Below are 57,671 nucleotides of genomic sequence, written 5' to 3' on the forward strand. Positions count from 1 at the left end.
TCATTAAAACTGACTACTTGCGCTTTTGCAGGCAAGATCGTAAAAATACTCACAATGGATATCAGTTTAAGGTTGGTCTTCATCGCTATTCCCTGAGTTAACTGTCCAGTTAATCTATTTGTATCGGCTAATTACATAAATAAAATAAATACTTGTATCTGCCAATATTTAGTGGTGTTAGTTGATGAGGTTGTGCGCATTATGATGGTATGAGAACATAATTTAAATATCCAAAAGGAACACATTATGACATTCAGTTATATCATCACTCCTATGCTAACAATAGTATTCACTGTTTAAGATAATGTTGGCTAATATTACTGAATATTTAAACGATTATTTTATTTGTAAAGTATTGATTATTATCTGATAGCAAGGTATAAAATTATTTATAGGCTCCTTGTGGATAATGAAATTAATATGATAGTGTTAATTTTGAATTGTTAATTCGAGTTTTATTTTGAGTTTTATTTTGAGTTGTTGTTTGAATTGTTGTTTGAATTGTTGTTTGAATGCTGTTGCTGTACAGAGATATAGTTTCTTTAATGTGTTATTTGTGATATCAAACTGCCGGTTTACTCAGTTTTTTAGTTGTATTATTTAAGCGTTATTTCCCCAAAATGTGTAATGGATACGCATTAATAAAATGGATTTGTAATGAAAAAACTTTCTTTTCAATTTACGCAATCAATGTCCTTCGAACTATTTCTTAACCTTTATAATTCTGCAATACATCATCGATTAGTTTACTCAACAGTACCTTTTATCTCTGTTATTTATGACATTGTTATTGGCGAGAACGTTTTTTTCAGGATCACTTGCTGCAATATTAGCGATACAGTCCCTCACTGTTCGATGCTGGAGCTGTGATGGATTTCATTTGGTTGTTAGGTTTACTGGCCATCTATATTCCAATCCAAATGTGTATTGATACGTACATTGTGTATCGAACTGACGTACAACAAAAAGGTTGTGATTACCTGTTGGCATTTATTCCGTTGCTGACGTTTGCCTATCCAGAGCACTATTTGTATAGTTTTATCTCTTTAGCGCTCATTGTACTGTATGGCATATCACTGCGTTATTATGCTGCATTTAATGATTGGCTTGATTTTGATCAAGATCGTTTAGCTGGATTGTGTCTCGGTGGGTTGGGGGTTGGTGGCATAATTATCACCGCGAGTTTGATTTACCAATTTGTACAGCATTAACCTAAGATAATGTAGGTTTGACAATTTTATCGCTGAATGGCGTTATGCTTGAGCGACAATTTTTTGATGAAGATTATCCCATTGTTCTGGGAATTTCCCATCTAACATATACACAAATGCAATCAATTCTGCGATTAAAAGATACAGCTCTTTAGGTACTTCATCACCTAATTCTAATAGCTGTAAAAACTCACTTAAGTGTGGATCTTGATGTATATGGATCCCCGCTTCTTTAGCGATTAATATCATCTCCTCGGCAACTAAGTCCTTACCCGTAGCAGTAATTTTAGGGGCACTTTTACCATCAAAACTGAGTGCAACTGCTTGCTGTATTTTTTTCGAGTCATCTTTCATTATGTTCTCTATTAAGCTCTGGTTTTGACTAAATAGTGATCGCCAGGTAATAACGTCGCTGGAATTTGGGCTAACTGTGTTGTGAGCTTACCTGGTGTAAAACCAATTTGTGTAATTTTATCTGACAGTGTTTGGTTAAAACGTTCTACTCTCGTAAGTAGCATTTGGTTGTTGCCTTTAAATTGGATATCAAGCACATCTGCCTGCTTATGAGCACAAATCAATAATGATCCTTGGGCTAAATTAAATTTGAGTTGTAGCTTCCATCCTGCTTTTTTATCTTTGTCTGAATCATTTTCTTGTTCAAATTTACCTTCAAACTGTTCATCGCGTTGGTTGATTGAATAGGGGAGAGCAAAGTACCAAGTCATGGCTTGATTGGGATCGGTGCTTGCATGTTGGTACAGCGCAATACTGTTAGCCAATTGTGCCAAAGAGTCTGCCCCTCCTAACTTATCTAATGCGGCTAACAGACCTGAATTAGCACTGAGTTTACTCAAGGTCCGTTGTTGCAACTGCGCAAGGTGGGCCTGAAGTTTATCGCTGATCCCTGAGCCTGTTGATTTTGTTTTCACCCCTAATAATAACTGGAATAAGGTTGTGATAGCGCTACCAGAAAACAGAGGCGAGGGTTGTGAATTTGTTGAGTGACCTAGCTGAGTGTGGGCAAGATTAAGCGCCGCTAAACTGTATAGCTCACTGCTGAGTAATGCTGGATCACTTAATGCACTTAATGGATGCGGGCTAATTTGTGGCAAATGCTTAAACAGTTCACTGGCCAGATTATGTGGGACTTGTTGGCTTAACTGCTGTTTTATTGGCATCGCACCAGCTTTTGATAATGCTTTATTCAGCACTTCTATTGGTGCAGGGTCACCGTTCATTTTGTTTAATGCGTTGTTGTTGGATGCATTGTTGTTTAATGCGCTGTTGTTTAATGCATTATTGTTTGGTGGATTGCTCTTTGCACTATTGTCTATCGCAGAAGCGGTGTTTGCTTTGGGTGTGTTTTGTTCCGCTAATGATTTTGTCGATAACGATGTTTGCTCTACCGTGTTGGTAGCATTTTTGGCTAGATTGGCTTGCTGAGCCATATTGCTGGTGGTTTTAGTGAGATTCGATTCAGATGATAGTCCTGATGGATTAGGTTGTTGTGTTACCGGCCCCCCGGTTTTTACTGTAGCAATATCTTGGCCGATTTTGGCTGAAAAAGGCGTTAATTCAATAGGCGTTTTTTGTTGGGTATCGCTTCCTTTTACCGCATTATCAAGTGTTGGCAGTGGTGTTGACTCTAGCTTTTTTAGAAATTGGCTGAGGATTTGTGCTGGTTCATTTTTAGTGATGATGATGTTTGCTGCTTGAACAGACTGATCTGTTTGAGGCGTTGTGGTGAGTTTCGTTAAATTAACGGTTATTTCAGCAATGACTGGCGTGAGCGCAAGTTGCAATTGCTGATGCTGCACCACCACCTTAGCTAAATATTGGCCTGAGTTTAACGCGGTGTTTGGCGATAATTGGATGCTTGTGCCACCCGAAAAAGTTAATTTCCCTTGGTCTATTATCGCTGTAGGCAGAGGATAACCTTGAGTTCTGGTTGCCAGCGTTGCGAGTTGTTGTGTTGATACACCATTTTGCTTTGCCAGTTCCTCAAGACCTTGTGGTAAGGAAAGCTGAATGGGTTGTGCCAAAAGCACTAATTGAGTGGTAACTGTTTGGGCGGGTGATGTGGCCGTTGAGCCAGCAGAAGCCGTTGACATTACAGGGGTGGTAGCTTGGTTGTTGATGACTTCTGTTTGGACTACGGGGACATTTGCACTGGAAACGGCACGAGCCACAAGTTTAGCGTGATCGCTTGCTATAACGACTTGCGCTGTCTGTTGTAATAATTTTTGCAGTTCAGCGGTCTTGTTTAGTTGATATTGCTGATTTTCAATGGTGACGTCGAGTTGGGCGTTTGCTGGTGGTTGTAACACTTTGACGGGCAATAATACGGCTGCTAAATCTGATTTAGTGGTCGACGAGCTAGATACCGCGGATTTGTCATTTGAAGTTTTTGTTGGTAAAGAAGGACTATCGGTTTGAGTTTGTTTGCGCTCAGCCAACTTCTGCGGACTTGCATCTGCAGGTTTTATTGTGACGGTATTGACCGTTTTTTGAGGGAGCGTTGTTGGTACAGCCATAGAAATCCTTTCAAACGAACATGTTTGTCTATTGAAATCAATCTACATGTCAGTGAACAATATTAACCACATTTACAATTTTTTGATTGATATTGTCAAATGGCACAGTATCCTTAGCTCCCTGTTACCTTATTGGGGTAACATACAGGGTTTTATTGCCATTACAGTGAATGATTGCTGATAACACAGACGTATGAGTAAGGCCTGACTGATAAATAGTGAATAATAACAGCCTTACACTTGCTTGCTAAATTATATCGACTTGAACAAAAATTGCTTTAATAAAAAAGACAAAAATAGCAGTTTGTTGAGTAGTACCTTTTGTCATTTTAAAGAGAATTATATGAAGTATAAATGGATATTACTTCAGGTGTTTGTTGCCGTTAGCATGCCCGTGTATGCCGAAGCAGAAGCACCTCAAGTTGCCACATCATCACGTCCTGCGGTCGAAATCAAATACAATGATCCTCGCGATCCATTTGAAGAAGTTAACCGCACAATGTGGGACTTTAACTATCTGTTTTTAGATCGGTATATTATTCGCCCAGTTGCCCATGGTTATAAAGACTATGTCCCTAATCCAGTCAGAACGGGTGTTAATAATTTTGTTTATAACCTAGAGGAACCTAGCTCTCTGGTGAATAATACCTTGCAAGGAAAGTGGGGATGGGCTGCTAATGCCGGCGGTCGTTTTACGGTTAATACCACCATAGGTTTACTGGGTTTAGTCGATGTAGCTGACATGATGGGGATGCACCGTAAACAAGATGATTTCAACGAAGTGTTGGGTTATTACGGTACACCAAATGGCCCTTATTTTATGGCGCCGTTTTATGGCCCAATTGTGACAAGAGAAATCGCCTCTGATTGGGTGGATGGTCTATACTTTCCTTTATCTGAGCTAACGATGTGGCAGTCAGTATTAAAATGGGGTTTAAAAGGCTTGGATGCTCGCTCTAAAGCCATTGATCAAGAAAGATTATTAGACAATGCTCTTGATCCTTATGCTTTTGTAAAAGATGCCTATTTGCAGCATATGGATTACAAAGTTTTTGATGGTGATGTGCCATCTAGTCAAGCGGACGATGAGTTACTTGACGAATATTTAGATGAACTAGAATAGTCGAGGCATACAGGCACCTCGGCAGTGTAGTTTGCGAGGTTGTTGTATGGCGCTTACTGATGTCGAGATCCTCTTTGTTGAAGATGACCCGATATTTCGCCATGTCGTTGCTGATTTTTTGCAGCGGCAAGGTGCTCGGGTTCAACAAGCATGTAATGGCGATGAAGGCATAGCCCTTTTTTCCGATGCTATTTTTGATATTGTTATTGCAGACTTAAGCATGCCAGGCCTTCATGGTTTGTCGATGCTTAAACAAATGCAAGATATTAATCCTGCTATACCCGCTATTGTTATTTCTGGTAATGATGTGATGTCTGATGTTGTAGAAGCATTGCGCATCGGTGCCAGTGATTATCTGACTAAACCTATTGCTGATTTATTCATTATTGAGCAGGCAATCATACAAGCGATGATGTCAGCCGCTACGCCGATGAATGTTTCTGGGCAATCGCATTTACAAGAAATGAATGAGTTATCTTACCAAGAGCTTACCGATAACTTATCTTTACTTGAGCAAAATGCTCAAGCGGCCAAAAGTGTTCAGCAGCAGTTATTTCCTGCGTCGCATATCTATTATCCCAAAGCCGAAATCAATTACAGTCTATTTAAAAATAATGATGTTAGTGCTTACTTCATCGATTCTACAATGGTGGGGGAGCATCATTTAGTGATGTATATGGCACACTTTTCACCTGAGGATAATAGCGCCGCTTTTGGCTGTGTCTTATTGCGTAGTTTTATTAATCAAAAACTTAAGTTATTTAGAAATGGTTTAAGTAATACCTTAATCGAACCTAATAATATGTTGTCTTATCTTCATGAGCGTATGGTGAAGTCTGGGTTACATATTAATACCGATATTATTTATGTGTGCCTCGATTTGACCCGCTACCAGTTATCAATAGGGCAGTCTGGTAAAGGATTAAGGTGCTATTTACGTAACGGTAATGAGCTTACTCCTCTAGCATTGCCAGAATCAGCACCTCTTGGCAGTACTGTATGGGATAAGCCGAGTATGCAAACTAGAACCTTGTTACTGGATGAACAAATTTGTATTGGCACACATTTTTATGAGCATAAACAACAACTGCTTGATAACCGTTTTACAGGATTGGTTTATCAATCCGATATTAAAGCCGGTGGCTTTATGCAGTTAGCGTGTCGCTGATCATTGTTTAAGTCTATCTAGACACTAGAAACCTAGAGCGCTGCGCTGCTAGGACGCTTCGCGGCTAGAGGCTATAAAAGCAAACAGCATAGCGAAGTGAACCTAGCAGGACGAAGTCTGCTCTAGCAGCGAAGCGATTCTAGCAGGATGAAGTCAGCTCTAGCAGCGAAGCGAACCTAGCAGGACACAGTCTGCTCTAGCAGCGAAGCGATCCTAGCAGGACGAAGTCAGCTCTAGCAGCGAAGCGATCCTAGCAGGACGCAGTCCGTTCTAGCAGCGAAGCGATCCTAGCAGGATGATGTGGGTATATAAAAAAACCCCTCACAAGTGAAACTTGGAGGGGATTTTATTAAGAATAACAATTACATCAAAACCAATTAACGTTGAATTCCTTCGTGTTCGGCCGTGACTGCAATTTCTTCTTCTAATACTTCTTCTTCAGTCTCATTTTTGTTTTCTGCACCGTGCATCCAGTCAACTAATTTATCTGACATTAGGTATAAAATAATACCTGAGACGACCGCGGTAATACCAATGCCGGCAAAAATTGCCATTGCGTTAGCGAGTTGTTCTTCGACTTCGCCGCCATGGCCAATCAATGAACCGACTAGGCCACCAATTTTGTTTGCAGCAGCAATAAATAGGAACCATGCACCCATCATTAATGATGCAATACGCAGTGGAGCCAGTTTAGTGACCATCGATAAACCAATTGGTGATAAACATAATTCACCCATGGTGTGGAAGAAGTAAGCTCCTACTAACCACCACATGCTTGATTTAACTGAAGCGTCGCCACCCATTTCGAACACTGCGCCCATCATGAATAAGAAACCAATGGCCAGTAAGAATAAACCTAACGCAAATTTAACGGGTGAGTTAGGTTCATTTTTACCTAAGCGGATCCAAATAGAGGCAATCACTGGAGCAAAAACAACAATAAAGATAGCATTGAGTGATTGGAAGTAAGTGGTCGGTACTTCCCACGAGCCAATCATACGATCGGTGAAATTGTTGGTGAACAAGTTCATTAATCCGCCTGCTTGTTCGAAGCCAGCCCAGAAAATAATGGTGAATAACCCCATTACCATAATGACTTTAATACGGTCACGTTCAATCTTAGTTAGTGGTTCACTTCTGGTTTCACCTCTCGCTGCATTTTTTCTTTGTTCTACTTTAGCTGCCGGTTCGGTACCGATGTCGCCAAGTAATTTTTGAGCAAAGAAAAATTGAATAATCAACGATAAAATCATACCAACACCGGCGCAGAAGAAACCTGCTTGCCAGTTATTGATAAACACGTCTTCACCACCAATAACCACTTCATGACCAAATGAAGTGTAAGCCCAAGCAACGATAAAGCCTGACAAGGCTGCACCTAAGTTGATGCCCATGTAAAATATGGTAAATGCGCCATCACGACGGTGATCACCAGCAGGGTATAAATCACCTACCATTGTGGAGATATTTGGTTTAAATAGGCCGTTACCTATAATTAGCGTCCCTAAACCAATATAAAACATAGTGGTTTCTAAACCCGGCATCCAGCTATGTGGTGCTGCAAGCGTAAATTGACCCGCTGCCATTAAGAAGCCACCAATATAAATGGCTTTACGTTGACCCAATACGTTATCTGCTAGCCAGCCACCAATTAATGGTGTTAAGTAAACTAAACCGGTAAAAGTACCATATAGAGATAATGCGTCTGCTTGGCTCCAGCCTAAACCACCACCTGCTTCATTGCTTTGCACTTTATCTACCAAATAAAGTACTAAAATTGCACGCATTGCGTAATAGCTAAAGCGTTCCCATAGTTCTGTTGTAAAAAGCAAGAACAGCCCCTTAGGGTGTCCAAACAATGTACCTTGTGGTTTTGCGTCACTCATTAAGTCTTCCACCTTAAGCTTGTGATTGCCTGTGAGAAAATATCGTCACAGAAATAATTGTTTGCAAGAGTTGTCTATGATTGCCTTATCAACTAACACTTGAAATAACGGGTGTTTGACCGTGATGAAGCAATACTGAGCAACTTTATTGTTTATTTTTTATATTAAATAATGTCAGTTTGACGCTGAATGCTAACCAAACATCAAAAAGCTAACCTTATATACCCTTTTCATGCCGGCAAAGTCAATGTTAATGCGGGGAACAGAGAGGTTAAGCTTGTTATAAAATGTGTCAATACAAACAATCAACTATCAGTAATGTTAGTTATTTGTGTTGTTTTTGTTGCAAAGTTACCTGGAAATTAATAAGGTTTTCTGGCATCGAGCCGATACCTATATCACGCTTAAGTGACATTTCAGTTAAGCATGATGGTGCAAGGTGTTGATTATAAAGTGTTGTCTTTTAATTTCAGCGATAAACAGTTAAAATACGATTCTTTAACAAATTTCGATGTCATGTCGAAGAGGTATTTATGACTATCATTCGAGCTGTGACATTGATTTTAATTGGCTGTTTTATCTGCACTGCCCATGCCTGGGTTGATACAGATTTTGACGGCGTTCCTGATAAAAAAGATGCCTGTAATGATACCCCTGTTAATAGCGTTGTTATGGCAAATGGTTGTATTGATACTGAATTGTTGATTGTTGATGAAGATGCCGAAGATGATGCTGAGTTTGATGAAGCTGAATTAGGTGCGACAGTAACAAATAATTCGGCCCTTATTGCTGAACAATGTCGTCAACAACGAGATGTTTCTGTGGCAGTAGATTGTTTTGGGTCTATTCTTCAACCTGTGTATTTTGATTTTGATAAATCAGTAGTGTTGTTAACTCAGCGACCAACCTTGGTTAGGGTACAGCAATACATTGAGCAACATCCTCAAGTGGCTATTCGTTTAGAGGGACACACTGATAATATTGGTAGTGATGCTGTTAACCGCTCACTATCACTTAAACGTGCAGCCACCATTAAAGATTTACTCGTAAATGAGTACCAATTTCAACCGACGTCGATTGAGATCGTTGGCATGAGTAACAAAAACCCGATCGCGGATAATGCCACTATAGAAGGGCGTCAGCGTAATCGACGAGTAGAATTTATTATATCGGCAGAATAAGACTGCTATTAAAATGGAGAAAGAAATGGAACATATAGAAGGTTTAGATGCTTTAGTGGAGCAGGCACCTGAGTTTTTGATGACTTATGGTCTTAAAGCGCTAGCTGCTATTGTTATTTTTCTCATCGGTAAGTATTTTTCCGGTGTAGCAAAACGCATAACAACCAAATTATTGACCAACCGCAAAGTGGATACAACAGTCGTTTCGTTTGTGGCAAACTTAGCGTGGATGTTGGTGTTTGTATTTACTATTGTCGCCACGCTGGGTCAAGTTGGTGTGCAAACTGCGTCATTGGTTGCGGTTATCGGTGCCGCGGGTTTAGCGGTAGGTTTAGCATTACAAGGTTCACTTTCGAACTTTGCATCAGGTGTATTGATGGTGCTTTTCCGTCCATGTCGCGTAGGTGACTTTATCGAAGCGGCTGGTGTTGCCGGTGTAGTTGATGAAATTACCATTTTCTCAACCCGTTTACGTACTGGTGACAACAAAATGATTATCGCGCCTAACTCAGCGATTATGAACGGCACTATCACCAACTATTCAGCACTAGAAAAGCGTCGTATCGATTTAACGATTGGTGTTTCGTATACTGCTGATATCGCTAAAACTAAGAAGGTATTAGCGGATATTTTAGATAATAATCAGTTTGTGTTAAAAGACCCTAGTTATACTATCGGTCTAGCTGAGCTTGCTGACTCTTCAATCAACTTTGTTGTACGTCCGTGGGTTAAAACACCAGACTATTGGACTGCGCGTTTTGAATTGCTTGAGCAAATCAAGAATGCATTAGATGCAGCTGAGATTGAAATTCCATTCCCACAAATGGATTTGCATGTGAAAGAAGTTCCAGCAAAATAATATTGCAGATAAGTTAATCTTCTAAAAACCAGCATTTGCTGGTTTTTTTATACCTAATATCCGCTCTACTCCCCAAAAACATCCTTAATTGAGTTGTTTTTTGTGCGTCAATAATCATCTAGTTAGTCTTACTTTTACTATTTACTGTTTTTAGCAGCCATAACGCCTTATTTCATAAATATATATTTTTTGAACATATAAAAAATAAATGTTTATGAAAAAATAACCATTTAGCATTGTTAAGCAGCGTTTCCAAGAGGATGATAATTAAAGGTAAGATTTTTGGTTGTCATTGATTAAAAATCTACTGCTGCACCTTTTTTCATCAAATTTCATACTTAGGAGTATCTTAATATGAGTCAAAGTATCGCAAGTTTTATTACTCAAACCCTTGAACAAGCAGGCGTGAAACGGATTTGGGGGGTAACTGGCGATTCACTTAACGGAATTAGTGATAGCTTGCGAAAAATGGGTACGATTGAATGGCTAGGAACACGCCATGAAGAAAGCGCTGCTTTTGCCGCAGGTGCAGAAGCACATATTTCAGGAGAGTTGGCCGTCTGTGCTGGTTCTTGTGGTCCAGGTAATCTTCATTTGATTAATGGTTTGTTCGATTGTCATCGTAATAAAGTTCCAGTATTAGCCATTGCTGCTCATATACCTTCATCAGAAATTGGCAGCAATTATTTCCAAGAAACTCACCCACAAGAATTATTTAAAGAGTGCAGTGTTTTTTGTGAATTAGTTTCCAGCCCTGAACAAATGCCATATTTACTCGAAACAGCCATGCGTCAGGCTATCTTACATAATGATGTTAGTGTGCTGGTGCTTCCGGGAGATATCGCGCTTAAGGCGATGCCTGAAACGACCAAACCAAAATGGAACGTCCCAAAACCTGCTTCTTATATCGCTGATTTAGCTGACACAAAAACACTTGCTACTCACCTTAATAAAAGCGGCAAAGTCACTTTATTGTGTGGTGCTGGCTGTAAAGATGCTCATGATGAAATTGTTGCCTTAGCCGCAAAACTACAAGCACCCATTGTACATGCCATGCGCGGTAAAGAGTTCCTTGAATATGATAACCCTTACGATGTTGGGATGACTGGGTTTATCGGCTTTTCATCTGGTTACCACGCAATGCAACAAGCAGATACGTTGTTGATGATAGGCACCAGCTTCCCTTATCGAGCTTTCTATCCAGAAAACATCACTATCTTACAAATTGATAATCAACCCGCGTCACTCGGGAGACATGTGCAGATTGATTTTGGTGTTCTAGGGGATACCAAAAATACCGTCACTTCACTGCTTGAACTTATTAAGGAAGGCCGTTCTAGCGCTCACCTAGAGCAGTGTGTTAAAAACTATCAAGAATCCCGAAAAGATTTGGATGTTCTCGCCAATGGTAAAACATCACATAATTTAATTCATCCACAATACTTAACCCGTCTGCTTGATGAGCAAGCAGGTCAAGATACTATCTTTACCTGTGACGTTGGCACGCCAACAGTTTGGGCTGCTCGTTATTTATCGATGAATGGTCAACGTCGTTTAATTGGATCATTTAACCATGGGTCAATGGCTAATGCATTGTCACAGGCAATGGGTGCTCAATCACTGGATCGTAATCGTCAGGTAATTGCAATGTGTGGTGATGGTGGATTTTCGATGTTGATGGGAGAGCTACTCTCTCTGAAACAACTTAACCTACCGATTAAAATTATTGTTTATAACAACCGCTCACTGGGTTTTGTCGCCATGGAGATGAAAGCCAGTGGCTACTTATCAAATGATACTGATCTAGAGAATCCAAGCTTTGCAAAAATTGCTGAAGCTTGTGGTCTGAAAGGGATCCATGTCAACGATCCAGGCAAACTACCCGAAGCAATGGCGGAAATGATGGAGCACTCTGGGCCAGTTGTTCTTGAAGTCGATACGGCGAAACAAGAGCTTGCGATGCCACCAAAAATTAAGTTCGAACAGGCGAAAGGCTTTAGCGTTTACATGATGAAAGCGCTAATTAATGGTAAAGGTAATGAAATTGTTGAACTGAGTAAAACCAACTGGTCACGTTAATCAAATCCCGTTCCTGTTGGGCTAGGTCATTTAGCCCTTTAGGAAAGTATATGATCGTTAAGCGTTACATCGTAAAATGCCTTGTCGATATTACAATAACTAATAATGTCTAAACTGTAGATTGAGGCTTATTAAGTCACTAAACTGGCTTTTAAAGAGTATCGAGAAAATTTTATCTAGTAATATCGATTCAAAGTTAAATATATAATATTAAAACTGATTAACTATCTTTATCATAAGAGCACTGAGCCATTAGCTATCATTTGCGTAACTATTGGCTCTAACTATTTCTACTGGTGTCATGTTTACTAAGATCTCTCGTTAGCACCCAGTTCAAACCGCTCATCAGTACCTTTAACAGGAGTTTTCCATGAAGCTATTTTCTACCATTGCAGTGATCACATTATTATCCTCATCGGTTATGAGTGCCCCCAGTTTTGCTGGCGAGAAAACCATGATTACTATGGGGGGAACCCCTGTTGCTTTAGAAGGTAAAATACCGAGTATAAATACGGTTGCACCCTTGTTTACTGTAGTGGATGAAAAGTTTAATCCAGTCAGTTTGAGTGACTTTAAAGGTAAGACGATACTCATTAGCGCGGTACCCAGTTTAGACACTGGCGTGTGTGCATTACAGACCAAACGATTTAATAAAGAGTTTACTCAATATGATGCCAATGTGGTCATGTTAACCATTAGCGAAGACTTACCGTTTGCTCAGAAGCGTTTTTGCCAAACCGAAAATGTGGATAAAATTAAAGTATTGTCTGACTCCGTATGGCGTGATTTTGGCGAAAAGTATGGTTTGTTGATCAAAGACCGTGGTTTATTAGCCCGTTCAATTTTTATTATTGATTCTCAAGGCATATTGAAATATCAAGAATTAGTGACTGAAGTAAGTGAACACCCAAACTACGATGCTGCTTTAGCGGCATTAACAGAAATTTCATCAGCGGCGAAGTAGTTGCGTAGTTTCCATAATGTTGAGTGAAAGAGGATAGAGATGCAGCATGATTGATTTTCGAAGTGATACGGTGACTCAACCGACTGAAGCAATGCGTTTAGCCATGTCGAGGGCGGAGGTCGGTGATGATGTTTATGGTGATGATCCGACCGTCAATAATTTACAAGATATGGCTGCAGAGATGTTTGGCTTTGATGGTGCTCTGTTTGTCAGTTCTGGTACGCAAGCTAATTTATTGGCGTTGATGTCTCATTGTGAACGTGGAGATGAGTATCTTTGTGGTCAACAAGCTCATAACTATAAGTTTGAAGGCGGCGGGGCAGCGGTATTAGGCAGCATTCAACCTCAGCCTCTGAATAATCAAGCTGATGGCAGTATTTTATTGAATGATATTGAAGCTGCGATTAAGCCTGATGACGTGCATTTTGCAAGAACACGGTTATTGAGCTTAGAAAATACCATTGGCGGCAAGGTATTAAACCAAGATTATTTATCCCAGGCACAAAGTCTTGCGTTTAATCGTGGGCTTAAAATCCATTTAGATGGTGCCCGGGTTGCCAATGCTGCGGTTGCGCAGGGCATTGCTATTGCCGATATTACTCAATACTTTGACTCTGTATCGATTTGTTTATCAAAAGGCTTATGTGCACCGATTGGGTCGATTTTGTTAGGCGATGAGCGATTAATTGGTAAAGCGACACGTTGGCGTAAAATGCTCGGTGGTGGAATGCGTCAAGCAGGTATTATCGCTGCAGCGGCTAAGTTGGCGTTAACTGAGCAGGTCGATCGTTTAGCGGATGATCATTACAATGCAAAAACCTTGGCTTTGTTGTTGGCTGAAATGAGTGAGTTTGCTGTCGATGTTAGTTTGGTGCAGACCAATATGGTTTTCGCCACACTCGCAGAACATATCGACCCTAAAATGCTTACTGCCAAACTGGCCGATAAAGGCATTATCATTAGTCCGAGCCGACAGTTGCGCTTGGTGACTCATAAAGATATTAGTGCTAATGACATCAGTGTTTTTGTGAATACGTTGAAGCAAATTATTCGCTAATCAATATCAGTTAATATTCATTTTAAAGGCCATACTCAGTGTGGCCTTTTTCTTTTTTGGTGCGAAGATGCATTTATTTTGGGCATTCTGAGAATTTTTTAATTTGAAAATCTATCTATCGCATTGATTTTTATAGCTTAATATACTTGGCTTGATCGTTGCTACTTATTTAGAGGTATGCGCCTAACGACGCAAAATTAATAAGTCAGATAATGAGGTCACTATGAAATATTTCTCACGTCATATCATCATGCCTATTCATCTTAATAGCACTCAAAGCTTATGTTGTGGCCAGTTATTAAGTTGGGTTAATGAGGAAGCAACAATTTTTGCCAGTTGCCAAATGCGCAGCCAATTCCATATTGCCAAAGTGATATCGGAAATTAATTTTATGGCACCGGCACAAACAGGCGACATTATCGAGTTTGGGTTTGAGCTAGTAAGCTTAGGTCAAAGTTCAGTCACTGTTCGCTGTAAAATACGTAATAAAGTCAATCATGCGCCGATTGCTTTCATCGATAAGATGGTATTTGTCAACGTGAATGAGAATGGCTTACCCATTCCGCACGGTATGCGAGCCAATGCCGCTTAATTGTATTTCTATTATCGTGGGTTCGTGTTCGTAAGTATGTGTTACGACAGGGCAAGAACTTATAGCCATTGACAATAAAACCGCAAAAAATAAGGAGCTATGATAGCTCCTTAATGTTGATGGTAAATAGACTTGATGTATTATTCGACTTTAGCGATACGCTGTTGATAATCATCGATTAAATGCTCCATTATTTGATTCGGAGAAGCATCTTGGCAGCAGTTGTCTAAATAGATTTTAAAAGTGACAAGGGCATGGCCATCATGCTTAAGGCGGCTACTTTGCATGGCAAAATAAGCTTCTTCATTATCGGCCTTTCGAACCACAAAATCGTCTAGTTCAAATGATTTGGTGCCAGAGAGGTTGTGCCATTTAGTGATACGGTCTAGAGCAATTTCACAAGATTGGTTTACTTCGATATGGTTGAGCCATGTTGCAGCTTGTTCGTTTTCTTTATAGTGCGGGCATCGAACGGTGTAATTATATATATGAGTGATTGCTGTCATTGTTTACCTACCTATTCGCTATCTAAGTGTTTTCACTATAGACCTTATTTTTTATATTGGTCAATCCTTATTTCAAGAACTTAGATCTAAGCATCACTTTTTACTAAATTAAAAATAAGCTGTTGTCATTGTTGATTTTTTACATTAAACGGCAGATAAAAAAGCCCGTAATAAAATACGGGCTTTATGCTGTGCTATAAAACGAGTTAACCCCAATTCGAGTTATTAAATAGGATAAGTAAGCCAAAATCTGAATATTTGGCCTATCTATCGCCAAACTGATTATTTGTGTTGCTAACAAGACTCTGCTCTACTGACGAATAGTGTCAATAGCGAGTCTATTGCAAGTCTATTGCAAGTCAATACAACGTAGTTAGCGGGACAAATAACGGTTTACTTACCGTTGCTTGTCCCGAGCTGATGTTAGTTATAAAGCGTTAGTGAAAATTTGACAGATCTCTTGATGTGTTGCCTGCTTCGGATTAGTAAACCCACAAGCATCCTTAAGAGCATTGTCTGCTAAAGTTGGGATGTCTTCAGCTTTTACGCCTAACTCAGTTAAATTTGCTGGAATATTAACGGCTTTTGACAATTGCTTAATCGCGTCAATTGCCGCTTTAGCGCCTTGCTCATCTGTCATTGCTGTTATGTCGACACCCATAGCTTTTGCTACATCAGCTAAGCGTGCTGGCACAACTTGAGCGTTATAGGTTTGGACATGGGGCAGCAATAATGCGTTACATACCCCGTGTGGTAAGTCATAAAAACCGCCAAGTTGATGTGCCATAGCATGTACATAACCAAGGCTAGCGTTATTAAAGGCCATGCCCGCTAAAAATTGCGCATAAGCCATATTTTCTCTGGCTTGAATATCATCACCTTGTTTAACGGCATTGATTAAATTAGCTTGGATTAGTTCGATGGCTTTGATTGCACATGCGTCGGTGATGGGATTGGCTGCAATAGAGACATAGGCTTCAATTGCGTGTGTCAATGCGTCCATTCCGGTAGCCGCAGTCAGCGATGCTGGTTTTTCAAGCATCAATTCAGGGTCGTTCACAGATAGAATTGGTGTGGTATTTTTATCGACAATGGCCATTTTAATGTGCCTTGCTTCATCGGTAATAATACAAAAACGGGTCATTTCACTTGCTGTGCCTGCAGTTGTGTTAATCGCGACTAACGGCATTTGGGCTTTAGTTGATACATCCACACCTTCATAATCTTTAATGCTACCGCCGTTGGTGGCCACGAGTGCGATTCCTTTAGCGCAATCGTGCGGTGAACCGCCGCCTAAAGAAATAATCACATCACACTGATTGGCTTTTAGTAGTTCAAGGCCTGCAGCAACATTACCTGTTGTTGGGTTAGGTTGAACGCCATCAAAAATAACCACTTCAATACCATTGGCATTGAGTTTATCTGCAACCTTTGCCACTAAACCAATACTCACTAGTGGTTTGTCGGTGACAATAAGTGCTTTGGTAAATCCAAACGCGTTGATGTCTTTAATCGCTTCATCTACGCTGCCTTGACCCAGAATGTTGACGCTTGGAATGAAAAATTTAGTCGCCATATTGATTGTCCTTTATATAGAATTAAGTTTTCTCTGAATTAAACATACCAATAACATTGCAGTTATTATGTGACGTGAAGCTCGTTAACGTCGATTAAGTCACAATCAATAGGCCGTTTTATTACCAACACGACATTTTCCAAGTAACTGTGATCTAGGGTGATATTTTTGACACCGACACTATGGTTGGTCGGTTATTGTGCATTTTGTTGTGTTGGATAGGATGACAATTTCTCTTAAATAATATTATCGAAATTTCAGATGAATATTATGCCCTTTATATATAGAATGGTTCACGGTATAAAGACGATAAATCATAGTGTTAGTTTACTTCTACTATACTAAATAGAGACAGCTTGGATGCTACTGTGCTTGTTAAGGATGGATAAGGGAAATGTATAGATGTTTGGTCTAAATGTTTTTTTCTCAATTTTAGAAAATGCAGCGCTATTACTTGCGCTAGTTTATGTTTACTCACTCTCTCCTTCGCATCAACGTAAGGTGACACCTTTTTTATGGCAATTTTTAATGGGCGCAGTTATTGGCACTATTGGCGTTGTTATTATGATGGATCCCTTGGTTCATCAACAGGAAATATTGTTTGATGCCCGCTCGGTAGTACTCTGTTTAAGTGGACTGTTTTTTGGAGGTATTCCAACATTTGTCGCAACCATTATCATGGCGCTTTATCGCTATCATTTGGGTGGCGTTGCTGTATGGGTTGGTATATTTGCGTTAAGCAGTAGTGCGGTCATTGGATTAGTGTGGCGTCGGTACCGTCGGCATGAATTAGATCAAATTCGTTATCGTGAATTCTACCTTTTTGGCGTTATTGTTCATTCCCTATTGTTGTTATGGCTATTTTTATTGCCATTTGATCAAGCGTTACACGCTATCAGTGTTGTGTCTTTGCCTATCATGCTGGTATTACCTTTATTGACTATGGTCATCGGTCATTTACTTGCAAAAATAGTGTTTCGTGGGCGCGATATTCAAGTTAAATTACAAGAAGATTTTCTTTTCAACCATCAATTTGATATTGGCAATATTGGTATTTCTATTACCACTAAAACTAAGCATTGGTTGAGAGTTAACCCTTATTTATGTCGAATGTTCGGTTACAGCGAAAATGAATTAAAGGCGTTAACGTGGGCTGAATTAACACACCCAGATGATTTGAATAAAGATTTATTATTATTTGAGAAAATGAGTAAAGGCGAACTCAATGAATATGAAATTGATAAGCGTTTTATTGCCAAAGATGGTTCGGTCATTTATACCCATGTGACCATCGCCTGCCGCCGTCATGTTCAAGACAATACTTTCCTAGTTATTGCCGGTTTTCTTGATATCACTCATCAGAAACAGGCCGAACAAGATTTATTGCAAAGTAACGAGCAACTTGCGCTGGTACTCGATAGCAGTGAGTTAGGCGTGTGGGACTGGGATGTACAACACAATCGAATTCGTACGAATCGATACAGTGCTGACATTTTAGGTTGCTCAATGGAAGAGCTTAATCAGCATCCTAAATTGTGGATAAATGCGATACAGCTAAAAGATAAATTTAAGTTTCTTCGCAGCATTAATGAAATTGTAAAAGGTCGCTGTATAAGCCAACGAGTGGAATATCAATTAACTAACATGGACGGCGACAGTCGGTGGATTTTGCAAACAGGAAGAGTGGTTGACGTTGATGATAAAGGTAAACCGCTTAGAATGTGTGGTACTCATAGTGATATCACTGATATCAAGCAGGTTGAAGACTCGCTAAGTATTGCAGCATCTGTATATCAAAACTCCAGTGAAGCCATGAGTGTGTTTACTGCAAAGGGCATTATCATTGATTCAAATCCTGCCTTTTTTTTTATCACTGGATTCAGTCAACAAGACATACAAGATCAGCATTTACGTATGTTTGAAACAGATCTTCAACCCCAACATTTTTATCAACAATTAAGCCAACAGCTTAGCCAGCAGGGACATTGGCATGGTGAAGTGTGGATGCGTCGTAAAAATGGTGAAAATTACCTTATCTTATTAACCATTAATTCAATCATCCGAACAAAGTCGCAGGCTGCGCGATTTGTTGCGTTGTTTTCCGATATTACCGAGAAAAAGCAAACTGAAGAGTTGATATGGCGCCAGGCTAATTATGATGCACTTACCGGTTTGCCAAATCGTAGGATGTTGTTAACATTTTTGAATCAAGAGGTATTCCATTCTGACCGACAGCATAATCATTTTGCATTGATGTTTTTAGACTTGGATTTTTTTAAAGAGGTTAACGACACGTTGGGCCATGATATGGGCGATGTATTGTTAATTGAGACGGCGGAACGCTTAAAAAACAGCGTACGCGAAACCGATGTTGTCGCCCGTCTAGGTGGTGATGAATTTACCATAGTGTTAACTAACCTTGAAGATACTCATGGGGTAGAACGTGTTGCACAACAAATACTTAAACGACTTGCAGAGCCTTATTTATTAGGTGATCAAACGGCCTATATTAGTGGCAGTATTGGTATTACGTTATTTCCAGACGATGCCAACACAACCGAGGCATTATTGAAGAATGCCGACCAAGCCATGTATTCGGCAAAATCCCATGGTCGTAATCGGTTTAATTATTTTATCTCCGCAATGCAAGACGATGCACAAAAGCGGATGGCGTTGATTCAAGACCTTAAAGTGGCGATTATCCAGCAGCAATTTGAGTTGTATTATCAGCCTATTGTGGATTTAAGCTGTCAGCAGATCATCAAGGTGGAAGCGTTAATTCGTTGGAACCATCCAACAATGGGGTTAATTCCACCGGCAGATTTTATCTCTATTGCTGAAGATACTGGGATGATAATCGATATTGGCAATTGGGCTTTTTATCAAGCCTGTGAGCAAGTCGCAAAATGGAAGACACAATTTAATCACCATATTCAGATTAGTATTAATATGTCACCAGTACAGTTTAAAGACGAGTCGACCGATGTTGAAAATTGGCTTAAACACATGTCTTTACTCGCGCTGCCTACCAATAGCATTTGTATTGAAATCACTGAAAACCTACTACATGACATTGAACCTAATGTTGAGGCTAAATTGCAGGCTTATAGTGATGCAGGTATGCAATTGTCGCTTGATGACTTTGGTACTGGCTATTCATCATTACCCTATTTAACCAAATATAATGTAGATTATCTTAAGATTGATAAATCTTTTGTGGGTCGATTGGCTGCCAAAAACAATGATATGTGTTTGTGTGAAGCGATTATTGCAATGGCTCATAAACTCGGTATCAAAGTCATTGCCGAAGGTGTTGAAACCGAAAGTCAACGGCGTTTATTGGCGTCTGCTGGTTGTGATTATGGCCAAGGATATGTATTTTCGCATGCCTTGTGCCGCGATGATTTTGAGCAAAAGTATTTAGTGGAAAAAGTAATACCATTGCAGGTTAGTCAGCAGATATAACGTTAGTACTGTGACTGTTCATTCAAAACCGGCGTGACCCATCGTGATGATATGGCTAATGCCATCACTAATGTAATAGTTAATGATGTTTAGATTAGTATACAATAGCGACCTATTTTTATTTGTGTTATTGGGTCTGTTATGTCATTTACGTCGCTAGGGTTACCGCCATTATTATTAGATGCGGTTAATCAATCTGGGTATCAAACTGCTACTCCTGTCCAACAAGCTGTGATCCCACTAGCGCTAGATGGCCGAGATGTATTGGCCAGTGCCGAAACCGGTACCGGAAAAACAGCTGCTTTTGCGTTACCGTTACTAAGTCATTTAATGGCGCAAGATCATTCAGACTTATTGCCACCAAATCGTTTACGCGCATTAATCATGACACCGACTCGCGAGCTAGCGATTCAGATTGAGCAAAATTTAGTTAAATACAGCCAGTTTATCAATCTGACCAGCTTAGCCGTTTATGGTGGCGCGAGCATCAATCCTCAGCGTAAGGCATTAGAACAAGGCGTAGATATTTTAGTGGCAACGCCAGGACGATTGTTTGACATTATTGGCCAGCATGAATTGGATCTATCTTTTGTTACTCACTTAGTGATTGATGAAGCTGATCGCATGCTTGATCTTGGTTTTGTTAAAGATATTGAAAAAGTGAAGCGTTTAATCGCCAGACAACATCAAACTATGATGTTTTCTGCTACTTTTTCTGAAGAAGTTAAAACGCTAGCGGCTAAAATGCTAAACAATCCTGAATACGTTCATGTTGAAACCCAAACTACTGCCGCTAATGTTGTCCAGCAAGTCTATCAAGTGGATACCCGCCGAAAAGCTGAGTTGTTATCTGAATTAATTGGCAAGCATAACTGGCAACAAGTTATGGTGTTCACCAGCCGTAAAGAAACAGCAGATCATTTATACCGCGAGTTAAGCTTAGACGGTATTAAGTCATCGGTATTTCACGGTGATAAAAGCCAAGGGGCTCGAAATCGTGCGTTGGAAGAGTTTAAAACTGGTCAATTACGCGTGTTAATTGCTACTGACTTGGCCGCTCGAGGGCTTGATATTCAAGCTCTACCAAGAGTCATTAACTTTGAATTACCTGAAGAATGCGAAGATTACATCCATAGAGTAGGGCGTACAGGCCGTGCGGGATTAGGCGGTGAAGCCATTTCGCTGGTGAGTCCTCAAGAGCTAGAGTTACTTGGCGCGATTGAACAACTTATTGAACAATCATTACCGATATTGGTACCAACAGGGTACGAGGAAGGGGCACCATTACCGGCTCGATATCGCGATGTTGCGGCAGAGAAACCGAAAAAAGTACTTAAGTACAAACGTGGCAAGCCATCGCAAACCGATGTGAAACCTACTCGAAAGGGTAAATACGCTAAAGCGAAAAAATGATCACCAAACCGATTAACACCAATATTATTACTGGCTTTCTGGGGGTGGGTAAAACCACGCTCATTAGCCAATTATTAGCTCATAAGCCCAAAGATGAAGTGTGGGCGGTGCTGGTAAATGAGTTTGGCGAAATAGGCATTGATGGTGGTTTGTTAAATGCGACTGCTGCAGGTAATAATAGTAATAGTCCTGATGTTACACCAGCAAAGCCTGCCAGTATTGTCATAAAAGAAGTGCCAGGTGGTTGCCTGTGTTGCGTCTCCGGCTTACCAACACAAGTCGCGATAAATCAACTTATTCAGCAAACTAAGCCGGACCGGTTATTGATAGAACCTACTGGACTTGGGCATCCTGCTGAAATCGTGAAGTTATTAACATCTGAATATTATCAACATGTTATTACTTTGCAAAGTAGTGTGTGTCTGGTTGATGCGCGTAAAGTCAGCGATCCGCGCTATCGAAATCATGATACGTTTACGCAGCAATTACAGATGGCAGATGTGCTGTTGGCCAATAAAGCCCAGCATTACACTGAAACAGATCGTTTACAGTTACAGCAATTCCTCAGCAAGTTACATTTACAACAGACGCCACTAATTAGTGTCGATAATCACTTTACTGATGTTGACCTAATCCAACAGTTATTATTGCGCTTAAATACCCCGACAAAGTATCAAACGGTGCCAGCGGGACAACGGCTATTGGGGCGGAAAACGCTTATGGATAACTGGCTGTCTAACGAACCACCACTGAGCGATATCGATACCCCTGAGTTTTCCCCTACTGGGTTTATTCACAAAACTAACCAAGGTGAGGGCTGTTACAGTAGTGGTTGGATATTTTCAGCAGTACATTGTTTTCAGTTTGAGCAATTTATGGCGTGGGTAGACACGGTTAAAATGGACAAGGTGCTGAGATTAAAAGCTATTGTTATTACCCAGGATGGGGTGCTCAGTGTCAATATGGTGGATGATAAGTTGATGCTTAATGAACTTGATGATGCACTAGATACACGGGTCGAAATTATTAGCGATATGCCGCTTGAACATGAAAGATTGCAGCAACAGTTACTGGCGTGTTTATTGATTTAGTCTGAGTTGAGATGAGCAATTCGTTTTATAGGACATCTCGTTTTGATAGGACATGTCGTTTTGATAGTACCTCTCGATTGAGTAGGATGACTCCTTTGAGTAGGATGACTCCTTTGAGTAGGATGACTCGTTTGAGTAGGATGACTCGTTTGAGTACGCTAATTAACGCTGAGTTCGGATATTAGTGTTAAGTATGGTAACAAAAATTAAGGGCATTGATATGATATCAATGCCCTTATTGTTTACGCTATTTACTGTGATGGTCCATTAGTTTAACGAGTACATTCTTCTAATAAATAGGCTAAATGGCGGTATGAAATACCACTGTGTTGGGTTAAGCCGACTTCACACATTCTGTTAGCGTAGTAACCTTCTTTCGTTTCTGCCGGAATGAGCTTTTTAATGTTACGCAGTGCGCTGGCATTAATTTCAGGCTTATAAAGCCCTTTTTCACCGGCATAACCACAACAGCTAATGCCCGCGGGCAACACTACATGGTTAGCACACGCATCAGCAATAGCTTGTTGCTTAGGCTCTAATTTCATCTTACGGGCACTACAGCCTTGGTGTAAAGTGACGTTAGATTTCTTCGTAATTGTCATGTTTGGTAACATCTCGTCGTGCATAAACTCGACTAAATCGGTTATTTTCACCTTAGGGTTACCGGTTAATGTGCGATAAGTACAAGACAATGCATCAACGATAATAGGCACTTTGCCATTTTCAGACTGTGTACTGAGTGCGTCAATAAGTTCATCACGCTTAGCATCGGCGTTTTTAAAATCACCTTTTGATTCCCACATCTGACCGCAACATAAATGGCGGGTATTTTCTGGGATGATCACATTGTAGCCAGCGCGTTCAAGTAAAGTCATAACCACTTCTGGCAAGGTGCGGTTGTCAGGATCTTTTGGTGTTGGACCAAAGGTTCTGCCACCACATGCAGGGAAGTATAAAACTGTTTGTTGACCCGGTTTATGGGCTGATGGCTTTGCCACTTTGCCACCTTTAGGGAAGTCTGGATTCCAATAAGGTACTTCTTTGGAAATCAAACGACCCGCTTTCATCAACGAGTTGGTGATACCATCGCCAGTTATTTTATGCACAATACCTAAAATATCAAAGCCGGTGCTGATCACTTGGTTTACTGCGCCAAAATGCTTGGCTTGGAAGTCGAGCACTTTTTGTTCTGTGGTGGTGATGTACGGTGTGCGCAGTTTACGCACCAAATTACCCATGCTGTTGTCAACTGGGCAGGCAATAGTACATAGCTGACAGGCTGCACAGGTATCAACCACATCATATTTGGCACTGGCACGCATTTCTGCGGCGGCTTTTTTATCACCCGATTGCTCTAAACGTTCAATTTCACGCAATACCGCAATACGTTGGCGCGGAGAGAAGTTAAGCGCCGATGTTGGACAGGTTTTCTCACAAAAACCACATTCAATACATTTATCAATAAAGTCATCTACCACAGGGCAAGGTTTGATGTTTTTAACATGTACCAGCGTGTCATCATTGAGAATAACCCCAGGATTTAACAATTTACTTGGGTCGAAAATTTGTTTGATTTGCTTCATTAATGTATATGCGTCAGTGCCCCATTCCATTTCAACAAAGGGGGCTACAGCTCGACCAGTACCATGCTCTGCTTTCATCGAACCATCGTACTTATTGATCACCATTTCAGCGACATCTTGCATGAAATTTTGGAAACGATTGATATCATCTTGAGAGGCAAACGTTGGCGTGATAATAAAATGGAAGTTACCGGCTAAAGCATGGCCATAAATCACCCCTTCTGGGTAACCGTGTTGATGGAATAAAGCGGTTAAGTCTGCTGCTGCACTGGCTAAATGTTGTAATTCGAATGCAACATCTTCAATAATAACCGATGTGCCTTTAGGTCTTGCACCGCCAATAATAGGGAATAAACCAGAGCGCATTGCCCAATACTGGCCAAATACTGCTGGATCATTACTGAATTCAGTTGGACGTTCAGTGTCAATGTGAGCGATTTTTGTGATCACATCTTGAGTGTATTGCACTAACGTTTCGGGGTCATTAGCACGACACTCAATTAATAGAATGGCTGAACCTTCTGGTAAATCACTTAGCCACTCCGGCATGCCAGTTTTACCGGTAACGGATTTAATCGATGCCCAATCAAGTAATTCTGCAGCGGCCACACTATCACCTTTAATCGGTGGTATTGCGCTGGCAGCATCTTCCATATTGAAGAACACCGCCATGGCAGAAGCTTTAAATTGAGCTTCTTCAACGGTGTGATAAGTGACTTCATTTACAAACGCAAGTGTGCCTTCTGAGCCCACAATTAAGTGATTAATGATGTCAAATGGATCGCTAAAATCTACCAGTGCATTAATGCTGTAACCAGTGGTGTTCTTAATCGAGAACTTTTTACGGATCCGCGCCGATAGGGTTGGATTATTTTGAGTTAATTGCGCAAGATCGGTTAACGCCGTAAGTAACGCAGGATTAGATTGGCTAAATGCTGCTTTTGAATGCGGACAACCTGTATCAAGTTCAGTACCATCGGCAAGCATTAATTTAACTGATTTAATGGTTTGATAACTGTTCTGCGCGGTGCCACAACACATTCCAGATGCATTATTTGCTACCATTCCGGCAATTTGTGCAGAGGCTAGTGTGGCTGGATCGGGACCAATTTTTTTATTGAAGGGTTTTAATGCCATGTTGGCATCTGAACCAATGACCGCAGCACCTAGAGTGATTGAATTTCTATCTTCACTGATTTCAATGTTTCTAAAACCATCATGGCCCAAAATAAGTAAAATACCATCACCAATTGCTTGGCCAGATAAACTGGTACCGGCAGCACGAAAGGTTACTGGCACATTATGTGCTCTGGCGATATTAAGGGTTATTTTAACTTGTTCTGGAGTATCTGCGTGTACCACAATTTCAGGTACGATACGAAAGTAACTGGCATCAGTTGACCAAGCAAAACGACGCACTGGATCATTGGATACGGCGTGACTGCCGAGCTGTGACGTTAACGTATCCATCACTACTTGATAATTAATAGTCATAACATGCTCTCTTTACACTCGAATGAACGGCAGGCATTTTGTGCCTGCTGTTGTATTGTTATCGTTAGAATATAAGTAACTTTATCGTTAATTAGAATCCACCCCAGATAACAGCAATAGTGCCTGCAACTAAGGCATAACCCAGTGCGATAGGCATTGTTTTACGAATAATTTCAGACTCACGACCTGCCATTCCTACCACGGTAGCAGCAGCAACGACGTTCATTACACACATCATGTTGCCCGCATTGGCTCCAATGCCTTGCAACGCTAACGCGATGGCGTGATTCATGCCGATATTATCTGCAACTGAATACTGTAAGCCTGAGAACATCATGTTTGAGAAAGTCGCAGAACCTGACAGGAAGGCACCAAAAATACCGACAATAGGTGAAACCCAAGCCCAAACTGAGCCCATGCTATTGGCCAGTAGGTCTGCTAATGCAACTGGCATTGAAGCGAGACCGGCGCCATTTTCACCTGAGTTTAGGAATATTTTTACCATAGGTACTGATGCACCTAATGAAATGATCGTTGGTAACATTGAACGACAAGATACGGTGATTGATTGCTTCATTGCAGTAGGTTTCATTTTAAATAAGATAAAACCGAATAAACATACAACAACAAAGAAGATTCCCGGTGCATACAATGTAGCAAATCCGGCTTTAAGCTCTGTGCCTAATAAACCCGTCCAGCTAATGTTAAAGCCAAGCAACCAGCTTTTAAATGGAGTAACGACACGAGATAAGACTAATAACGACGCCATAATGATGTATGGAGACCAAGCGGCAATTTGTGAGAATTTAACCGGTGTTTGATTAATCGCGAGTTCTTCATCTGATTTATTGTCGTTTTCGCTGAAGTCACACCAAGGTGTTGATGGCAGTAACCAGCCTTTTCTCGCGACAGGGATAACTAACGCCATACCCACAAGAGCACCAATAACAGAAGGGAACTCAGGACCGGCAAAATAGTTAATTAACCATGCTGGTATGGTAAAGGCAAAACCGGCAAATATTGCAAATTTCCAAACTTGTAAACCTTCTTTAATCGACTTGTTGCGACCAAAAAATCCTGTTAATACACAAACCATCACTAACGGAATCAATGTACCTGTTATTAAGTCGATGGTGATCATGTGTTTAGCAATATACTGTGCATAACCGGCAAAAGTGCCACCATGTTCAGCAATTTGAGCTGCCGCCATGTTAACGCCACCTTCAGTTAGGCCTTGTTCCATCCCAAATAGAACAGGTAAACCAATTGCGCCAAATGACACTGATGTTGAATCAGCAATCAAGGCCACTACGGCTGCAGCAATGGGTGGGATACCTAATAATACTAGTAGCGGTGCACCGATTGCAGCTGGAGTACCGAAGCCTGCAGAGCCTTCAATAAACGATCCAAACAACCAGCAAATAATAATCACCTGAACTCGCGCATCGGCACTGATGTTAGTAAAGCCTGAACGAATAGTGTCCATGGCGCCAGAATATTTAAGGGTATTTAACAAAAATACCGCACCAAAAATAATGGTCAGTGGTGTTAACGCCGCGAGAAGACCTTCGACAACAGATGCCGCAAGGAGTTGCGTATCCATTTGCCAAATAAACATTGCTACAAGGCCTGTAGCGACCATTGATATGGGCATTGCTTTAGACGCTGGTAGGCGCATAAGCACTAAAAATACCATTACGCTAATAATGGGGGTCAAGCTTGCTAGTATCTGTAATATTGTCATGCATACCTCGTATCACTATAAGTGGGTACTAAATTGTTATTATTTGTCAGCATTTGTCCAACTAGGGCGTAATAGACGTTATTTAAGTGTTAAAAGTGTTGATCGAGATCATCTAACAAACGAGAAAGTGCATTAGCCAACAGAACTGTGAAGCGCATCCGGTGCAAGGTTTTTAGTGCGTGGTTGAGATCACGCTTTATAGGGATATAACAGGTCATATAAAGTAAAACCAAGCGAGTTATCGATTGGCTTACAATATATTTAATTAGCATTTGGTAATGTGAAGGGGCTCACTAGAAAGGCGACGGTGTTGTGATCGAGTTCAAACAGTTAGAAAAGTTTACTTCCCCAGCCTAATTTGTTACGTAATACGTGAAAATAATTATGACCTTTGGGGTGGATGAGTCTTAGGCGTTCATTTGAGCGGCGAATAAAAATTTCATCGCCTGGTAATACAGCTAAATGGACATGACCATCACAACTGACTTCGAGGTTTTCACCATTCTCAGGTGAGACCACTAATTTAATGATGCTACATGCATCGACCACAATGGGTCTACATGACAAGGTGTGAGGAAACATCGGCACTAAAATAAGCGCTTGCAGATTAGGTGTTAATATTGAACCGCCAGCAGACAAAGAATAGGCAGTAGAACCTGTTGGCGTGGACACAATCATGCCATCAGCGCGCTGGCTATACATAAATTGTTCATCAATATAAACCTCAAATTGGATCATATGAGCAATTTTACCAGGGTGAAGTACAGCTTCATTGACGGCGGTATTACTGGCGGTTATTTTTCCGTGACGGTGAACTTCAGCCTCCAGTAAAAAACGGTGTTCAGTTTCAAATTCACCGCCGAGCACTTTAGACAAGGCTTCTTCGAAGTTATCAGGAGGTAAATCAGTTAAAAAACCTAAGTTACCCCGGTTTACACCAATCACGGCAACATTAAAACGCGCCAATACCCGGGCTGCACCTAACATATTACCATCACCACCAACCACGATGGCTAAATCACAATGTTCACCCATTTCAAGTAGGTCCATTGAACAAACATCTACCCCCAGCTCTGCAGAGACTCGTCCTTCAACGATAACCCTAAAGCCCTGCATGCTTAACCAATGATGCAATCGGGTTAACGTGAGGTTAGTCCCTTGATGATGTGGTTTACCGATGAGACCGATTGTCTGGAACATTTTAGTCATATTCGAGTTTGTTATGCCTTTAGGCCTTGAAACATAAGAATTGATCCCCATAATATACTCAAACTTATTAGAAGTGTGAGATTTGCTGTTAATTTATCAGTAAATGGCCACTTTATTTTATTGTCGTAGAATACGAAATAACGCATTTTTTAGCTGGAGTGAAAATGAGCAACGAATCGAACAACACATCGCAAGATCAAGTGGAAGAAGCTGTAACTCCTGAAGTTGTGGCTGATGAGGCAAGTTTGATGGATGAAGTAACCCAAGCAAATTTTCGAATTGAAGAACTAGAGCAACTATTGGCTGAGTCTGAAACTGCGTTAGCTGAGCGTAAAGATGTTGAAATGCGCGCAGCGGCAGAAACACAGAACATTCGTACTCGCGCGGCAAAAGATGTCGAGCAAGCACGTAAGTTTGCCTTGGAAAAGTTTGCTAACGAACTCTTACCTGTAATCGATAATATGGAACGCGCCTTACAGGGGACTAACCCTGAAGATGAAGCGACTAAAGCGATTTATGAGGGTGTCGAACTGACCATGAAAGGTTTTTTAACCTCGGTGGCAAAGTTTGGTGTAACTCAAGTTGATCCACAAGGCCAAGCATTTAACCCTGAACATCATCAAGCTATTGGGATGCAGCCAAGTGCTGAATTTCCTGCCAACACTGTCATGATGGTCATGCAGAAAGGTTATTTATTGAATGACCGTTTACTGCGTCCTGCGATGGTGATGGTATCTCAAGGCGGTGGCAGTGTGGATGTTGAAGCTTAACGATAACGTTAATCTCAATACTCGCTTGTTGACACTAGAGCTGTAGCCAATAGCATTATAATGTTCTTCAACATAGTGCTATTCATATAGTCCTATTTATCATAGTGCTATTTAATATAGTGCTATTTATTATAGTGCTATTTATCATAGTTACGTGCACTATGATCACTAGAACGCGAGCCATAAAAAAGGACTGATTTTTCAGTCCTTTTTTGATCCTCTGCCAGTAATAACAGTAGAATATTAAGCCATAAATGCTTGGATTTGCGCTAAAATACCTTCAGCATCAAGTTGAAGATCCGTGATGATTTCATCAGGTGCGCCGTGTTGAATAAATTCATCAGGCAAACCAATCTGTAACACAGGTTTTACTATTCGCATTTTGTGTAATGCTTCAATTACTCCAGAACCCGCACCACCCATAATCGCATTTTCTTCAACGGTAACGATAACATCATGGCTATTGGCAAGTTGTTCAAGCAAGGCTAAATCTAGTGGCTTAACAAAGCGCATATCGGCAATGGTAGCATCCAGTTTTTCAGCAGCATAGGTAGCAGCTTCAAGTGTGGTACCAAAGTTAACAATGGCAATTTTTTGACCTTGACGGGTTAATACCCCTTTACCTATCGGTATTAATGTCATGGCCTCGACTTGTTCAGCCCCAGTTGCAAACCCTCGAGGGTAACGTACCGCAGTCGGCCCATCTTGATAGCAATAACCTGTATAGAGCATTTGACGGCATTCGTTTTCATCTGATGGCGCCATAATGATCATATTGGGAATACAACGCATAAAACTTAAATCGAATGCCCCTTGATGAGTTGGGCCATCTGCACCAACAATACCACCACGGTCAATAGCGAATAATACTGGTAAACGTTGCAAAGCCACATCGTGGATAAGTTGATCGTATCCGCGCTGTAAAAAAGTCGAGTAAATAGCAACCACAGGCTTTAGACCTGCACAGGCAAACCCTGCGGATAAGGTGACCGCATGCTGTTCGGCAATGGCAGCATCAAAATATTGGCTTGGGAATCGTTGCGAAAACTCAACCATGCCAGAGCCTTCGCGCATAGCGGGCGTAATAGCGACTAACTTGTCGTCTGTGGCAGCCATGTCGCATAACCATTTACCAAACACTTGTGAAAACGTAGGTAAACCTGGTTTCGTTGTCGGTTTCTTAAACTGGCTAGGATCAAATTTAGGCACCGCGTGCCAGCCGATAGGATCTTTTTCAGCAGGCTCATAACCACGACCTTTTTTTGTCATGATATGCAGTATCTGTGGACCTTTGAGGTTACGCATATTACGCATTGTTTCAACGAGCGAATCAACATCGTGACCATCTATTGGGCCAATATAATTAAACCCTAGTTCTTCAAATAACGTTGCAGGCACCACCATGCCTTTAAGGTGCTCTTCAGTACGCTTAGCCATTTCTTTAATGACCGGCATCCCTTTAAGGACCTTTTTACTGTTTTCTCGAATGGTGGTATAAAAACGACCTGACATCAGCTGCGCCAAATGATTATTCAGTGCGCCAACATTTTCAGAAATCGACATTTCATTGTCATTCAGTACCACGAGCATGTCATTGTGCAAGTCGCCAGCATGATTTAAGGCTTCAAACACCATTCCCCCGGTCATGGCGCCATCACCAATTACAGCAACCACTTTTCGACCTGCACCTTCTTTACCTGCAGCAATCGCCATACCTAAGGCGGCGCTAACAGAGGTGCCAGAGTGACCCACGCTAAACGTATCGTATGGGCTTTCTTCACGCCATGGGAAAGGATGTAAGCCATTCTTTTGTCGAATGGTATGCATCTGTTCACGACGATCGGTAAGGATTTTATGTGGATAAGCTTGATGCCCTACATCCCAAACTAACTGATCAAATGGGGTATTGTAGACATAATGAAGTGCCACAGTTAATTCAACTGTGCCTAAGCCAGAAGCAAAATGTCCGCTAGAAATAGCAACAGACTGAAGTAAGAACTGTCTGAGTTCATCAGACACTTGAGGAAGTAAACCTTGAGGTAACTTCCTTAATTCTTCTGGTGTATTAGCTTTCGCTAGTACTGGAAATTTAGAAATATCGAAGCTCATAGCGAGATTGTCTGACTCTTTATTATAATCTTCGCTCAATAATGTAGTGGGCGAAGTCTGCAATTAACTGGCTATTGTATGGTAATTTAGTCAGCGCTGATAGTGCATCTTGTATTAGTTGTTCTGCACAGGCTTTGGCACCATCGAGACCCAATAGTTTCGGGAACGTGCTTTTATTCGATTGCTGATCGCTGCCTTGTGGTTTGCCTAACTCTTCGGTGCTAGCAGTAATATCTAAAATATCATCTTGCACTTGAAAAGCTAGCCCAAGCGTATGGGCATATTTCATCATTAATTTATAATGCTCATCGGGTACGTCAGCAGCGATTAAGGCAAGCTCAACCGCACAACTGATTAACGCTCCGGTTTTTTTATTATGTAATTCGGTTAATCGGTCTAAATTTATACTGTGATCTGTTGCACTCAGATCAATCGCCTGCCCACCGCACATACCTTGATACCCTGAAGCTTTTGCGAGTACTCTGACCATCGCCAGTTGTTGCTTCGGATGTAAGTCATTACAAGGGGCTGTGATAATTTCAAAAGCCAATGTTTGCAACGCATCACCGGCTAAAATCGCGGTGGCTTCGTCAAATGCAATATGAACAGTTGGTTGGCCACGACGAAGTGCATCGTTATCCATTGCCGGTAAGTCATCGTGTATTAATGAATAGGCATGAATACACTCAATAGCAGCCGCGGCTTTATCAAGTGCATTGATATTGACACCGAGCATGTCACCTACACTGTAGACCAAAAATGGTCTTATGCGTTTCCCACCCAATAGCGCACCATGGAGCATCGCTGCTTTTAAATCTGGTGCAGCGTCATCGAGCAGCGTTAAATGTTGGTTAAGAATACCATTAACGCGATTTTGGTATGTTGTTATTGCTTCAGCTAACACGTATCAAGACCTATTATTTAATACACACTATGTTGACGATTATTCACTTTCTACAGTGAACGACGCTAATTCAGCATCATCTTCATTTAATAAGATAGAGACTTTTTGCTGTGCTTGCTCAAGTTTGGCTTGGCTTTGACGTACTAACTTAATGCCACGCTCAAACTGCTTAAGTGCATCATCCAGCGACACTTCACCTTGCTCCAAATGAGCAACAATGGTTTCAAGTTCAGTTAATGATTGTTCAAAACTGAGATTTTCAGGTTTTTTAGCCACGAGTAATATTCCTTTCATTCAGCGTGTGACAAGGTATATCAGCCCAGCGTATCGGTCAAATACAGTCGCTGGTTATTTGCTCAACAGCACGCTTTGTTATTGAATTTTGTTTAGAATGTACAAAAACAAGCTAAACTTGAGCCAAGTTTGTCCGATAACAAGTCATGATTTAAATTTGCTAGCAAAAATAGTATTGAAACTTTTGCTGTAATACATAACGATGGGCATTGTTATCAACACAAAATGCTGTCGGATTATTCGGATCATATGACGTGCGCTAACAGCACGATGGAAGTAGCACAAATAAGCAGCATAACGACTGCGATTGAGGAGAGGTTGTGGATTTAGCTACCCTAATAGGTATTATCGGTGCTTTTGCATTTATTATTGGTGCGATGATCACCAGTGGTGGTATCGGATTATTTATCGATGTACCGTCAATTTTGATTGTTGTGGCAGGCTCTTTATTTGTGGTGATGATGAAATTTAACCTAAAGCAATTTTTAGGTTCAATAAAGATTGGTATGAAAGCCTTCATGTTTAAATTAGATAAACCTGAAGACTTGATAGAACAAGCTGTCACCATGGCTGATGCTGCCCGTAAAGGCGGTTTTTTAGCATTAGAAGAAGCGGTTATTACCAACACCTTTATGCAAAAAGCCGTTGATATGTTAGTTGATGGCCATGACGGTGATGTGGTGCGCAACGCATTAGAAAAAGACATAGCATTAACTGAAGAACGCCACAAAACAGGGGTGGGTATTTTTAAAGCCATGGGTGATGTGGCACCTGCAATGGGCATGATTGGTACTTTGGTTGGTTTAGTGGCGATGCTATCTAACATGGACGATCCAAAGTCTATTGGACCTTCAATGGCAGTGGCATTGTTAACGACTCTTTACGGCGCGGTGATTGCCAACATGATCGCCATCCCTATGGCGGATAAATTATCATTACGGATGAATGAAGAATTGCTTAATCGTAATTTAATTATGGATGCAGTATTAGCGATTCAAGATGGACAGAATCCACGGGTTATTGAAGGCTTTTTGAAGAACTATTTGGCTGAAAGTGTGCGAAAAATCGATACAACGGACGGAGAGTAACTCATGGCTAAGGCCAAGTGTGATTGTCCACCCGCTGGTGCCCCTATGTGGCTTGCCACATTTGCAGACTTAATGTCGTTGCTGATGTGTTTCTTCGTGTTGTTGTTAGCGTTCTCTGAAATGGACGTGATGAAGTTTAAACAAATCGCTGGTTCAATGAAGTATGCATTCGGGGTACAAAACAAAGTTGAAGTAAAAGACATTCCTAAGGGGACGTCTGTTATTGCGCTTGAATTCCGCCCAGGTCGCCCCGATCCCACTCCAATAGAGATCATTAATCAACAAACCAATGAAATGACTCAGCCGACGATAGAATATCAGGCGGGTGAAGAAGACAGCGCGGGTGGGACTCAAAAACAGAATGGTGAGCAACGCGGTGGCAATGCAGCCGCAACAGCGCAACAAGAAGCTGAAGCCGTTAAAAAAGACGCTGCCTCTTCGCAAGAAAACATTAATGATCAAGTTAAAAAAATGGCTGAAAAACTCAATGAAGAAATTGTCGATGGCGCTATTGAAATTGAATCTTTAGGCCAACAAATTATTATTCGTATCCGTGAGAAAGGCTCTTTTGCTTCGGGCTCAGGCTTTTTACAACCTAAGTTCAAACCTATTGTGCGCTCAATTGGTGAATTATTAAAAGATGTCCCTGGGATTATTACGGTGTCGGGTCACACTGATGGTGCTGATATTAATAATGAGCTTTACAGCTCAAACTGGGAACTATCAAGCCAACGAGCTGTGGCTGTGGCTCATGAATTAAGAAGAGTTTCTGGTTTTGATGAATCAAGGATGAAAGTGGTTGGCGAGGCGTCTAATCGGCCATTAATCGCCAATGATTCTATTGAAAATCAGGCTCGAAACCGACGGGTAGAAATCTCTATCGAGCAAGGCAAAGCGAAAGAGTCGAATGAAATAATTGTAACTCAATAGTTTGCCATCAAAAGATAAGCGCAATCTCTACAAGTTAAAGAGATTGCGCTTTTTTGTTTTATAAATGTGCCTTACAGCGCTTTTACTAACAAATAACAGATAAAAAAGTGAATATGTTTGGTTAATAGGCATCATTTGGTATAATCGGCGAATTATTGCATACGTTATGCTATTGACTGGATTGTATACACATCTAGAAAATAGAGCTGTGCTGTTTTTTTAATTTATTATCAAGGTATTACTGTCTTTTTTATTTAGCAAAACCGAGTGTAGTGCTATTTGATGGTGATACCTGTGGACGCCCCATGAAGTTTATTGTAAAGCTGTACCCTGAAATTATGATGAAGAGCAAGTCGGTAAGAATGCGCTTTACCAAAATGCTTGAAACTAATATACGTAATGTGCTTAAAAATGTGGATGAAGGTGCAAAAGTACAACGCTTATACGATCGTATAATCGTGCAAGTACCGAGCGATAAACCGGAGTTATGTGATGTTTTTGCAGAGCGACTAGCGTGTATTCCAGGTATTGCTCACGTGGTGCAAGTGAGTGAGTACACTTTTGATTCAATCGATCATATTTATCAGCAAGCTTTACCAAAGTACCGCGATGAAATTGCCGGTAAAACTTTTTGTGTCCGCGTAAAACGTTCCGGTAATCACGACTTTAATTCAATTGATGTTGAGCGTTATGTCGGTGGCGGATTAAATCAACACACTGAGGCGCTAGGGGTAAAACTTAAAGACCCTGACGTGACCGTTAATCTTGAAATCAATCAAGATAAGCTTTACATGGTTGAGCGTCGTATTCAAGGTTTGGGTGGTTTTCCGATGGCGACCCAAGAAGATGTGTTGTCGCTTATTTCAGGCGGTTTCGATTCTGGTGTGTCGAGTTTTCAGTTTATTAAAAAAGGCACTCGTACCCATTACTGTTTCTTTAATTTAGGTGGCGCTCAGCACGAAATTGGCGTTAAGCAAGTCGCTTACCATCTATGGAAGAAGTACGGTGAGTCTCACAAAGTACGTTTTGTGTCGGTGCCATTTGAGCCTGTAGTTGAAGAGATTTTAGAGCGTATTGATAACGGTCAGATGGGGGTGGTACTCAAGCGTGTAATGATGCGAGCAGCAACACGCATTGCTGACAAATACGGTATTCAAGCACTGGTGACAGGTGAGAGCTTAGGTCAAGTATCTAGCCAAACACTGACGAATCTAAATGTTATCGATCGCAGCACCGATTTATTGATTTTACGCCCGCTTATCGCAATGGACAAACAAGATATTATTAATCAGAGCCGTATTATTGGCACTGAAGATTTTGCTAAATCTATTCCCGAGTATTGTGGTGTTATTTCACAAAAACCTACGGTTAAAGCGGTATTATCTAAGGTTGAAGCCGAAGAGCTTAAATTCTCTGAAGATTTAATCGACCGTGTGGTTGCATCTGCAGTGGTAATGGATATTCGCGATATTGAAGCTGAAATGAACCAACAAGTGACCGAGACCGAAACGGTTAACGATGTTGCTTCTGGCGAAATAATTATTGATGTTCGTGCACCTGAAGAAGAAGAACGTAGCCCATTATTAATTGATAATGTAATGGTTAAAGCGATTCCATTCTTTAAGTTAGCCACCCAATTTGCCGATTTAGATAAGTCTAAAACGTATTTATTATATTGCGATCGTGGCGTAATGAGTAAGCTGCAAGCCTTATACCTTGTAGAAAAGGGCTATACTAACGTTAAAGTGTATCGCCCTTAAGTTGTCGAAACGACACCGTCTTTGCGGTGTCGTGACTTTGGTCTATTTTTAGGGATTTATCCACGTTAGTGTTAGTTTTGGCGGTGAGCTTAAACCGTAATACGCTTTGAGTGAGATGAATCACAGACAATAAAAAACCGCATTAAATGCGGTTTTTTATTGTCTCAGTAACGTGCTTAATATGAGCTAGCTCTAGTTAGCTTGAACCACTTCTGAAGTTTTTTGTTGTTCATCATTGTCAGCAATTAAAATGCTGTTAACATCATTATTGATATCAATTTGCATCGCTTCAATGCTTTGTGATAATTCAGCATGTAAATCGATCATATCGATAGGTTCTAGTTCCGTCGCTTGAGCAGAAGATAAACCCAATATAGATAATAGTGCGACTGCACAAATAGTGTTTAGGTTGAACATAGGGGATGAGCCTCCAGGCTAATAAGTCACATTTGCCGGACTATCCCAGTAACATCGTAGAGATTGTCCAACTGTATTTTCAATGATGCTAATTTAACCAAACACAGTGTTCTTTACAAACGACAAAAAATAACGATAATCATTAGAAAAACTAATTAAAAAACGAGAGATTGATCACTATGTCTAGACGATTACCTCCTTTGAATGCAGTTAAAGCATTTGAAGCTGCAGCACGACATTTGAGCTTTACCCGCGCCGCAGAAGAGTTGTTTGTCACTCAGGCTGCGGTGAGTCATCAAATTAAAGCATTAGAAGATTTTTTAGGGCTAAAACTGTTTAGACGTAAAAATAGATCATTATTGTTAACAGAAGAAGGCCAAAGCTATTTTCTGGACATTAAAGACATTTTTATTGAACTCGGCGAGGCAACTAATCGCCTGCTTGCCCGAAGCGCGGTAGGATCGTTAACGGTGAGTATGTCTCCGAGTTTTGCTATTCAATGGTTAGTGCCTCGTTTAGCTAAGTTTAGCGAAAAAAATCCCGATATTGATGTGCGTATTAAAGCGGTAGACAGTGATGCCAGTTCGTTAACGGATGATGTCGATGTGGCGATTTATTACGGTCAAGGTAACTGGCCTGGATTACGTGCTGATAAACTGCGTAATGAAGTGCTGATTCCAGTATGCTCACCATTATTACTTAACGGGCCTAAGCCATTAATTCAACCGAGTGATTTAAAGCTCCATACTCTATTACATGATTCCAGTCGCCAAGATTGGCAGGCATGGTTTAGGCAATGTGGTGTCACTGACATCAATGTCAATCAAGGGCCGATATTTAGCCATTCTTCATTAGTGTTACAAGCCGCTGCGCATGGCCAAGGTGTGGCATTAGGATATAGTGTACTTGCTCGGCCTGATATCAAAGCTGGGCGTTTAGTGTGTCCGTTTTCTGAGGTGCTGGTGAGCAAAGATGCTTATTATTTAGTGTGTCAGCAAAACCATTCTGAGATTGGTAAAATTTCAGCTTTTAGAGAGTGGATGGTCGATATGTTTGCCGAGGAGTCGCGTAGTGAGTTACTTACCGGATAATACGCCAGTATTAGCTGAAGACTTTCTTTTGCAAGGTTCTAAAAGTGACACCTTGATTGTTTTTGCTCATGGTGCTGGTGCTAATATGCATCATCAATATATGACTTCGATGACCGATAAGTTAATCGCTCAAGGCTATCAAGTGTACCGATTTAATTTCTTGTATATGCAAGCCAATATGCAAGATGGTAAACGTCGTCCGCCTGACCGTGCGCCTAAATTACTTGCGCACTATGAACAGGTGCTGCTTGATATTCAACAAAAAATGGCTCTTGGTCTTATCAATTGTCAGCGGATAATCTTAATGGGTAAGTCAATGGGCGGTCGCATGTCGGCGATATTGACCAGCTCTGACCATCAATTACAACAACCTCTTGTTAAAGATGTTGCCAATAAAATTAGTGCAATTGTGTGTTTGGGCTACCCATTTATTCCCCTTAAAGGTGGAGAGCCACGACTTGCGCCTATTCAGCATAATTCCATTCCGATGCTGATTGTTCAAGGTGAGCGAGATAAATTTGGCGACCTTCAACAAGTACCCAATTGGACTTTGGGTGAACATGCAGAAGTCTGTTGGATTGGTGATGGTGACCATAGTTTACAACCGCGAAAATCGTCTGGTTATACCCTTGAGGGCAATCTTAATCATGCCATTGAGAATATTCGTCAGTTTATTACCCGAGTAGGCTAATGCTGTAACGCGATGTTTTACGCATATGCGGTGACTATTATGCTGATATTTTTATTAATGTCACCATAGTTATTAATACCTGGATTAATAACTATGGTGATGGTTTAAGTCACGAAAACCAGCTTGCTTCAATAGTATGATGCATTGTCGGTTTATGTTGTATGAGGTTAAGTAAAATGAATAAAGGTCTATTATTATTTGCCACACTAAGTGGTTTTATGGCTGTAGCACTGGGTGCTTTTGCTGCACATGGGCTTAAAACTATCGCACCACCGGAATTAGTGAATATTTTTAAACTCGGGGTCGATTATCAGTTTTATCATACCTTCGGATTGATTGCGTTGGCTTTTTCTGCTCATTGGATCCCCTCTAAGTTGATCAACTGGGCAGCTTATAGCTTTATTGCCGGGATAATATTGTTTTCTGGTTCGTTATACCTTTATGCCTTTACGGGGGCTAAATGGATTGGCCCAATTACGCCTATGGGCGGGTTATGCTTCTTAGTGGGGTGGTTGTTATTTGCTGCGGCGATTTGGCATGCAAAATCAGCAGAATAATGCCTTAGCTAAATTCTCCCACCTTGAGCATTTTTGAGTATAATAGCGAGATTATTGTCTCGCTATTATGCGAATATCCTTACGCTAAGGCTCCAAATGAAAAACCTATTCCTATTTTGTCGCTCAGGCTATGAAAAAGACTGTGCGGCAGAAATTCAACAACGGGCAACAGAATTAAATGTGGGTGGTTTTGTTAAAACCAACATCAACGATGCCTATGTGATTTATCAATGTTTTGACGATAATGGTGCCGATACGTTAGTTAAGGAATTGGCGCTTAGTTCATTAGTTTTTGCGCGTCAGATGTTTGCCGCGGGTGAGTTGTTGAGTGATTTACCTGAACAAGATCGAGTCGGGCCTATTGTGGCTTCATTGGCCGCACTGTCAAAATGTGGTGAGCTACGCGTTGAAACGCCTGATACTAATGAAGCAAAAGAATTATCTGCATTTTGTCGTAAATTGACAGTGCCGTTACGTCAAGGTTTAAAAAAGAGCGGCGCATTGCTTAACGCTGAAAGTGACCGCCGTCCCATTATTCATGTGTGTTTTATCGGACCAGGCAAAGCGTATGCGGGTTATTCGTTAAGCCACAATAGTTCGCCACACTTTATGGGTATTCCTCGGTTAAGAATGGCTGCAGATGCACCAAGTCGTTCAAGCCTTAAGCTAGATGAAGCGTTTGGAGCCTTTTTAACTAAAGAAGAGCAAGAAACACGTTGTCGTAGTGGGTTAAATGCCGTTGATTTAGGCGCTTGTCCTGGCGGTTGGACTTACCAATTAGTTCGCCGTGGGATGATGGTGGCTGCCGTTGATAACGGTCCAATGGATCCGAAATTGATGGAAACAGGCCAAGTGAAGCATTATCGTGCGGATGGTTTTCGTTTTGAGCCACCGCGTAAAAATGTGTATTGGTTAGTGTGTGATATGGTTGAAAAGCCAGCCCGAGTTGCTGAATTAATGGAAGCATGGGCGATTAATGGTTGGTTTAAAGAAGCTATTTTTAATCTTAAGTTACCCATGAAAAGCCGCTATAAAGAAGTTAGCGTGATTTTAGAAACCATTGGTGCCATTTTAACTGAAAATGAAATTGATTTTAAAATGCAGTGTAAGCACCTTTATCATGACCGCGATGAAGTGACCGTGCATTTATGGATATTCCCTGAAAAGGGTGTGAGCTACGCATAAAAATACTATTGCACCGCTAACAAAAAGCCCCTTATGCAACGTTGCATAAGGGGCTTTTTAGTTAATGACAGATAACTCAGTCATTAACGTAACCATATGGAATTATCCTAGACGATCGAGTACTGCTTGAGTGAAGTCGGTAGTGCCGTGAGTGCCGCCTAAATCGCGGGTAGTACGGTCACCTTCTTCAATAACAGCCGATACAGCGCTACGGATCATCTCAGCTTTATCAGACATGCCTAAGTACTCTAGCATTTGAATCGACGCTAAAATTACTGAGGTTGGATTGGCTAAGTTTTTACCTGCGATATCTGGTGCACTGCCGTGTACAGCTTCAAAAATAGCGGCATCGCGACCAATGTTTGCACCTGGAGCCATGCCTAAACCGCCCACAAGACCGGCACATAAGTCAGACAAGATGTCGCCAAATAGGTTAGTGGTCACGATAACATCAAAGTTTTCAGGATTCATAACCAGTTTCATACAAGTGGCATCAACAATCATTTCTTCGGTGGTGATGTCTGGGTAACGCAAGCTCACTTCACGTGCCACTTTCAAGAATAAACCTGAAGTTGATTTCATGATGTTAGCTTTATGAACGATAGTCACTTTTTTACGATTTTCTTTACGAGCAAGTTCGTAAGCAAATGTGGTGATTTGCTCTGCACCTTGACGAGTAATAATACTGGTCGCTTCGGCTGTTTGACCATCGTCAGAGATTTTTTGACCTAAGCCTGAGTACATACCTTCAGTGTTTTCACGCACGGTAATGATATCAATGTTCTCATAACGCGCTTGGGTTCCTTTAAATGAAATCACCGGGCGCACGTTAGCATAAAGACTGAACTTTTTACGTAAGCTCACATTAATAGAGGTAAAACCTTCACCGACAGGTGTTGTTAAAGGTCCTTTAAGCGTAATGCGGTTTTTCTCGATAAGGTCTAATGTACGTTGTGGTACTAATTCACCGTGCTTTTCTAACGCCGTTAACCCTGCATCTGCAAATTCATATTCAAAGTTACATCCTGCTTTGTCGAGGATTTTCAATGCTGAATCGATAATGCTTGGGCCAATCCCATCACCTGGGATCACGGTTATTGTACGTTTTGACATGAATAGTCCTTCCACGGTTGTGGTTACTGCAATTGATAGACCGCATATATGGCACGGCTAGGTGACGATAAAAAGCGTCGTTTTTCTGCGGCGTATTTTAACGACTTTTAATGTTTATTTACAGAAAATAGTGAGTATTATCACATTATTTCCGTTATTTTTAAGTCAATTCTAATTTGATTGTTTTACTATGAACCTTTATTACAAATCGTTTACTTGTAAAGTATCTTAATGCTGAAGATTTATCTGCGGTTCAATGTTTTATTGGCAGCATTAGCTTATTCTGTAAGCATTTTTTATAAAGACGACTTTGGTCGCATGTCATGTCTTTTGCTGGTTGGCTTAACGTTAGCTAGTCAATATTGAGATAATCCAACACGATGATCTATTACGGTGATCTATAAAAATAATCAATCAACGTTACCATTAGAGGAAAACTGTGAAATTATTCAATTTAATTCCATTGGCAGTCTGTCTGTCATTTAATGCCCATGCGGCTCCACAACGTGCACTGTCCCTTGATGACATTATGCATTTTGAAACCTTACAACAGCCGGTTATTTCTGATAATGGCAAAGTGATTGCGGTACAGGCTACTCCTGATAGAGGCGATAGTCGTGCATTAATCCGTTTTAGTGATAACAGTAAACAGTATGAAATTGCCAATGGCACCGATGTGAATGTCAGTGCTGATGGCAAATTTGTGTTGGCGACCATTGAAGCGAACTTATTTGAGCGAGAAACCAAGAAGAACGCCGATTTACTCCATGAAGTGGTCTTACTGAATACTCAAAGTGGTAAGCAACAGACGTTTGAGAATGTAGATTCCGCCCTATTTAGCGACAATGGTCATTTTTTAGTTTTAAAATTTAAAATTAACAAGCCTGAGTCTACCGATGAGAAATCTGAATTATCGGAATCTAAGGCTGTTGAATCCATTGCTTCTGAGTCTAAAGCTTCTAAATCTATTATCTCTGAACCAACGGTTGCCGAAAATACTGCTAAGGTTGAAGATGATACTCATGTTGAAATTGAGGAAGCAGATAAAGGCTCTGACGTTCGGTTAATTAATCTGGCTACCAATCAACACACCCAGCTATCTGATGTGACCCAATTTGCTTTTGATAAAGCTGGGAATCATTTTGTTGCAGTCGTTAATCAAGGTGAAAATCAACTGCACCAGGTAGTGCTGGTAGCATTGGATGACCAAAAACAGCGTCAGCTTTATGGTAGTCGCGATGAACATATTGAAGCATTAGCTATCAGCGATGATGGTCAATATGTTGCCGTGACGAAAGGCGCTGCGAGTTCGACACGCTATGGCCGTGAGCACAACATGTTGCTTATTGATGTAGAGCAGAATAAACAACAGCAATTTGCCCAGTCTGAAGCTTGGACATATAACCAATATTCAAGCTTACAGTTTTCAAAAGACGGTCAACGTTTGTATGTTGGTCGAGTTCCCCAAGTTGCTCAGCAAGCTGAATTAGCTGATTATCAAAATGCCAATGATGTGTTTAATCCAGAGATTATCACGGCGAAAAAGCAGCTACGCATTTGGCATGGTGATGATGCCAAAATTAAGCCTCAAGAAGTCAAAGAATATGAGCAAGAATTAAAACGCACTTATTTAGCGGTTTTACACTTAGATTCAAATAAGTTAGTCCAATTAGCTGATCAAGTGGTGCCCGATGTTTCTTATGGTGAGCAAGCGCGTTTTTTATTGGCCAGTTCAGATGTGCCATATCAAAAAATGATCACCTGGGCAGGTTTTTATCGTGATGTGTATTTGGTTGATGTAAACAACGGTAATAAAATTCCAGTGTTAACTCAGCAACCTAGTGATGCAATGCCGACTCTGTCACCGAATGCTAAGTTTCTAGCTTATTATCAGCAAGGTAACGTGTTTCTTTTAGACATTGCATCTCAACGTCGGGTTAATTTGACTGCTAATATTACGACACCGTTTGCTGATGAAGACCATGATTATCCCAGTGCTGCACCCGGTTACGGTTTTGGCCCTTGGTTAACTGATGATAGTGCGATAACCGTTTATGATAAATATGATGTATGGCAGTTTAATACCGCATCGAACCAAGGGTTTATGTTAACCAATGGCGAAGGGCGAAAGCAGAAAACTCAATTTAGACTTGTTGGTTTAGTGAAGGATGAGTTGTTACCCGCAGTAGTGAGTGATGCTGAAACTGTGCTATTGCAAGGTTATAGTCATCTATCAAAAGCAGACGGTTTTTTCAGCGCCAAAATGGGTGTTGCTGGTGTGAAGCGCTTAACCGAAAGCAACAGTAAATTAACGTTGCTTGCCAGAGCTAATAAAGCCTCGACAGTGGTGTTTTCGAAACAGCGCTATGATTTATATCCTGATTTATATATTGCAGCTAATACCTCACCACAGAACGCCCAACAGGTGACCCAACTGGATAAGCAGCGTAACCCCTTTAAATGGGGCAATGCGGAGCTAGTACATTGGCGAGATGGTGACGGTGTTAACATGGATGGGGTACTCATTAAGCCAACAAATTACCAAGCCGGTAAACAGTATCCAACCTTAGTGTATTTCTATCGGTTTATGAGCGATAGGCTACATGCGTTTCCTGATATGAAGCTCAATCATCGACCTAACTTTGCTTGGTATGCAGACAATGGTTATGCGATTTTCTTGCCTGATATTCGTTTCGAGATAGGTTATCCGGGGATCTCTTCAGTAAAAGCACTGACCGCAGGCGTACAAAAATTGATAGCGATGGGGATTGCCGATCCTGATGCTGTTGGTATTCAAGGGCATTCTTGGGGCGGCTATCAGAGTGCATATGCGGTAACCCAAACCAATATCTTTAAAGCTGTTGTGACTGGTGCTCCGGTATCGAATATGACCAGTGCTTATAGTGGTATTCGCCATGGTTCAGGGCTAGCAAGACAATTTCAATATGAAACGGGCCAAAGTCGAATGGGCGAGAGTCTATTCAAGGCACCACAAAAGTATATTGAAAACTCGCCGATTTTTTATGTCGATCGCATTCAAACACCCATGATGATTATGTTTGGTGATAAAGATGATGCTGTACCTTGGGAGCAGGGTATTGAGCTATATCTGGCAATGCGTCGTGCAGGCAAGGATGTGGTGTTTTTACAATATGAAGATGAGCCACATCATTTGAAAAAATATCCCAATAAACTTGATTATACCATTAAGATGAAGCAGTACTTCGATCATTACTTAAAGGGTGAGCAAGCCCCAGATTGGCTCCGCCAAGGTGAAGCTTATCAGGAGTATAAAAAAGTAGATTAAAACGGCTATCAATGTTTGATCTGAATTAACTTTTTACGCCCTATGCTAATACCGATAGGGCGTTTTTTTGTTATTGATACCACAGACAAATAAGCAATTATTGTGGTTCTTGATGGGTTATTGGCACGGCAAAATATTGATCTTCAGTGTCTTGTCCCCATGCAATCAGCAGATTATCTCTAAATAACAATGGGGTGCACTCTTCTTTAGTGGTTTCACCGTCTGATTTTATGTGGTGGGTACGGTAATACATCACTTGATATTGTCCATCAATGCCGGTTTTGGCTTCGACAAAATCTGCACTGCCTAATAATGTTCTGATCTCATCAAGGCTTTGACCAAAGCTGACTTCACTCATTTTTTGTAAGTTGAATGCTTGGCGATCATCCCATGCTCGGTCTTCTGGCTGTGGTTCATAAACAAAAATCACCACGGCAACAAACAGTAAATAGGCAGTGAAAATTCCACCGATGATATACGTCACTTTTGTATTCATAATCTGTGTAATCCGTTATGGTATTAATACCGTTGAGGTTATGTGTTTTTACTCAACTCTGGATAATAAACGGTTATCAAATAACACTTTTTTGTTATCTGTATTGTATCGACTTACCATAAGCCTACTATTATGTTAAAACCCTTGGCAACATCAATAGCAAGAGTGATAGCAGACGTTAAATACACTTATTTTTAACGCTTTAGCCCATCCCTTATCCAGAGTAGAGGTTAGCTTATTATGGCATTAGTTTGTTATTGGATTGATCCTAAATTGTTTCAAATTAATATTCAGTGGAATATCGCATTGTAACTGCGCTAATTTATAACTAATTCTGGCAATCTCTTTTCCTTCGGCTAATTTAAGTGCTTGCTTGGCGCCAAGGTTATCTAAAGAACGATATAAATTAGCTAGCGTTCTAAATTTATTGAGTAAATCAGCTGCAGATTTTGGGCCTATGCCCATAATTCCGGGAATTTTATTGCCGCTGTCACCCGCTAATGCAATAAAGTCGAGCATTTGGTATTGCTCTATTCCCAGTTTCTTTTCATATTGCGCAACATCAAAAACGTGCTGATTAAAGTGATCCCACAAGGTGAGATTTTTGGTCGGTAACTGGCTAAAGCCTTTGTCGGTTGACACAATAATCACTTCACCCTTGTTGCTGATCATTTTCATCGCGATGGTGGCGATAACATCATCGGCTTCAGATTGAGCGTCGAAAGAATTGATATCGTGTTCAGCCAGTGTGGCTTTGATATTTACCAGGCCATCACTTAATGCCGTCGGCATGGGTTTACGACCTTTTTTGTAATCACTGTACAGCGTTTTACGCCAAGATGGTTCATTGCCATCCCAAACGACAATGCAATGAGTCGGTTGATGTTGTAACAGCATTTTTTTGGATGCTGCTAAAACACGTTCTTGAACGCTGGTAATATCGTTTTCATCAGGTAGCACCGCATGAATGCGGCGTACGAGATTGAGTCCATCAATAATGAGTAATTTATTCATTGGTTTTTATTATTTCGTAGCAGGGCACGTAAGCGCTGCCTGGCAGTTTCATTCGTTGTTGTTTAACAAAAGCGTTTAATAGCTTATCCATCATTAGCATGAGCTTAGCATCACCTTCAATCTTAAAGGGACCAAACTCTTGAATTAACTTGATGGTATCGCCTTTTACGTTACCGGCGACAATACCTGAAAACGCTTTACGTAAGTTAGCGGCAAGTTCTGCCTTATTTTCTTGAAAATAGAGATTCAAATTTGCCATAACTTCATGGGTCGGCGCAAAGGGTAATTGAAATTCGGGTTCAATTTTGAGTGACCATTGATACTGGTAAGCATCACATTTTTCTTTGCGATAGATTTTTACTTGCTCCATGCCTTGCTTCATTATTTGCGCCACTTTGGCAGGGTCGCCGATAATGATTTGATACTTACTCTGTGCTTCTTCGCCTAATGTTGCCCCGATAAATTCATCGATAACGGCAAAGTATTCAGCACTTTCAGCAGGTCCGGTTAATACCAGTGGAAAGGATGCATGGCAATTTTCTTTATTTAATAAGATACCAAGAAAGTAGAGTAGTTCTTCAGCCGTACCCGCGCCGCCAGGGAAAATGACAATACCATGGCCTAAACGGACAAAGGCTTCTAGACGCTTTTCTATGTCGGGTAAAATGACTAATTCATTAACAATTTGGTTTGGGGGCTCAGCAGCAATAATACTGGGTTCGGTTAAGCCGATATAACGGGCGTTGTGAACTCGTTGCTTTGCGTGGGCAATCGCCGCGCCTTTCATTGGGCCTTCCATAGCACCAGGGCCGCAACCGGTGCAAATATCCAGTCTACGTAGCCCAAGTTGGTAACCTACATCGCGGGTATATTGGTATTCAATAGCATTGATGCTGTGTCCTCCCCAACAAACCACCACATTAGGGTCTTTCATTGGCGAGATTGCTTGAGCATTGCGTAAAATATCAAACACAACATTGGTAATGTGGCTGGCATTACTTAAGTCAATATGCTTTAAATTTTCGTACTTATTGCTGATGTATATAATATCGCGGAGTACTGCAAACAAATGTTCTTGAATACCGACAATGATTTCCCCGTCGACGAAGGCTTGCAGAGGAGGGTTGATGAGTTCAATTTGGATGCCTCTTTCACGCTGTAAAATATTAAGGCTAAAAGATTCATAGCGACTAAACAGGTCTTCGGAACTGTCGCTGATAAGGCCTGAAGCTAACACCGCGAGTGAGCAATTTCGATATAATTGGTAAAGGTCGCTTTTTGCACCTTGTTTCAGACGTTCGACTTCTAATTGAGAAAGCTGATCTAGACTACCACGTGGACTAATTTTTACTATCATAAGCAACTCCTTTGGACTCGAGTGTTTGATGCCGAGTCCAAAGAAAACTGTCTTGGGAGGCTAGATATCAATAACGACTCGGTCTCTGCCGTTGTTTTTTGCTTGGTATAATGCAGCATCTGCTCTTTCGAAAGCTTCTTCAAGCGTTTCGTTTTCCATCACTTGTGCAGCACCTATAGATAATGTAACTGTAATTCTCTGATTTTTAAACTTAAACGGAATATTTTTGATTTTCTCTCTCACTCGATTCAATAGCTGAGAGATATGTTCATCAGTAATATCAGGTAATAGTAATACAAATTCTTCACCACCATAACGAGCAACAAACTCGCTATCGCGTAATGAGTTTTTTAACGCCATAGCAATGACTTGCAGGGTTTTATCGCCGGTACTGTGGCCAAAGCTATCATTAATGCCTTTAAAGTGGTCTATGTCTGTAACGGCTATCCACAGTGGCGTTTTAAAGCGGACATGGTTGCGATACTCTTGCTCCATGCGATCTTCTAACGCAGTACGGTTTGCTAATTGGGTAAGCGGATCGAGTAGGTTGAGCTTTTGATGTTCAAATAGCTTTTCTTTGTAACTATTCGCTTCCTGGCTCATTGAATTGAGCTCTTTACGCATTGTCTCTATTGATTTACGTAAAATGGTTTGTTCACGTTGTTCCAGTGCCTCTTTACGAGACAGTGAATCGCGAAGTGAAGATAACTGCACCGTCAGTTGAATCTTTAATTGGTTAAGATCATCTGCATCTACCACTAACTCGTCGGCATTATTGACGCGTAAATTGATTTCTTTATTTAATTGACCTTTAAGTTGCTCACAACGTTGGTTATTGTTATGGGTGTTGTTGACCACATCGCGAACGATAGTCAGAGCATCATTGAGGGCAAATAAAAAGTCTTGTGATGCGGTTTTTTCGCGAGCAATATTTTCTAATAGTAAGCTTAATATCGATTGGTAAGAATCCAGTAAGTTATTTAAGCTGATATCACCAAGTAACACTTCTTTTATGACTAGAATTTGGTCCCGTTGATCTTTTCTAAATTCAATTTCAGCAATTTTAGCGGCAAGCTCTTTAGCTAGCTGAATATGGTGAGGCAAAATTTCGTAATTGTCGGCATCAGCAAATTCGTGTTTTAAAATTTCTTCATAGAAAAAAATCAGTTTTTCAACTTTGGGAATGTATTCCCATACAGTATGGAATGGTTTGCCTAATTCTTGTTTAAAGTAAGTGATTTCTTTTTTGAGTTTGTCTGGCGCAGAGTTAATTCGTTGGATCTGACGGATCACTCGATTGAGCCCATTACGACTGTCTTCTAAACGAGTCATAGTATGGCTATATTGAGATTTTAATAGTCTTTCGATATCGACGAGTTCAGGTAGTGCCTCGTCAATTTGCTCAAAATTGTGCATATGATGGCGCAATTTAGCCAGTTTATTATCGAGTTCTAAGTTTTGCCCTTTACAAGCAAGACTCAGATGAGTGATAAATTGAATTAATGTTTTCAATTTATCATTACGATCGATATTTATTTCTTCGAGAGCAAGTTTAGCTGCATGGAGCTTTTGCTTCATCAACGAAATTTGAGTTATCGCTGTATTTGACTCTTTCATTTTGCAGTGCCTACTTTCATTCTTCAGCTAAAGGCATCTATTGCCGTGATTAGGATATTAATTTAGACGGCAAATCGAATTTATAGTAATTAACATATCATCGATTAACATTATAGTAATATTATCTCAATAATGTTGTGCAGCAAATCCAATTACCGTACAAAATCTCATAACTGGTCACAATAGCATGTTTATTAATCGATTAGTTTTTCGGCCAGTTGATCTCTTGGGTGTTACGATTACTTTCTGCACGAATGATGCCGCGATTAAGTGCTTGAGTCAGATTTAAATAAAGTGGGCGCATAAAAACAGCCGCTGGAGCGAAATTAAGTGGTCGCAATGACACATAAGCGGGTTGCTCAGTTATTTCCATGGCTGCAGCCAGTGCGTATTGCAATGTTTCAAATTGTAATTCAGCACTGATGCTGGCATCTGGGTTACCCAGTAGTGGCAAATTAATGTGACCAATACTGGCATGTTGGACCGCGGATATGTTAGCAAAATTTGGTATAGTAAATTGGGTCTCATGTAATTGTTTAAGGCAATCAATTGCAGCATGTAAGATATTTTCTGCGTCGTATTGCTTATCGAAATAACATGCAATCATTCCTGAACGTATTATATACACTTCAGTGTCTAGGTGTTTACTGAACAGGCTATTAAAATTTTGCATCAATGCGATAGATTCAGTGAGCCCAAGTTGAATATCAATATTGTTTAATTTATTGATATTCACTAACGCGATCGTTTTAGACTCAGTGTGTTTAAGAGTGCTGATGCGTTGAATAAACGCCCTGTAACCTTGGGTTTGCGTTATCGGGTCTATGGTATTTAAATGTTGGGCGTTAAGGTATAAGGTATTTCGCTGTTGAAATTTTCTGTAGATAAAAAACAACACGATAATCGCAATACTGAAACCGATAATTAATACTAAAATGATAAATTGACTATATTTATTCTTTGCCGTTTGTTGATGTAGTTTATTACGTAATAAACCCAGTTCGAATTTTAATTTTTGTTCAGTGAGTTCAGAAAAATCATTTGTTTGTTCGGTTTTTTGTTGCGATGTGTTGATCAGCTCAACAATGGCATCGACTGTTGCAAGTGCTGCATTGAGGTTGTTTGTTTTGCGATATGCGGTAGATAAATAGCCTAATGCTTCTGTTTGCACATCATTTAAATGTTTCTTTTTAGCCAGTTCAATAGCCTTGCTCGCATGATCAATAGCCTCATTCCACATGCCTTCACTGGTATTTATTTGGGCAAATAGTAGTTCATTATGGACTAAGTAATGTTCTACTTTCCGAGCTCTAAATATATCATTTGCACGTTGCATTACGTTCAATGCTGCTTGGATATTATTTAATTTGAAGTAAGCCTCGCCTAAGTTGTGGTATGTGAGCCCTATGGCGATTTCATTTCCCATACGCTCATTAACTTGCTGGACATTTAAATAATAGTCGATGGTTTTATTCCATTGATCTTGGCCAGCGTAAATCATTGCGATGACCGTCAAGGTCTCTGCTAGGTAGACATCTTGACCTATCGCTTGAAGTATTTCGGCAGCATTATGGGCATATTTTAGGGCATCATCCCATTGTTCTAAATCTCGGTATGTACGCGCAAGATTAAGTTGTGTATGGGCTTTAATTCCGGGGTAATCCAGACTATTGGCTAAACGAAATGCTTCACTGTAGTGCTGGAGTGACTTGGCTTGATCGCCATTAAGATTGTAATAACGACCTAACTGGGTTTCGGCATCGGAGATAAAATAATTATTGTGTAATTGGTAAGCGATATCGCGGTAACGATTTAAGTGAGAAAATGCCGGCGTAGGTTGAAGTAGCAATGAATGTAACATGCTGAGTTGTTCATGAAGTGTTGATTTAAATAGCGTACTTTCTAAACTGACATCTGTATTAACCATATTCAACGCATTATTTGATTCAACAATCACCTGATTATATTCTTGGTTTTGACGGCCTTTAATTCGCGCTTTAAGCATGATGACGACGGCTTGCTCAAGTGTGGTTGATGCAATGGCGTCTAATTGTGTTATGAGCAATTTAGCGTCTTTATACTTAGTAGGTGATGTAAGCTTTGCTTCTAAATTCAGTCGAGCCAGCAGCTCTAAATCGCGATGAAGTTCATTGGGTGGGTAACTTAATTCATTTGCGGCTTGCTCAAATTCCTCCTTATTTGAAAATTGTAAAGGAAACTCTGTGGCCTTCATTAGTTTTGTATACAGCTTTTGAGGATTTTCTTTGAAAAATATTTCTTGCTGCTCAATATCCCTTGCTGAAACCACTGAACTTAATAGTATCGAACATAATATGACCAGAGGAAAACATCGCAGCATAGTAAGAGATACCTTTTATAGTGTTAGTTAACGTGGACTTCATTTTTACGTGGAATGAATAAATAAATTTACCTGAGTCAGATGTTCTCACCGGGTGTTTTCCATTAAATTGCAAATTGCCACTGTGTTAATGAGTCTAGATCGTTATAATTGTTCGGAATTTAAAATAAAAACAATAGAATCATACCAGAAGGAACCTAGAGTGAAACCTACTTCTCTTGCAATTTTAACCAGCAGTGCTATTTTTTCGATGAGTTGGGCAATGCCTGCACTTGCAGATGTCGATTACCATATCGATATTAACCAGCCCACACACCATTTAGCCCAAGTGAGTGTGTCATTCCCTCAAACCAATTCGGATGTATTAACGGTCAATTTACCGGTATGGCGAACAGGTCGTTATCAAGTATTACCCGTTGCAGATGGCGTAAGGTTGTTTAATGCGACCGACAGTAAAGGACAATCATTACCTTGGAAACGCACTGCCAGTGGCGAATGGCAAATCGCCTTAACCAAACCTACATCGGTGAAGGTGACATATCAATTACATGCCAATGAGCTTGGTGATCGTTTACGTCACATTGATAGTAGCCATGCTTTTTTAGATGCCAGTGGTGTATTTATGTATAGCCCTGCATTTCGTCAGCAACCCGTTACGGTCAACATGGAAGTTCCTGAAGGTTGGAAAAGTTACTCTGGCATGGATAAAGGCAGCACATCACATTCATTTAAAGCGGCCAATTATGATGTGTTAGTTGATTCACCGATAGAAACAGGCATAAACCAACATGTCAGCTTTGAGGCTGACGGTCGTGATTACGACGTGGTATTTTGGGGTGAAGGTAATTACGATACTCAAAAAATTGTAACAGATCTCACCAAAATCAGTGGTCAGGCATCGGCTATTTGGCCTGATTATCCATTTAAACGATATGTGTACATGGTGCATGCAACCAGCGGTGCTCGTGGTGCAACAGAGCATCTCAATTCTACTATTATCCAATTACCACGATTTAATTTTCGTGAACGCGAAGATTATTTACGCTTTATCAGTACCGCCTCGCATGAGTTTATTCATACGTGGAATGTTAAAGCTTACCGACCTCAAGGGCTGGTTCCGTATGATTATCAGTCGGAAAATATGACCGATTTACTGTGGATGGCTGAAGGCTCCACCAGTTATTTCCAAAATCAGTTATTGTTACGCGCTGGAGTGATAACCGCCAAAGAGTTCTTTGACGATTTAAGTCAACGTATTGTGCTTAATCAACATAACCCAGGTCGTGAAGTCCAATCTGTCGCAGAAGCCAGTTTAGGCCAGTGGAGTAGCACTTGGGGCGATTATGCGGTTAATCACAGTGTGAATATTTACTCTGAAGGTTACTTGGCTTCAATGGCACTTGATTTTAGTTTGCTAAGCGATACGCAACTTGCTCATTCATATAGAGATGTCCATAAAGCACTTTATCAACAATATAAAATTCCATTAAGTTATAACGTCGCGGACGTGCAATCTATTTTAAAAAATCTTTCTGGTAAAGATTACCAGTCGTGGTGGGCTGAATATGTAAACCAACCGTTTAGTTTATCTTTTGATGACTTGTTGGCACATGCTGGTTTGATCACGACTTATGGTAAATCTCCTAAAACAGAAGTAGATGCCGGAATGATGTTGTCTGGCTTATATAACGATTTAATTATTGCGAGTGTGCTAAAAAATGGCCCCGCTTGGAATGCTGGTGTTGCTGCCGGAGATGAAATTGTTGCTGTTAATGGTTTAAAGGTTACCGCGGATGGTTTAACTAAACGTCTTAATGATTTTAATGTTGGTGATACGATTAAACTAAGCATATTCAGGGATGAGCGGTTAAAGGAAGTGAGTTTACTCCTGACTGAACAACCTAAAGATGACTTATCAATTGCATCCGTAGATAAGGTAACTGATGCGCAGAAAGCGTTTTATAAAGCATGGTTGGGGGTTGAATGGCCGTTTGATGACAAGGGTGAGTGGATTAATACTACTGACTAAAATGTTGATTTGCATATACCCAAACGACCTTGAAATGCAGGATCCAGCATGTGGAGAAGGGACGCTTCAGAAACGATAACAAGCGAACGCTGCGCTCACGGATAAAGCGGTCTCGCGGCTAAGCTCTTGGCTTGTTATCGCCCTTTCGCTCGTCACCGCTTGCTACCTCAAGCGGTTGTGACAGCTTCGCTGTGCTGTCTGCTTTTATAGAATCTAGCCGCGTAGCGTCCTAGCAGCGCAGCGCTCTAAGAATAGTGATATTAATTCTCTTCAATCACTGCCTTGTTCAGTTATCCTACGGGGCTTTGAAACGAGCATGTTGAAGTGGCTTGGTTGAATATGTCATTCAGTATTGAGATGCGAGCCGTTATGATAAATAAAATGCCCTGAGAACAGGGCATTTTTGTATGATGGTTACGCCGGAGGAGCTGTTTCGATAAAAAATGGCTCTTTTTCTATTGTGGCTAAAAATATTTTCAGTTTTGGATAATCTTCGATATCAATCCGTTGGCGGAAAACCGCCCAACTTAAATAACAACCTAAACGCAATTGCACATCATTAAACGGTCCGTATAGAGGTAGTTCGAATTTTTCAAATTCAGCTAGTGTTGCGTTAATGCGTTGTGCTTGTCTGATTGTGTAATCAAAACGTTCAATATCAACGCCATCACGAGACAAGAAAAACAAGTTAATTGAACTGTCTAGAGCAGTGTTGATCATGCAAAACTGATCAAGTTCTACCACGGTATCAAGGTACGTTTTTGATGACTTATGACGGATGTAGCGCAATATAGCGCTTGAATCCGTTAACGATAACTCTCCATCGTGTAAAAAAGGAACCCGTTTTGTAGGGGATAGCGTTGCGCTGCTAGCCTGATCTGTTTCAATAAATTGATAATCTAATGTTGATTCCAATAAGGCTATTCGGCAATGCCGGACAAAGGGAGACGTAAAGCTACCGTAAAGTTTCATGGGATACCCTTATGGTATTAAACGCTTTGCTCTAAAGGACCAAATGCTTGATTTACCGCGTTGACGAAAGCCACTAATTCACTGCCCATCAAGGCAAAGTCAGCGTCTAAACGTGCTAATGGATCTTCGGTACCAACGTCATCACTACCTGCTCTAAACTCTTCAGAAAACTTAAGTCGTTTAATACTGGCATCAGACTGCATTAAAAAAGCAATCGACTGACCAAAATGCAATGCCAATTTGTGCACTTGCTTACCTGTCGCAATATGGGCAAGCACTTCATCTTCTTGAAGCACTTGTTGTTTAAAGCGAACGATACCGCCTTCATCAGAGTCTGACTTAAGCTCGGCTTCATCTTGCATTTCAAATGGCGCCGGTGCTTCACCCGCTTGCAACCATTGCGTTAACGTTGATTCGATTGGTGTGGCATAACTTAGCGGGATAACCGGTAAGCTACCTATCGCTTTACGAAGCAGTGCCAACAACTCTTCCGCTTTAGTCGCACTAGAACTATCAACTAAAATCATTTCTAGCTCAGGCATGATGAGTGCATGAGTTTGGCTACGTCGAGAAAATGCACGAGGTAATAATGTTGTGGTGATTTCGTCTTTAATGGTGTCTTTTTCTTTTTTAGTGACTTTACGATTTTCTAACTCTTCAATCTCTGCCACTTTTTCATCTAAGGCTTCTTTGATTACTTGGCCTGGGAGAATTTTTTCTTCTTTCGTGACGCAAATTAGATAGCGATTTTCGGCACTATGGACTAATGCCTGGCCTTTTTTGCCTAGGGCATTAGAAAAACCAAACTTGCTTATGTCTTGGCTTGAACAAGGAGAGAAAGTGAAATCAGCTAAGGCATTTTCTAATGTTTCGGTATCTGTCGTAAAAGGTTTGTTGAAACGGTACAGGGTGAGATTTTTAAACCACATAGAAGGCTCTCATTAATTAACAGGAAAAATAAGTTACTGCAGTTTACGGGATAGATGCAAAGCGGTAAACCTACAAAAAAACACTAATAATACCACCGCTGTCGTCACTAGGGTTAGAATTCATCAAATTGTCACATTCCCCCAAACTTCCTTGAAACCACCGCTGTAGCTAGATCTACTGCGCAATAATGTGGTTCGGTATGGCAAATATTCATTTTTAATCAAGCATTGCAATATTTCTGAAACATTCGCAAGGCAAAATTCTGCTCGTTCCGATACAACTAACCCAGAATAACCATGACGAAATATGCGTCGAAAGGATGAAATGATGAATGTTTTTTGTAAAACTCTATTAGCCTCTGCAATGGCAGCCTCTTTAGTATCAAGTGCTTATGCGGCAGATCCTTTACAAGTTTATGGAAAATTAAATGTTACAGCACAGTCTAATGATGTTAATGATGAAACTGAAACAACTATTCAAAGTAATGCATCACGTTTTGGTGTAACCGGTGAGTTTGAGTTAAGCAAATCATTAGAAGCTTTCTATACCATCGAATACGAAGTTAATACCGGTGATGATGACAAAGAAAACTTTTTAGCTCGTAACCAATTTGTTGGTTTAAAAGGTAACTTTGGTGCCGTTTCTGTAGGTCGTAACGACACTATCCTTAAAGTATCTCAAGGTAAAGTTGACCAGTTTAACGATTTATCTGGTGACGTAAAAAACATGTTCAAAGGTGAAAACCGTATGGCGCAAACTGCGACATACTACACACCTATGTTTGGTGATTTTCAAGCGGGTGTCACGTATGTTGCATCTGGCGATTCAGACCAAGTTGTTGGTGACAATACAACTGGTGAAGATGGTGTGAGCATGGCTGTAATGTACGGTGATGCAGGTCTTAAAAGTACACCAATATATGCAGCGATTGCTTATGATTCAAAAGTAAAAGGTTATGACACTGCACGTGCAACGGTTCAAGGTAAAGTTGCTGGCTTAGTTATTGGTGGTATGTACCAGCAACAAGAAGCAATAGATAGCGGTGTAACAGATAACGGTTTCTTATTAAGTACAGCTTATGACATCAATGATGTGACATTAAAAGCTCAGTATGTCGACATGGAAAACAAAGGCGATTCATGGTCTGTAGGTGCTGACTACAAACTAGGTAAACCAACTAAACTATTTGCTTTCTACACAGCCAACTCGTTTGATTCAAATGACCAAGATGATAGTTATGTTGGTATTGGTATCGAACATAAGTTCTAAACCAGTCATCATGTGATGGTTAAATCTTCAATCAATTAAAAAGGGCTTAGGCCCTTTTTTTGTTACATTGCATTAACAGCAATGAATTTTTTATGACAGAAAGGCGTATTTAATGCCAGAATCAGCTGTTAGATCATAAATCTGTAACAAAAGTGTCCAATAATAGTCTCGTGGCAAATTAACGTAGAAACCCAATATGACAGCTAGGATATTAATAGTAGAAGATGAATCAGCAATCCGTGAGATGCTGACATTTGTGATGGATCAACATGGTTTTACGACAGCTGCAGCTGAAGATTTTGATTCAGCAATTGAGTTGCTTAAAGAGCCATACCCTGACTTAATTTTATTGGATTGGATGTTCCCTGGTGGTAGTGGCATCCAATTAGCTAAACGTTTAAAGCAAGATGAATTTACGCGTCAGATCCCGATTATTATGCTGACAGCTCGTGGAGAAGAGGAAGATAAAGTCAAAGGCCTTGAAGTGGGCGCTGATGACTATATAACTAAACCTTTTTCACCTAAAGAGCTCGTCGCACGAATTAAAGCCGTTTTGCGCAGAAGCGCACCAACGCGCCTAGAAGAAACTATTGATGTGCAAGGATTACAACTCGACCCTGTGAGTCATAGAGTGACCGTTGGTGACGCCGTGCTCGATATGGGACCGACAGAGTTTC

44 protein-coding genes (1 of these 44 running past the window's edge) are annotated in these 57,671 nt (G+C 40.7%); 24 read left to right on the forward strand and 20 right to left on the reverse strand.

Annotation, left to right across the window (positions count from 1 at the left end):
- Positions 1-869 precede the first annotated feature (869 nt).
- A complete protein-coding gene (locus tag AAEY98_RS15700; RefSeq protein ID WP_101086466.1) occupies positions 870-1,211 on the forward strand; it encodes a hypothetical protein in 342 nt (113 codons plus the stop codon).
- A gap of 42 nt (positions 1,212-1,253) precedes the next feature.
- Here the strand turns inward: AAEY98_RS15700 and AAEY98_RS15705 are convergent, their stop codons facing one another.
- Entirely contained in the window at positions 1,254-1,565 is a 312-nt protein-coding gene (locus tag AAEY98_RS15705) for an EscU/YscU/HrcU family type III secretion system export apparatus switch protein (protein WP_041413136.1), read from the reverse strand.
- Between the two features lie 11 nt (positions 1,566-1,576).
- Positions 1,577-3,745: a hypothetical protein gene (locus tag AAEY98_RS15710; RefSeq protein WP_351018082.1), complete on the reverse strand. Its 2,169-nt coding sequence runs from the start codon at positions 3,743-3,745 to the stop codon at positions 1,577-1,579.
- A 388-nt stretch (positions 3,746-4,133) separates the two neighbouring features.
- Between AAEY98_RS15710 and AAEY98_RS15715 the strand changes: the two genes are divergently transcribed.
- Both AAEY98_RS15715 and AAEY98_RS15720 read left to right on the forward strand, forming a co-directional pair.
- Complete coding sequence (locus AAEY98_RS15715; RefSeq protein ID WP_392343271.1) at positions 4,134-4,868, forward strand: MlaA family lipoprotein; 735 nt, start codon at positions 4,134-4,136, stop codon at positions 4,866-4,868.
- Between the two features lie 46 nt (positions 4,869-4,914).
- Entirely contained in the window at positions 4,915-6,036 is a 1,122-nt protein-coding gene (locus AAEY98_RS15720) for a response regulator (RefSeq protein ID WP_101086469.1), read from the forward strand.
- Positions 6,037-6,413: 377 nt separating this feature from the next.
- Here AAEY98_RS15720 and AAEY98_RS15725 read toward each other — a convergent pair whose 3' ends face one another.
- A complete protein-coding gene (locus AAEY98_RS15725; protein WP_101086470.1) occupies positions 6,414-7,922 on the reverse strand; it encodes a peptide MFS transporter in 1,509 nt (502 codons plus the stop codon).
- 533 nt (positions 7,923-8,455) lie between these two features.
- Between AAEY98_RS15725 and AAEY98_RS15730 the strand changes: the two genes are divergently transcribed.
- The 6 genes from AAEY98_RS15730 to AAEY98_RS15755 all read left to right on the forward strand — a co-directional run bounded on the left by AAEY98_RS15730 (position 8,456) and on the right by AAEY98_RS15755 (position 14,654).
- The gene (locus AAEY98_RS15730) at positions 8,456-9,103 is read left to right on the forward strand and encodes an OmpA family protein (protein ID WP_101086471.1); all 648 of its coding nucleotides are present in this window, start codon (positions 8,456-8,458) and stop codon (positions 9,101-9,103) included.
- Between the two features lie 25 nt (positions 9,104-9,128).
- The gene (locus AAEY98_RS15735; protein ID WP_194956191.1) at positions 9,129-9,962 is read left to right on the forward strand and encodes a mechanosensitive ion channel family protein; all 834 of its coding nucleotides are present in this window, start codon (positions 9,129-9,131) and stop codon (positions 9,960-9,962) included.
- A gap of 354 nt (positions 9,963-10,316) precedes the next feature.
- A complete protein-coding gene (gene poxB, locus AAEY98_RS15740; protein ID WP_101086472.1) occupies positions 10,317-12,041 on the forward strand; it encodes a ubiquinone-dependent pyruvate dehydrogenase in 1,725 nt (574 codons plus the stop codon).
- Positions 12,042-12,411: 370 nt separating this feature from the next.
- Positions 12,412-13,005 (forward strand): thiol peroxidase, encoded by a 594-nt coding sequence (tpx, locus tag AAEY98_RS15745; protein ID WP_101086473.1) that lies wholly within the window; start codon positions 12,412-12,414, stop codon positions 13,003-13,005.
- Between the two features lie 46 nt (positions 13,006-13,051).
- Complete coding sequence (gene ltaE / locus AAEY98_RS15750; RefSeq protein ID WP_101086474.1) at positions 13,052-14,062, forward strand: low-specificity L-threonine aldolase; 1,011 nt, start codon at positions 13,052-13,054, stop codon at positions 14,060-14,062.
- A 223-nt stretch (positions 14,063-14,285) separates the two neighbouring features.
- The gene (locus AAEY98_RS15755) at positions 14,286-14,654 is read left to right on the forward strand and encodes an acyl-CoA thioesterase (protein WP_101086475.1); all 369 of its coding nucleotides are present in this window, start codon (positions 14,286-14,288) and stop codon (positions 14,652-14,654) included.
- Positions 14,655-14,794: 140 nt separating this feature from the next.
- Here AAEY98_RS15755 and AAEY98_RS15760 read toward each other — a convergent pair whose 3' ends face one another.
- Both AAEY98_RS15760 and yiaY read right to left on the reverse strand, forming a co-directional pair.
- A complete protein-coding gene (locus AAEY98_RS15760; protein WP_101086476.1) occupies positions 14,795-15,160 on the reverse strand; it encodes a cytoplasmic protein in 366 nt (121 codons plus the stop codon).
- Between the two features lie 427 nt (positions 15,161-15,587).
- Positions 15,588-16,736 carry an L-threonine dehydrogenase gene (yiaY, locus tag AAEY98_RS15765; protein WP_351018086.1) on the reverse strand — a complete coding sequence of 383 codons (1,149 nt, stop codon included), beginning with the start codon at positions 16,734-16,736 and terminating at the stop codon, positions 15,588-15,590.
- Between the two features lie 402 nt (positions 16,737-17,138).
- Here yiaY and AAEY98_RS15770 point away from each other — a divergent pair, with 402 nt between their 5' ends.
- The 3 genes from AAEY98_RS15770 (at position 17,139) to AAEY98_RS15780 (ending at position 22,705) form a co-directional block, all read left to right on the forward strand.
- A complete protein-coding gene (locus tag AAEY98_RS15770; RefSeq protein WP_351018089.1) occupies positions 17,139-20,201 on the forward strand; it encodes an EAL domain-containing protein in 3,063 nt (1,020 codons plus the stop codon).
- Between the two features lie 141 nt (positions 20,202-20,342).
- Positions 20,343-21,614, forward strand: coding sequence for a DEAD/DEAH box helicase (locus AAEY98_RS15775; RefSeq protein ID WP_101086479.1), 1,272 nt, complete (start codon positions 20,343-20,345; stop codon positions 21,612-21,614).
- Complete coding sequence (locus AAEY98_RS15780; protein WP_351018092.1) at positions 21,611-22,705, forward strand: CobW family GTP-binding protein; 1,095 nt, start codon at positions 21,611-21,613, stop codon at positions 22,703-22,705. The genes AAEY98_RS15775 and AAEY98_RS15780 overlap by 4 nt, the downstream gene beginning before the upstream one ends.
- A 272-nt stretch (positions 22,706-22,977) precedes the next feature.
- Here the strand turns inward: AAEY98_RS15780 and AAEY98_RS15785 are convergent, their stop codons facing one another.
- From AAEY98_RS15785 to nadK, 3 genes are all read right to left on the reverse strand, one after another.
- Entirely contained in the window at positions 22,978-25,782 is a 2,805-nt protein-coding gene (locus AAEY98_RS15785; RefSeq protein ID WP_162023591.1) for an FAD-binding and (Fe-S)-binding domain-containing protein, read from the reverse strand.
- Between the two features lie 91 nt (positions 25,783-25,873).
- The gene (locus tag AAEY98_RS15790; protein WP_101086482.1) at positions 25,874-27,526 is read right to left on the reverse strand and encodes an L-lactate permease; all 1,653 of its coding nucleotides are present in this window, start codon (positions 27,524-27,526) and stop codon (positions 25,874-25,876) included.
- 330 nt (positions 27,527-27,856) lie between these two features.
- Entirely contained in the window at positions 27,857-28,735 is an 879-nt protein-coding gene (nadK, locus tag AAEY98_RS15795; RefSeq protein WP_182744634.1) for an NAD(+) kinase, read from the reverse strand.
- 164 nt (positions 28,736-28,899) lie between these two features.
- Between nadK and grpE the strand changes: the two genes are divergently transcribed.
- Positions 28,900-29,505: a nucleotide exchange factor GrpE gene (gene grpE / locus AAEY98_RS15800; RefSeq protein ID WP_162023589.1), complete on the forward strand. Its 606-nt coding sequence runs from the start codon at positions 28,900-28,902 to the stop codon at positions 29,503-29,505.
- Between the two features lie 243 nt (positions 29,506-29,748).
- Here grpE and dxs read toward each other — a convergent pair whose 3' ends face one another.
- Genes dxs through xseB form a run of 3 tightly spaced genes read right to left on the reverse strand, consistent with a single transcriptional unit; the run spans position 29,749 to position 32,794 of the window.
- Positions 29,749-31,614, reverse strand: coding sequence for a 1-deoxy-D-xylulose-5-phosphate synthase (gene dxs, locus AAEY98_RS15805; RefSeq protein ID WP_101086484.1), 1,866 nt, complete (start codon positions 31,612-31,614; stop codon positions 29,749-29,751).
- 22 nt (positions 31,615-31,636) lie between these two features.
- A complete protein-coding gene (gene ispA / locus AAEY98_RS15810) occupies positions 31,637-32,518 on the reverse strand; it encodes a (2E,6E)-farnesyl diphosphate synthase (protein WP_011638238.1) in 882 nt (293 codons plus the stop codon).
- 39 nt (positions 32,519-32,557) lie between these two features.
- Positions 32,558-32,794, reverse strand: a complete 237-nt coding sequence (gene xseB, locus AAEY98_RS15815; RefSeq protein WP_011638237.1) for an exodeoxyribonuclease VII small subunit — start codon at positions 32,792-32,794, stop codon at positions 32,558-32,560.
- 338 nt (positions 32,795-33,132) lie between these two features.
- Between xseB and pomA the strand changes: the two genes are divergently transcribed.
- The 3 genes from pomA (at position 33,133) to thiI (ending at position 36,590) form a co-directional block, all read left to right on the forward strand.
- Positions 33,133-33,900, forward strand: coding sequence for a flagellar motor protein PomA (gene pomA, locus AAEY98_RS15820; RefSeq protein WP_101086485.1), 768 nt, complete (start codon positions 33,133-33,135; stop codon positions 33,898-33,900).
- A gap of 3 nt (positions 33,901-33,903) precedes the next feature.
- On the forward strand, positions 33,904-34,830 hold the full coding sequence (locus tag AAEY98_RS15825; RefSeq protein WP_101086486.1) for a flagellar motor protein MotB: 927 nt from the start codon (positions 33,904-33,906) through the stop codon (positions 34,828-34,830).
- Between the two features lie 305 nt (positions 34,831-35,135).
- Complete coding sequence (thiI, locus tag AAEY98_RS15830; protein WP_351018096.1) at positions 35,136-36,590, forward strand: tRNA uracil 4-sulfurtransferase ThiI; 1,455 nt, start codon at positions 35,136-35,138, stop codon at positions 36,588-36,590.
- Positions 36,591-36,782: 192 nt separating this feature from the next.
- Here the strand turns inward: thiI and AAEY98_RS15835 are convergent, their stop codons facing one another.
- The gene (locus AAEY98_RS15835; RefSeq protein ID WP_351018099.1) at positions 36,783-37,007 is read right to left on the reverse strand and encodes a hypothetical protein; all 225 of its coding nucleotides are present in this window, start codon (positions 37,005-37,007) and stop codon (positions 36,783-36,785) included.
- Between the two features lie 179 nt (positions 37,008-37,186).
- On the opposite strand from AAEY98_RS15835, the gene AAEY98_RS15840 reads away from it, so the two are divergent.
- From AAEY98_RS15840 to rlmM, 4 genes are all read left to right on the forward strand, one after another.
- Positions 37,187-38,098, forward strand: a complete 912-nt coding sequence (locus tag AAEY98_RS15840; RefSeq protein ID WP_011638232.1) for a transcriptional regulator GcvA — start codon at positions 37,187-37,189, stop codon at positions 38,096-38,098.
- On the forward strand, positions 38,079-38,789 hold the full coding sequence (locus AAEY98_RS15845; RefSeq protein ID WP_182744637.1) for an alpha/beta family hydrolase: 711 nt from the start codon (positions 38,079-38,081) through the stop codon (positions 38,787-38,789). Before AAEY98_RS15840 ends, AAEY98_RS15845 begins: the two co-directional genes overlap by 20 nt.
- 176 nt (positions 38,790-38,965) lie before the next feature.
- The gene (locus AAEY98_RS15850) at positions 38,966-39,346 is read left to right on the forward strand and encodes a DUF423 domain-containing protein (protein WP_351018104.1); all 381 of its coding nucleotides are present in this window, start codon (positions 38,966-38,968) and stop codon (positions 39,344-39,346) included.
- A 96-nt stretch (positions 39,347-39,442) separates the two neighbouring features.
- Complete coding sequence (rlmM, locus tag AAEY98_RS15855) at positions 39,443-40,531, forward strand: 23S rRNA (cytidine(2498)-2'-O)-methyltransferase RlmM (RefSeq protein ID WP_011638229.1); 1,089 nt, start codon at positions 39,443-39,445, stop codon at positions 40,529-40,531.
- 102 nt (positions 40,532-40,633) lie between these two features.
- On the opposite strand, the gene AAEY98_RS15860 is transcribed toward rlmM, so the two are convergent.
- On the reverse strand, positions 40,634-41,644 hold the full coding sequence (locus AAEY98_RS15860) for an isocitrate dehydrogenase (protein WP_011638228.1): 1,011 nt from the start codon (positions 41,642-41,644) through the stop codon (positions 40,634-40,636).
- 439 nt (positions 41,645-42,083) lie between these two features.
- Here AAEY98_RS15860 and AAEY98_RS15865 point away from each other — a divergent pair, with 439 nt between their 5' ends.
- Positions 42,084-44,951, forward strand: coding sequence for a S9 family peptidase (locus tag AAEY98_RS15865; protein ID WP_351018107.1), 2,868 nt, complete (start codon positions 42,084-42,086; stop codon positions 44,949-44,951).
- Between the two features lie 97 nt (positions 44,952-45,048).
- Here AAEY98_RS15865 and AAEY98_RS15870 read toward each other — a convergent pair whose 3' ends face one another.
- From AAEY98_RS15870 to AAEY98_RS15890, 5 genes are all read right to left on the reverse strand, one after another.
- Positions 45,049-45,447: a DUF3192 domain-containing protein gene (locus tag AAEY98_RS15870; RefSeq protein WP_101086492.1), complete on the reverse strand. Its 399-nt coding sequence runs from the start codon at positions 45,445-45,447 to the stop codon at positions 45,049-45,051.
- A gap of 246 nt (positions 45,448-45,693) precedes the next feature.
- Positions 45,694-46,461 carry a flap endonuclease Xni gene (gene xni, locus AAEY98_RS15875; protein WP_101086493.1) on the reverse strand — a complete coding sequence of 256 codons (768 nt, stop codon included), beginning with the start codon at positions 46,459-46,461 and terminating at the stop codon, positions 45,694-45,696.
- Positions 46,454-47,818: a nucleotide 5'-monophosphate nucleosidase PpnN gene (ppnN, locus tag AAEY98_RS15880; RefSeq protein WP_192116290.1), complete on the reverse strand. Its 1,365-nt coding sequence runs from the start codon at positions 47,816-47,818 to the stop codon at positions 46,454-46,456. The genes xni and ppnN overlap by 8 nt, the downstream gene beginning before the upstream one ends.
- Before the next feature lie 60 nt (positions 47,819-47,878).
- Positions 47,879-49,435: a sensor domain-containing diguanylate cyclase gene (locus AAEY98_RS15885; RefSeq protein ID WP_101086495.1), complete on the reverse strand. Its 1,557-nt coding sequence runs from the start codon at positions 49,433-49,435 to the stop codon at positions 47,879-47,881.
- Positions 49,436-49,637: 202 nt separating this feature from the next.
- The gene (locus tag AAEY98_RS15890) at positions 49,638-51,668 is read right to left on the reverse strand and encodes a tetratricopeptide repeat protein (protein WP_351018112.1); all 2,031 of its coding nucleotides are present in this window, start codon (positions 51,666-51,668) and stop codon (positions 49,638-49,640) included.
- A gap of 328 nt (positions 51,669-51,996) precedes the next feature.
- On the opposite strand from AAEY98_RS15890, the gene AAEY98_RS15895 reads away from it, so the two are divergent.
- Positions 51,997-53,823, forward strand: coding sequence for a M61 family metallopeptidase (locus tag AAEY98_RS15895; protein ID WP_351018115.1), 1,827 nt, complete (start codon positions 51,997-51,999; stop codon positions 53,821-53,823).
- A 414-nt stretch (positions 53,824-54,237) separates the two neighbouring features.
- On the opposite strand, the gene AAEY98_RS15900 is transcribed toward AAEY98_RS15895, so the two are convergent.
- Both AAEY98_RS15900 and rdgC read right to left on the reverse strand, forming a co-directional pair.
- A complete protein-coding gene (locus AAEY98_RS15900) occupies positions 54,238-54,795 on the reverse strand; it encodes a glutathione S-transferase family protein (protein ID WP_162023579.1) in 558 nt (185 codons plus the stop codon).
- 17 nt (positions 54,796-54,812) lie between these two features.
- Positions 54,813-55,724 carry a recombination-associated protein RdgC gene (gene rdgC / locus AAEY98_RS15905; RefSeq protein ID WP_101086499.1) on the reverse strand — a complete coding sequence of 304 codons (912 nt, stop codon included), beginning with the start codon at positions 55,722-55,724 and terminating at the stop codon, positions 54,813-54,815.
- Positions 55,725-56,049: 325 nt separating this feature from the next.
- On the opposite strand from rdgC, the gene AAEY98_RS15910 reads away from it, so the two are divergent.
- Entirely contained in the window at positions 56,050-56,994 is a 945-nt protein-coding gene (locus tag AAEY98_RS15910; protein WP_101086500.1) for a porin, read from the forward strand.
- 196 nt (positions 56,995-57,190) lie between these two features.
- Positions 57,191-57,671 carry the 5' portion of a phosphate regulon transcriptional regulator PhoB gene (gene phoB / locus AAEY98_RS15915; RefSeq protein ID WP_011638217.1) on the forward strand. The gene runs 209 nt beyond the window's last position, so the window shows 481 of its 690 coding nt (coding positions 1-481); its start codon is at positions 57,191-57,193; its stop codon lies off the right edge, out of view.

Source organism: Shewanella sp. AC91-MNA-CIBAN-0169 (assembly GCF_040310165.1).
Taxonomy (GTDB): Bacteria; Pseudomonadota; Gammaproteobacteria; order Enterobacterales; family Shewanellaceae; genus Shewanella.

What these genes read in the sequence shown, in the direction of transcription:
- AAEY98_RS15770 (WP_351018089.1), top strand. Translation starts at nt 17,139, where the DNA reads ATGTTTGGTCTAAATGTTTTTTTCTCAATTTTAGAAAATGCAGCGCTA.
- nadK (WP_182744634.1), bottom strand. Translation starts at nt 28,735, where the DNA reads ATGACTAAAATGTTCCAGACAATCGGTCTCATCGGTAAACCACATCAT.
- grpE (WP_162023589.1), top strand. Translation starts at nt 28,900, where the DNA reads ATGAGCAACGAATCGAACAACACATCGCAAGATCAAGTGGAAGAAGCT.
- AAEY98_RS15780 (WP_351018092.1), top strand. Translation starts at nt 21,611, where the DNA reads ATGATCACCAAACCGATTAACACCAATATTATTACTGGCTTTCTGGGG.
- AAEY98_RS15890 (WP_351018112.1), bottom strand. Translation starts at nt 51,668, where the DNA reads ATGAAGGCCACAGAGTTTCCTTTACAATTTTCAAATAAGGAGGAATTT.
- rlmM (WP_011638229.1), top strand. Translation starts at nt 39,443, where the DNA reads ATGAAAAACCTATTCCTATTTTGTCGCTCAGGCTATGAAAAAGACTGT.
- AAEY98_RS15760 (WP_101086476.1), bottom strand. Translation starts at nt 15,160, where the DNA reads ATGACAGCAATCACTCATATATATAATTACACCGTTCGATGCCCGCAC.
- AAEY98_RS15850 (WP_351018104.1), top strand. Translation starts at nt 38,966, where the DNA reads ATGAATAAAGGTCTATTATTATTTGCCACACTAAGTGGTTTTATGGCT.
- AAEY98_RS15825 (WP_101086486.1), top strand. Translation starts at nt 33,904, where the DNA reads ATGGCTAAGGCCAAGTGTGATTGTCCACCCGCTGGTGCCCCTATGTGG.
- AAEY98_RS15755 (WP_101086475.1), top strand. Translation starts at nt 14,286, where the DNA reads ATGAAATATTTCTCACGTCATATCATCATGCCTATTCATCTTAATAGC.
- poxB (WP_101086472.1), top strand. Translation starts at nt 10,317, where the DNA reads ATGAGTCAAAGTATCGCAAGTTTTATTACTCAAACCCTTGAACAAGCA.
- AAEY98_RS15870 (WP_101086492.1), bottom strand. Translation starts at nt 45,447, where the DNA reads ATGAATACAAAAGTGACGTATATCATCGGTGGAATTTTCACTGCCTAT.
- AAEY98_RS15885 (WP_101086495.1), bottom strand. Translation starts at nt 49,435, where the DNA reads ATGAAAGAGTCAAATACAGCGATAACTCAAATTTCGTTGATGAAGCAA.
- AAEY98_RS15710 (WP_351018082.1), bottom strand. Translation starts at nt 3,745, where the DNA reads ATGGCTGTACCAACAACGCTCCCTCAAAAAACGGTCAATACCGTCACA.
- AAEY98_RS15910 (WP_101086500.1), top strand. Translation starts at nt 56,050, where the DNA reads ATGATGAATGTTTTTTGTAAAACTCTATTAGCCTCTGCAATGGCAGCC.
- AAEY98_RS15730 (WP_101086471.1), top strand. Translation starts at nt 8,456, where the DNA reads ATGACTATCATTCGAGCTGTGACATTGATTTTAATTGGCTGTTTTATC.
- AAEY98_RS15725 (WP_101086470.1), bottom strand. Translation starts at nt 7,922, where the DNA reads ATGAGTGACGCAAAACCACAAGGTACATTGTTTGGACACCCTAAGGGG.
- xni (WP_101086493.1), bottom strand. Translation starts at nt 46,461, where the DNA reads ATGAATAAATTACTCATTATTGATGGACTCAATCTCGTACGCCGCATT.
- dxs (WP_101086484.1), bottom strand. Translation starts at nt 31,614, where the DNA reads ATGAGCTTCGATATTTCTAAATTTCCAGTACTAGCGAAAGCTAATACA.
- AAEY98_RS15900 (WP_162023579.1), bottom strand. Translation starts at nt 54,795, where the DNA reads ATGAAACTTTACGGTAGCTTTACGTCTCCCTTTGTCCGGCATTGCCGA.
- AAEY98_RS15835 (WP_351018099.1), bottom strand. Translation starts at nt 37,007, where the DNA reads ATGTTCAACCTAAACACTATTTGTGCAGTCGCACTATTATCTATATTG.
- ltaE (WP_101086474.1), top strand. Translation starts at nt 13,052, where the DNA reads ATGATTGATTTTCGAAGTGATACGGTGACTCAACCGACTGAAGCAATG.
- AAEY98_RS15860 (WP_011638228.1), bottom strand. Translation starts at nt 41,644, where the DNA reads ATGTCAAAACGTACAATAACCGTGATCCCAGGTGATGGGATTGGCCCA.
- AAEY98_RS15735 (WP_194956191.1), top strand. Translation starts at nt 9,129, where the DNA reads ATGGAACATATAGAAGGTTTAGATGCTTTAGTGGAGCAGGCACCTGAG.
- AAEY98_RS15790 (WP_101086482.1), bottom strand. Translation starts at nt 27,526, where the DNA reads ATGACAATATTACAGATACTAGCAAGCTTGACCCCCATTATTAGCGTA.
- AAEY98_RS15715 (WP_392343271.1), top strand. Translation starts at nt 4,134, where the DNA reads ATGCCCGTGTATGCCGAAGCAGAAGCACCTCAAGTTGCCACATCATCA.
- AAEY98_RS15700 (WP_101086466.1), top strand. Translation starts at nt 870, where the DNA reads ATGGATTTCATTTGGTTGTTAGGTTTACTGGCCATCTATATTCCAATC.
- AAEY98_RS15785 (WP_162023591.1), bottom strand. Translation starts at nt 25,782, where the DNA reads ATGACTATTAATTATCAAGTAGTGATGGATACGTTAACGTCACAGCTC.
- AAEY98_RS15705 (WP_041413136.1), bottom strand. Translation starts at nt 1,565, where the DNA reads ATGAAAGATGACTCGAAAAAAATACAGCAAGCAGTTGCACTCAGTTTT.
- rdgC (WP_101086499.1), bottom strand. Translation starts at nt 55,724, where the DNA reads ATGTGGTTTAAAAATCTCACCCTGTACCGTTTCAACAAACCTTTTACG.
- tpx (WP_101086473.1), top strand. Translation starts at nt 12,412, where the DNA reads ATGAAGCTATTTTCTACCATTGCAGTGATCACATTATTATCCTCATCG.
- yiaY (WP_351018086.1), bottom strand. Translation starts at nt 16,736, where the DNA reads ATGGCGACTAAATTTTTCATTCCAAGCGTCAACATTCTGGGTCAAGGC.
- ppnN (WP_192116290.1), bottom strand. Translation starts at nt 47,818, where the DNA reads ATGATAGTAAAAATTAGTCCACGTGGTAGTCTAGATCAGCTTTCTCAA.
- thiI (WP_351018096.1), top strand. Translation starts at nt 35,136, where the DNA reads ATGAAGTTTATTGTAAAGCTGTACCCTGAAATTATGATGAAGAGCAAG.
- AAEY98_RS15720 (WP_101086469.1), top strand. Translation starts at nt 4,915, where the DNA reads ATGGCGCTTACTGATGTCGAGATCCTCTTTGTTGAAGATGACCCGATA.
- AAEY98_RS15775 (WP_101086479.1), top strand. Translation starts at nt 20,343, where the DNA reads ATGTCATTTACGTCGCTAGGGTTACCGCCATTATTATTAGATGCGGTT.
- AAEY98_RS15840 (WP_011638232.1), top strand. Translation starts at nt 37,187, where the DNA reads ATGTCTAGACGATTACCTCCTTTGAATGCAGTTAAAGCATTTGAAGCT.